The organism is Flavobacterium sp. 102 (genome assembly GCF_003634615.1).
Lineage (GTDB): Bacteria > Bacteroidota > Bacteroidia > Flavobacteriales > Flavobacteriaceae > Flavobacterium.
The window spans coordinates 1,499,459-1,557,129 of sequence record NZ_RBKX01000001.1 but is presented as its reverse complement, the minus strand read 5'-3'; the positions used below and the strand labels follow the sequence as shown (position 1 = coordinate 1,557,129).

Here is a 57,671-nt window from a genome sequence, read left to right as displayed (position 1 = left end):
AAAATTTGGCTTCATCATTTTTACAATGCTGTAGACGACAATTTCAAAGGCCCAAAAGCAGAGCAAATTAAGACGCAAGCCTTGAGCATTAGTACCATCATGCAGATAAAAATCGCACAGCAAAAAGCGAATTAATTGCCGTATTTATAATTTTAATCAACATTTGATAAACTTTTCATAATTATTTTAAAATTTTAAAAAAACAATCCCTGTTCAATAAATTTATTAATAATTTAGTAATGAAATCATAAAGCAATGAACATAAAAATTACCGGTTCCGGAAGCTATATCCCAACCGAAATAGTGACCAATACTGATTTTACTAAACACATTTTCCTTAATGATGATGGTAGCCCATTTCCACTACCTAATGAAGTAATTACTGAAAAGTTTTACGACATCACCGGCATCGAAGAACGCCGCTATGTGACGGATGATTTACTGACTTCCGACATTGCAACCATCGCCGCTAGGAAAGCTATTGAAGACTCTGGAATCGATCCGGAAACTTTAGATTATATCATCTTTGCACACAATTTTGGGAACGTAAAAAAAGGGGCGATTCAAACCGATTTATTACCCAGTTTGGCCACCAGAGTCAAATTTGATTTGCGCATCAAAAACCCAAAATGTGTTTGCTACGATATGCTTTTCGGTTGTCCGGGATGGATTGAAGGTGTTATTCAAGCACAAGCGTTTATCAAAGCCGGAATGGCTAAAAAATGCTTAGTCATTGGTGCGGAAACTTTATCTCGAGTAGTCGACAAGCACGACCGCGACAGCATGATTTATTCTGATGGCGCAGGCGCAACCATTATTGAAGCTACGGAAGAAGCAGGCGGAATTTTGGCTCATGAAAGTGCTACCTTTACTTACGACGAAGCGTACTATTTGTTCTTTGGAAACTCGTTCAATAAAACCCATGATCCCGATGTGCGTTACATCAAAATGCATGGTAGAAAAATATATGAATTCGCTTTAAGTCAGGTGCCCAAAGCCATGAAAGAATGTGTGGAAGCAAGTGGTGTTCATATCAATGACATCAAGAAAGTGTTGATCCATCAAGCCAATGAAAAAATGGACGAAGCCATTGTTCAACGATTCTACAAGCTGTTCGGACAAGCAACCCCGGAAGACATTATGCCAATGAGTATTCATAAATTAGGAAATTCAAGTGTAGCAACCGTTCCAACCTTGTATGATTTATTGGTAAAAGGCCATCTCGACAATCATGCTATCCAAAAAGGCGATGTGGTTCTTTTTGCTTCGGTTGGCGCCGGAATGAATGTGAATGCGATTGTGTATAGAATGTAAAAAAGTTGGAAGTTGGAAGTTGGAAGTTGAGAGAAAAAAGTAAATTTGTAATCCAATTTCCTAATCATGTACGAGAAGACCTATCCGAGTAAACGCTTTAACATTACCCTTCAGTTTTTAAAAAAACACATTGCCGCTTCTGAAACCATTTTAGATTTAGGCGTGCCGAATCCGTTTTCCAAAATCATGGAAGAAAATGGCTATACCGTTATCAATACTAAAGGCGAAGACGTTGACAATGACCAAAGGGCTTTGCAGAATGAAAGCTACCAAGTATTTACGGCGTTTGAAATTTTCGAACACTTACTCAATCCGTACACCGTTTTGGAAAATGTAAAAGCGGATAAAATATTAATCTCGATTCCGTTACGATTATGGTTTTCTCCGGCTTACCGCAGCAAAACCGATATGTGGGACAGACATTACCACGAATTTGAAGATTGGCAATTGGATTGGTTATTAGAAAAAACCGGTTGGAAAATTGTTGACCGCGTGAAATTTACACATCCGGTGAAAAAATTAGGTTTTAGACCATTGCTAAGATATTTCACTCCAAGATATTATTTAGTTTATGCCGAAAAAATCAGAAGCTAGAAGAATTTACAAATAACAATTAAACTTTGCGGCTTTGCGGCTTTGCGAGATTTTGCAAGATAATGAACTACTACATCGTCATTCCATCACACAACGAAGAAAAGTTTATATCACTAACCTTACAATCGTTAGTCGAGCAAACTATTTTGCCTGCCAAAGCCGTGATAGTAAATGACAATTCTACAGACAAAACTGCTGCAATTGTTTTGGCTTTCGCCCAAAAACACCCTTGGATTTCATTGGTTAACAAAACTTCCGATGCCATTCATTTGCCCGGAAGCAAAGTGATTCAGGCTTTTCAAAAAGGCCTGGAAACCTTGGACGACCATTATGATTTGATTGTAAAAGCCGATGCCGATTTGATTTTTCCTTCCAATTATTTCGAAATCATTATCCAACATTTTCAATCGGACGAGAAAATCGGAATGGTGGGCGGCTTTGCTTATATTGAAAAAAACGGCGACTGGATTCTGGAAAACCTAACCGATAAAGACCATATCCGTGGTGCTTTTAAGGCTTACCGAAAAGCCACTTTTGAACAAATTGGAGGATTAAAACCGGCTATGGGTTGGGACACGGTGGACGAACTGCTTTGCAAATTCTATAACTGGAAAGTCGTTACCGATGAAACTTTAAAAGTAAAACACCTCAAACCCACCGGAGCCAATTATAACAAAACCGCGCGTTACAAACAAGGCGAAGCGTTTTATTCTTTAGGCTATGGTTTTTTCATCACTTCTATTGCTTCTTTAAAATTGGCGATGCGAAAAGGAAAACCATTACTTTTTATCGACTATATCAGAGGATTTTGGAGAGCCAAATCGGCTAATAAACCGTTATTGGTAACCAAAGAACAAGCACAATTCATCAGAAACTACCGTTGGAAAAAGATGAAAAAGAAATTGTTTTAACCTTTTAATGTACCTATCAAGTAAAATATAGTATTTTTACTGCTTACTATAAACTGAACACTGAATACTAAAAAATGATGCTCGTTCGCTATTTATCCCAAATAGGAAAATATTTCTTAATGTTGAAAGAAGTATTTAACAAACCCACGAAATGGTCGGTCATGAGAACCTTAATTTTCAAGGAGATTGATGATCTAATCATTGATTCACTTGGGATTGTTTGCTTTATTTCTTTTTTCGTTGGTGGTGTAGTTGCCATTCAAACGGCATTAAATTTGACCAATCCTTTGATTCCGAAATACCTCATCGGTTTTGCAACCAGACAATCAGTTATTTTAGAATTTGCCCCAACCTTTATCTCCATCATTATGGCGGGAAAAATGGGTTCATTTATTACTTCGAGTATAGGAACGATGCGTGTTACGGAGCAAATTGATGCTTTGGAAGTAATGGGCGTGAATTCTTTAAACTATTTGGTTTTTCCCAAAATTATCGCCCTTCTGCTCTATCCTTTTGTAATTGGAATCGCCATGTTTCTAGGTGTTTTTGGCGGTTATATTGCTTGTGTTTATGGCGGATTTGCTTCAAGCAACGAATTTGTTATTGGTATTCAACAAGAATTTATTCCCTTCCATATTGCATATGCCTTTATTAAAACTTTTGTTTTTGCCATGCTATTGGCCACCATTCCATCGTTTCATGGCTATTATATGAAAGGCGGCGCTTTAGAAGTTGGTAAAGCGAGTACGGTTTCGTTTGTTTGGACTTCGGTAACCATCATTTTGACAAATTATATATTAACGCAATTACTTTTGACCTAATGATAGAAATAAAAAACATCGAAAAGTCATTTGGCGACACCAAAGTATTAAAAGGGATTTCCACCATTTTTGAGACCGGAAAAACCAATTTGATTATTGGACAAAGTGGTTCAGGGAAAACAGTTTTGCTAAAAAGTTTACTCGGAATCCACACACCAGACAAAGGCACAATCGCTTTTGACGGAAGAATATACTCCGATTTGACTGCTGATGAGAAAAGAGCATTGCGCACCGAAATCGGAATGGTATTTCAAGGAAGTGCCCTTTTTGACAGTATGACCGTGGAAGAAAATGTAGGTTTTCCATTGAAGATGTTCACCAAAAAATCGGCTGCTGAGATAAAAAAGCGTGTAGATTTTGTAATTGAAAGAGTGGATTTGAAAGAGGCTCATCATAAAAAACCTTCTGAGCTTTCCGGTGGAATGCAGAAACGCGTTGCTATTGCTAGAGCAATAGTGAACAATCCAAAATATCTTTTTTGTGACGAACCGAATTCAGGGCTTGACCCAAAAACCGCTATTATCATCGATAATTTGATTCATGAAATTACTGTTGAATATAATATTACGACTGTAATCAATACCCATGACATGAACTCAGTGATGGAAATTGGCGAAAAAATCATTTTTTTAAAACAAGGGATTTTGGCTTGGGAAGGCACCAAAAAAGAAATCTTCAAAACCGATAATGAAGCCATAACCGATTTCGTTTATTCCTCCAATCTTTTCAAGAAAATTAGAAAAGCACAGAACAAAGGAGATATGTAATTTATTGATTATTACTGACAAAAACCCAACCTACTTTATTTTCTCCCGTTCTTAAGCTAAGGATGTAATAATACGTTGAATCGGGCAATCTTTCTCCCTTCATATTTTGACCGTGCCATTCATCAATATAATTGTTTTTCTCGTATACTTTTCTGCCCCAGCGATTATAAATTTCAATTCTGTCTACTTCAAAACCGGCTAAATTAAAGCTGTCATTGGTAAAATCGTCATTCGGTGTAATCACATTTGGAATAAAGCAAATGGTCCTGATGACATCAATCGATTGAGCCACCGAACAACCATTTCCATCCGTTACCGTCAAATTATAAAGTCCGATTTCGCCACGAGTAATCACAATCGGATTTTGTGCTGCCATAAAATTATTTGGTCCTGTCCAAGTATAATTGGCCGTTAGAGGATCAAATGAATTATTAATTGGCAAAGCCGTTACAACATATTCGTTTTCGATGCAATTTTGACTCAATTCGAATTCGGGCAAAGCATTTACCAAAACAGCCACGCTTGAACTTTCAGACGAGCAGCTATTTTGAGCAGCAGAAACCGTGTAAATTCCATTGTTACTTGGAGATATCGTATTAATTATAGGGTTTTGTGTTGTAGAAGTAAATCCGTTTGGACCGGTCCATTGGTAAGTCGCATTTGGAACATTGGTCGCATACAATTGAAGATTTCCGCCTTCGCAAATGATACTATCGGCACTGGCTGTTGGAACTTGCGGAATTTCATTAATCGTAATATTGATAAAAGCTTCTTCAAAGGCATTACAACTGCCGTCAACATGATATCTGAATTCGTAACTACCAAAAGCAACATTGCTTGAATCCCAAATATTATTATTGAGTGTTCCGCTTGAGGTCGCTTCGTCCCAAATTCCATCGGCATCATAATTCCCTTGTAAAAGGGCAAATAAATCGATGTTCCCTTGACGACCACAATAGGAAAATGAACCACCTTGACCTGCATTTGGCGGGACATTAGTAACCGATATTGTATAACTTAACACCTGATTTAAACAAGAACTTTGGTTATTGGTGTAAGTTATCCTAACATGATAAGTTCCGTTATGAGCAACCGAATTAAAGGGCGTAAAACTCAGCGTACTTGAAGTGCTCAATATATTTGTGGTATTATTGTCTTTCCACCATTCATATTGAAAAAAAGAAAAATTGGGTGCCGACAAAGTCAGGTTCTCTCCGTCACAATTGATTTCGTTAGCTGAAATAGCCAGTGGATTTGGACTCAAAATCTCAAATGCACTATTTAAGAAATTCCCACAGGCATCTTCCACTTGAAAATTGTAAGTCGCCGGTTGCAAGCCTGTAAAAATATTTGAGTTACCATTCTCAATAACAAATGGCTGTCCGTTTCTGGTGGTTATTCTATATTGTAATGGATCGAAACCTTCTGCCAATACAATAACTTCAAAAGTACCACCACAAGAAACAGCATAAACATCGTTAATTTGAGGCAAACCATTGTAATCAAATTCATAAAGGGTTTTAAAACAATAGACAATATCCGGATTATTCATTTCAAAACTTTGGAACACTTTTAAAATTCTAAAATGTCCTTGATAAGCTAAATTATAATTGATACTATTGTTGGTTAGTAAAACAGAATCGCCATTACCGGGATAAGTTCCATTGGTATAAACCACACCTGTCAAAGGATGACCCCAATCATTGGTCAACGTATTTAACTTTTGCAACCAATAGGAAGTTGATACATCAGTATTAGTCGTATTGTTTAAATTAAGATTAAACGAACCACAATTTGGAGTAACCGCAACATTGGTACTGTCTTGATGTCCTAAAATCGTTATGTTGGTTGTGTAGGGAATATTACACAAATTTACCGATTGAATCACATAATTTCCTGCTGGCAACATGTCTAAAGTGAGCGTTGTCCCATTGGAAACCAAATTACCCATCAGATTTAAAGGCAAAGTTGCTCCATAAGCTGCCGGTGCGGAAGTCATTGATATGGAATTGAATTGTCCGGTTATTCTAATCGTACCAAAACCATCTTGACATCCTTCGGCAACGGTTAAAACCGGATTTTCTGATACAGGCGCTATGACTACTACCACAGTATCCGGCTGATTACACAAATCCAACACGTCAAAAACATAAGTTCCAACCGGTATATTCTCGAAAGTGACGTAATTTGCGTCGTTAATTAAAGCGGTATAATCATGCGGCAGAGGAACATTGTAAGTTGAAGGAGCAGAAATCAATACCATTTGTTGGATACCGCTAATGATTACCGATCCGGTAAGACAATTTACATTGTACAAAAAAGTAAAGGGTGGCGCTACTTCTGTAATAACGACCTCGATAGTAAACACCTCTGGATTTCCACAAATATCAACCGTATTAAAAACATAAGTTCCTGCTATTAAACCACCAATAGTTACGGCACTGTTAACGATAGAGGAAGTATAACTCTGCGGCAATGATGTCGAAAACCCTGAAGGTGCTGAAACCAAAACCACGTCAGTTACTCTGAAAAAAGTGATTTGTTGGTGCGTACAATCTTCAGGTAAAACTTGGTAGCTGGCTTCAACCGATAAATTATCTATTTGACCGTTTAAAGTGTAAACAGTTCCGCAACCATCTGTTATCGTGAATGTATAACTGTAATTTTGATTGGCAAACAGAGGAACAATTTGGGAAAACTCTATACCATTGGCTATATTTTGTGTATAGGTTATGGATGGCCCTGAAGGTGGAAAAAGCGTGGTCACTATTTGCAAAGGAAATTTTACAATTCCTTGAGGATAAGGTATAACGGATTGAAAAGCGGCGCCAATTTCCACTGTTGTACAAGTGGCTAAATTAGGTTGAAATAATTCAAACGCTATTTCCGTATCCGAACTTTGCAAATTATAGGTTTGCACAACACCTTCGCCACAATTATCAAAAACCCTAATCAAATACTCGCCTGCTGTCAATCCGTTAAAAACATTAGACGTTTGCAAAGGTCTAATCATTGGACCGGAAAAAAGTTCATAAATCAATCCGTTGGTCGCCACTGTACCTGATAAAACATTTACGGTAATTCTTCCATCATTCCCACAGGTTTCGTTTATACTACTAACTTGATAAGTCAATGGAACTACTAAATCCTCTATATCAACATCTTGTTGCTGCATTCCACTGTTACCTGCTAAAGATTGTGTAGCGATAACCCTGTAACTTCCGGCAATTAATCCGGTTAAAGTATTTGTCGACTGCACAGATATTGGAGTCGAAATATCCGGCAAACGATAAATTGTATATAAAATGGTTGACCCAACTGTTGTGTTAGAAACATTGAAAGTCAGCTTTCCATTGGCTGTACAAGTTTCATTGGTTCCGGCTACCGTTAGGGTAAAATTTGACAATTGACTGAAAGACAATTGTGTTATAAGCAAAAAGACAAAAGAGAACTTCAATTTAAAACCATTCATTTCAGGCGATTTTTTCTGATAAAACTAAATGGAAAGATACAACAAATATTTAATGGTTGCGGAAATTCTTAGTATTTGAAGCCAAGAAATGAGTAAATGATGTTTTTTATTTATAATTCGTTTGCTCTAGCGGTAATTTTCTTGATATCTTGCTCCTTACTTTTGGGGTAAATCATCAATACGTTTTCATTATCCACAATGATATAATCATCTAAACCATCAATAACCACAAGCTTTTTAGCGTCAGAACGAATGATATTATTAGAAGCATTTTCCAAAATTACTGTCGCATTTACGACTGCATTATTCTGCTCATCCTTATCAAGTTTTTCATGTAGTGAACCCCATGTTCCCAAGTCGTTCCAATCAAAAGTTGCGGGCAAAACATAGACGTTTTCAGCCTTTTCCATTATAGCATAATCGATTGATATATTTTCGGCTTTACTGTAATTGTCTATGATAAATTGCTTTTCATTCGACGTATTATAATTATCAGCACCTTGTTGGAACAAAGCATTCATTTGGGGTTGGAATTTCTCAAAAGCTTGTGTAATCGATTTTGCACTCCAAATAAAAATTCCGCCGTTCCAAAGAAAATTTCCGGCTTCTAAAAATAATTTGGCTGTTTCGTAATCTGGTTTTTCTCTGAACTGATTCACTTTTTTTATCGGATTATTATCTGATTTATCAAATTCGATATAACCAAAACCGGTGTTTGGAAAAGTCGGTTGAATTCCTAAGGTCATCAAAGCATTTTCCTTTTGACAAAAATCAAAACATTGTTGCAAATTGTTCGCAAACTCGGCTTCATCTTCTATCCAATGATCGCTTGGCGCGACAACCATAACGGCATCGGGATTCATTTTCTGAATTTTTAGCGAAGCATATAAAATACAAGGCGCCGTATTACGCATTGCTGGTTCTAACAAAACTTGCTCTGGTTTTACCATAGGCAATTGTTCCAAAACCAAACCGTTGTACCGCTCGTTAGTTAGTATCAAAATGTTCTCTGTCGGAATCAACTTGGCCAAACGACTAAAAGTCTTTTGAATCAAGGTATCACCCGAACCTAACATGTCGTGAAACTGCTTTGGAAAATCGGTGGTGCTGACCGGCCAAAATCTTGACCCGACTCCACCGGCCATTAATATTGCGTAATAATTGTTGTTCATTTTTCTGAAAGTAACTAAGTTGCTAAGGTACTAAGTTGCTGAGTTTTTTTATCCTATTATCCCGGAATTATTTCTACCTCAGCGTTGGCGTTAAACAAATACAATCTCCCGGTTTTGACTTCGAGACATTCGTAGCGCTTTACACGCAAGCCTTTCTTCTGAAAGATTCTTCCGTTTTTGATTCTAAATAAACTACCGCTTGGCACTTCGTGTACAAAATGAATATCGGATTTTCTCTCGTCAAATTGTTTTAGAGCGAAAGCCAACTTTGCATCGGTATCACTACTCGCGGTTGGATTTCGGAAATGATTCGCCACCAAAGGCAACACCGAATGCGGAAAAATATCCGGCCGTATAAACGGCACCATTAATCTTTGAAACGTATGCTTCCATTCGTTCCCATGTGGTTTGATTAATCGTCCGAATTTTTCATAAGCCACCAAATGCGCAATTTCATGCACCAACGTAATCAGAAAACGATACTTATTCAAATTGGCATTCACCGTAATTTCATGCTTTCCTCCTACTGCGCGGCGATAATCGCCATGACGGGTTTGTCGTTCGTTGACAATTTTCAAATGCACATTGTTGCTTTTGATTAGCTCAAAGCAAGAAAGAACAGCGTGTTCGGGAAGGTATTTTTGAAGGACTTCGCTCAAGGAGTTATGAGTTATAAATTATGAGTTATGAGTTGCTTTTTGATGTGATAATGATGCTTCTTATGATTTTTAAAACTTCTTCGCATTTGGGATAAATACTTTTAAATTCTTCTACTGAAATATAATCTGTCTCTTTTAAAAGTTCTAACCAATACATTGTTTCGTCGCATTCTTTTTGAGAAACGGCTAATTTATGAATGAAATCTGCTTTGCTTTGAGCATTTACTGCTTCTCTAACATTGGCACCAACTGAAGTAATGGAACGAAGAAACTGTTTACTCATAACAAACTCTTTCTTATCAGAAACTAAACTCTTGTAGAATCTAATTCCTAGAACGGCTAATTCAAAACTCTTTGCTTTAATAATGCTTTCACTCATAACTTATAACTCATAATTCATAACTATTTAAGGCGTTGATGATGAAACTTGAATCACTTTTCCGTTATGATACTTATTTCCGGTTAGCGCGAAATTGAAAATGTAGTCGGCCATTTCTTTGGCTGAAGTTGGCGCTTCGTAACCCGGAAAAGCTTCTTGTAACATTTCGGTATTCACCGCTCCGAGTGCCAAAACATTGAAAGCGATGCCTTGTTCTTTGTACTCTTCGGCCAATAACTCTGACAGCGTAATTACAGCACCTTTACTTGAACTATAAGCCGCTAATCCCGGGAATTTCATACTGCCTTGGATGCCACCCATCGAACTGATGGAAACTACATGACTTCCTTTTTCCAAATACGGCAAACAAACACGAGTCAAATTGGCCACACCAAAAACATTGACGCTGTAAACATTTTCAAAATCGGCTTGCGTAAGTTGGGCAAAAGGTTTGTTGACTAAACATCCGGCGTTGTGAATGATGATATCGACTTGTTTCCAAGCAGTAGCTAGAAATTTTTCGACTTCAACCAATTCTTCTTCGTTGCCTAAATCAACTGACAGACAAGTGATGTTCTCGTTTTCGATTAAAGCTTGTGGTGTTTTTCTGGAAATGGCTAAGACTTGATGTCCGGCTTGGGCAAATTGTAAAGCCAATTCGTAACCAATGCCACGCGAAGTTCCTGTAATGATGATATTCTTCATGTGTTTCTTTCTTGTCGTAAATATACTAAAAGTAAGGATTTGAAAACCATCAGAAATATTTCTTCCAAAATTTATATCCTTGCAAAATTCCAAATCCCACAAACACCAACGGAATGATAATCTGCATTAAATATTTTGCCAAAAAATCAACATTAGAAGCAAAGTAATGCAGTGCCAAAATCAACGTCAGCATGCCGCAAAATGTTCCGAGAATCGTTCCCACAACAAAGACATATTTTCTAGTTCCTGAAATTTCAATGTAATTTCCGTTTAAAAGCCAAAGATTCCAACCGGTCCAAAACGGAATTTGAATAAAGTTTAAACTACTCAATACTATGCCCAAAAAGAATGGCGCATAATTAAAAGTGGTTGAAAAATCACTTTTAGCATTGGCACTAGAATAAAAAACATACGCTAGTAGCAACATAAATACAATCGAAAAACCTTCAATATACTTGGTTAGTTTTTTATTAGCCGCTAAGCTGTTGGCGAAAATTAAAGTGAAATAAATCACGAAGAACTCAATAATAATTACGCCCAATAAGTACAAAACCGTTGGCGACAAACCTAATCTTTCATAAACCTGAAAACCGACAACGTTCAAGTATCCCAAAGGAATCGACCCGATGAAACTCACCATAAAACCAACGAATATGTTTTTTAGGTTTTGCATGTTGTATAGTTTGTCATTTCGTCTCGTCTTTTGGGACGAGAGAGAAATCGCATCAGATTATGAGATTCCTCGTGCCTCGGAATGACAAAGTAATTATTATTTTAAAAATTCACAATTTTATTACTTTGTTCCAAATGCAAATTGTATTGCTCCATTCCGATTTTGTGTGGCAAATAATCGTAACCGCGTTTGTGATTGGCGACACTGATTTCGAACATATAGGTAATGTGTCGCGCCAATTCTTTCCAAGCAAAAAACAGCGAATGTTTCGGGTCGTAAATGTGTGTTGGTTCGCTTGCCGCGCCATTTAATTCAACTATGGAGAAGTTTTTTCCTTGTTCTAATTCGGCCCAAGTATTGTACATTAAATCCATTCGCCCAAAATAAAATTCCTCAATTTGCAGACACATATCATCAATCACTTTAGTCAATTCCGGAGAAATTAAATGACTGTAATCTAAGAATTTAGCGCCTCGAGCATGATTACCATACGGAACCAGATTTCTTTTTTCACCTTTTACCAAAATGTCTTTGAGTTGGCTGCCATATTCTTTTTGTAATGCTTTCAACTGAAATTCATATCGCGGATTGGCTTTCAATAGTTCTTCAATTGTTGAACAACCATCGCCTTCAACGATTAGGAATTCTTTGGCGACAATTCCGGTAATTCTACCTTTTTTTTCATGCGGATAACGGACATAAAAAATCCCGACTTCATTGGGAAACAGAATCAAATCTTGCACTAAATAATCAAAATTGGCTTTGCTGTGATAACTTTTTAAGTCTTCAATTGAATTAATTTTTTTGACTGCCGAACCACGCAAACCAATATCAGGTTTGGCAATAAAAGGGAAATCAATCTTAGAATTGGTTAGTATATTTTCGACTTCCTCAAAAGGCAATTGTTCTTTGACAAAATCGGTTTTCGGGTAAAACTGTTGCGGAATCAAATCATAGATTTCAATCTTACTGTCCATGATAAATCCGCCGTTTCGCATCGTTGGGTTACAAGTATTGAAAAAGAAAATCGTTCGTGCTTTCAAAGCATAATAAGCCCAAAGGAAATAAATCGGGATATAAACAATTTGGAATGGCCAATATTCCCAATGGAATAGTTTGTGGAAAAATAATCTCAAATTAATTATGAATTACGAATTGTAAATTATGAATTCTTACAAGGATAGAAATACGTTAGAAAAATCGCGTTCAGTAATCAAATCATTGTAATGAATACTGACTTTGTTTTTTTCGATAATGGTTTGGGTGATGCTTAGTGTTTTTAAAATATCATTTCGGTTGATGACTAAACCGTGTTCGTTGTTGTCTTCTTCTGTATAACGGTGAAAATTGAACAATTCTTCTTCATTGACTTCGGGTTGGGTATCTAGAAAAGTAGAAAACCAATTTGCTCTTTTTTCTCGAACTGCTGACGAATATAAAGTGGAAGATGACCAAATGTGACTTTGATTCGTTTCCAAGGCTAAAGTGCTTTTCTCCAACTCATTCCAACGCAATTGATAGAGATTTTGGTTTTCGAATAACACTAAAGTAAACGGTTCTATATGGTCTAAATCGATAGCTTTCCAAGCTTCCAAAGGCGATTCGCTGCCGATTAAATCGAGTACGATTAAACCGCGACTTTTTCGATAACTGTCTTTTAAAACATGCTTTTCTTCAGCACCATTTAATAAAACCAAAACATTGGAATGCTCGTCAATGGCATACCAAGTGCCACCGGCTTTGTTGTCTTTGGGAAAAATGACTTTTTTATCGTTTAGGAGATACGTTTTGGGTTCAATGGCATTCGGGCGAATTATTTTCTCATCACGATTAGATGTAATGATGATTTTACCATTGGCATTGACAAAACTTACTGTGCACATTGTTTTCGGTATTCGATAGTTGAGCGTGCTACGCCAAAATCAGCATCAATTTCAATGGTTTTAGATTGAATAATCGCGACTTTGATTAACGCTTGATGGTGAATGCAATGTTCTAAATTGTACAATAACTCGCGTTGGTAATTACTGTCAATCAGCAATTCTTCCCCATCGACGATTTGTTGCAATTGCAAGTTTTTATTGGGTTTATCGACTTGTTTCAAAATGATATCGATGCATTCTTTGGCGAAAGCCGTATTGGTTTGAATCAGGTAATCTCGCTTTCGGTTATCATAATTGACCACGCCATTTTCATATTGGTTTTCGAGACACTGAAACATTTCAATAATGTGACGTGTGTGTTCACCAATAGTGGCATTGCTCAAGTCATAACAAGGACAACAATAATCGTCGTCTGAAAGTTGCGAGACCAAGCCTGACAATTCATTGAGAGTTTTGTAGATGGCCGGAATAAGCATATTTAGTTCTTGTTTGTTTACTGTATAATTACGATTTTGATCCAAAAATAGTTTTACAATTTAAATCGTAATAAATCCGGAATTTTATTTCGTTCCGCATACACCAAAAGCAAACAGCTTATTAAAGTGACGACAGCCAAAATAAATAACGTTCCACCATCATTTTGCACTTCTATTCCTAAGACAAATATATGAGAAAAAATCGCTCCTAACATCGTACCCAATGCTAAAAATGCGCCAAGTAATGTTGTTTTCGGAATTAAAATCAAAACTGCGGCAATCAATTCGACCACACCGGAACCAATTCGGCCGAATGGTTCTATGCCTAAAGTTTGAAAAATATACACACTTTCTTCGGCTGCGGTGAATTTAAAGTATAACGTTTGTACAAGAATTATCACGGCGACGAGCTTGACAACCCAGAATATAATTGGGTTTTTCATTTTTTGGATTATTAGATTGTTAGATTATTAGACTACTTAGAAGGGTATTACTGAACACTATCCCGATAGCTATCGGGAGATTACTGAACACTAATCTTCTTCCAATTAGCATCGGCTTTTTTCTTCAAATTGGTTTCGTCTTTATTCCAACTTTTGAGCGTATTATTGAAATAAGCATTGTAAAACAAATACAATTTCCCATCCAAAACTTTAAATGTTTCCGGATTAATCTCCACTTTTTCGCCATAATCGCCCATAGCAAAAGCGCACCAGCCGCCATATTGCGATTCGTAACCGGAAGGATTTTTAACAAAAGTTTCTTTATTCGCTTGAGAAGAAAAATAATAAATCACACCTTCATAAGTTGAGGCAAGAGATGATTTTCCTTTGATTGCTTTTTTCTGTGTAAAATAAGCTACCGGATCATAACCCTGAATGGCAACTTTTTTTTCTAAATTGAAATGGGTTGCTCTTGAGTTTTGAGCCAAACCGGTTACTGAAACAAAAGCAAACAGTAAAAATAAAATGGATTTGTTCATGAGTTTAATTTTTAAATTATCTAATTTGATAACGCAAAAGTAAAGCGTCATGAAAAGCGGTTTTGTCGGTTAGTTTACAGTTGGAGTAAAATCGTTGTTTTTACGCTTTAATTTTACCGTAATAAATCAAATCCACGACTTCACCTTTTGTAGTTTTATAATCTTTTCGAATTTTTCCTTCTACCTGAAATCCACTTCTGTCAGCAAGTTTCTGAGCAAACAAATTACTTTCGTGTGTTCTTAAAAACAGTTTTGCAAACCCAAAATGGTCAAAACAATGGTCTACAACTAATGAAAAAGCTTTTGTAGTGATGCCTTTTCCGGCATAATCTTTATCGATGTAACAGCCTAATTCTGCTTTCGGAATATTCCAGTCAATGTTTTTGACATCAATAAAACCAACCAATTCTTTGGTTTCAAGATTCTCGATTACAAATGGATAATATAATTTATCGTCGCGCTTCTGAAGTAATTCCTTTAAAAATTGCGTTGTTTCTTCAAAGGTTTTTGTTCTGGAGACAGTTCCTGTAAAAAAGTCCTCCAATCGTTTTCTGTTATTTTCTACAAGCGAAAAGTATTTTTCCAAATCGGAGATTTCTAATAAACGGACACTAAAATGATCAAAAGTCATGCGTTTTATTTAAGTTAACTTCGAAATGTCTTCTATAATAATTTCTTTTCTGCCGTAATGCATCAAGCCATTTTCTTCTAATTCATTTAATAAAACGGTAGCGGTTTGGCGTGAAGTACAGATGATTTGAGCGATGTCATTTTGCGTAAGGTAATTTTGAATCGTGATTCTATTGCCGTCTTTTTTACCATCGCGCTCTGCCCAATCTTTGATAAAAGTGAGTAATCTGGTTTTGGCGTCTTTGGAAACCAAATTGGCGTAGTTGTTTTTGATGCGTTTTAATTTTAGTCCGACAAACTTGGTGTAAGACAGTGCCAAACTTGGATTGCGCAACAACAAATCTTCAAAATCAGATAGTAGAAAACTACAAATGATGATATCGTCCGTTAAGGCTTTAGCATATTCGTTGGAGTTTCTGTCGCTATCGAGTTCGAGTTCGCCAAATAAATCGCCTTTCTCGATAATATCTTTAATAGTTTCGTTACCGTCTTCATCGACAGAGACAATTTTGATATTGCCTTTTTTAAGCAAAAAAACCCTAGGCAAATCCGAAGAAGAAAAGTAAATGATATCGCCTTTTTTGGCTTTTTTAAAACCGGTTATAATGCACAACTGCTTGATTTGTGACATGCTTAGTGTCCAAAACAATTTATGATCGCGGAGATACCAATATTTTAACTCTTCATACATAGCGTAAATGTATAAATTTATTCTAATAAAAAACCCTTCCAATATTTACACTGAAAGGGTTTTTCTATTTGTTAGCTGTTTGATTAAGAAACCAAACCTCTCGAAATTACAATTCTTTGAATCTCAGAAGTTCCTTCATAAATCTGAGTGATTTTAGAATCTCTCATCATTCTTTCAACATGGTATTCGGCTACATAACCGTTTCCTCCGTGAATTTGAACCGCTTCATTGGCTACTTCTAAAGCAATTTCAGAAGCGTATAATTTTGCCATGGCGCCTGAATGTGCAATGTCTTTTCCTTCATCTTTTTCGCAAGCCGCTTTCATGATTAATAATTTGGCTGCCGTGATTTTTACATACATATCCGCCAATTTGAATGCAATCGCTTGGTGTTTGAAGATTTCTTTACCAAAAGCTTTGCGCTCGTGTGAATATTTCAACGCTAATTCGTAAGCACCGGTTGCGATTCCCAAAGCTTGAGAAGCAATCCCGATTCTTCCGCCGTTTAATACATTCATAGCGAAGTTGAAACCGAAACCGTCTGCTCCGATTCTGTTTTCTTTTGGAACCTTTACATCTGTAAACATTAACGAATGTGTATCGCTTCCGCGGATTCCCATTTTCTTTTCTTTTGGTCCGACTTCGAAACCTGCCCAACCCTTTTCAACGATAAAAGCATTGATTCCTTTGTGTCCTTTTTCGACATCGGTTTGTGCAATTACTAAATAAGTTGAAGCAGTTCCACCATTAGTGATCCAGTTTTTTGTACCGTTTAATAAGTAATAATCGCCCATATCTTTGGCGGTTGTCTTTTGCGAACTTGCATCACTTCCGGCTTCCGGCTCTGACAAACAGAATGCTCCGATTACTTCCCCTTTGGCCAAAGGCACTAAATATTTCATTTTTTGTTCTTCCGAACAGTATTTTTCCATTCCGGCACACACCAGTGAATTGTTGACCGACATGATTACTGCTGCCGAGGCATCCACTTTGGCAATTTCGGTCATCGCCAAAACATAAGAAACACTGTCTAATCCGGCGCCGCCATATTTTGGATCTACCATCATTCCTAAGAATCCTAAATCCGCCATCATTTTGACTTGCTCGGTTGGAAACTTAGAGTGTTCGTCTCTTTCTATTACGCCGGGTAATAATTCCGCCTGAGCAAAATCTCTTGCGGCTTGTTGAATCATTAACTGCTCTTCGGTTAAATTAAAATCCATAAATTGTAACGATTATGTTTGTTGTTTCTTTAATTTTGGTGTGCAAAAATAGGATTTAAAAGTTAAAATTTCAAACGTTTTCGTAAATTTAGCCAATGTTGAAAGAAAGTTATACCGTTATCGGCGTCATGTCGGGCACATCATTGGATGGCGTTGATTTGGCACACATTAATTTCACTGTATTAAAAGACAAATGGCAGTATAAAATCCTTGAAAGTGAGACCGTTTCGTATAACGACGATTGGTTAAACAAATTGAGAACGGCTGTTGATTTTTCGAAAGCTGAATTAAAGCAATTGAATCAAGACTACACGATTCTTTTGGGGAATATCATTAAGGATTTTATCAACAAACACAAAATCACCCATCTCGATGCGGTTTGCAGTCATGGACACACCGTTCTGCACCAACCACAAAACGGCTACACTTTACAGATTGGAAATCTAAAAGAAATGGCGAAAATCGTAGGCGAAACGATCGTTTGTGATTTCCGGGTACAAGATGTTAAATTGGGTGGACAAGGCGCTCCACTAGTGCCTATTGGTGACCGAATTCTATTTTCTGAATATGATTATTGTTTGAATTTAGGAGGTTTTTCGAATGTGTCTTTTGAACAAGACGGAAAACGAATCGCTTTTGACATTTCGCCGGTGAATACAGTTTTGAATTTTTACGCTAATAAATTAGGTTTAGCTTATGACGACAAAGGCAATATCGCTCGTTCGGGAGAAACTGATATGACATTATTGGAAGAATTAGACAACTTGTCTTATTACCAAAAACCATATCCAAAATCTTTAGGTTTTGAATTTGTCAAATCGATTGTATTGCCATTAATGGAAAGTTACGACATTAGTCTTGAAGACAAAATGCACACTTTTATCAAACACATTGCCAAACAAACTGCTTTCGCTTTACCGGAAAGAAAAGGCAAAATGCTCGTTACCGGCGGTGGTGCTTACAATACTTTTCTGTTAGAAAGCATGCAAGATTATTTGCCTGAATTGTCACTCATCGTTCCAGATGCTAAAACTTTAGAGTATAAAGAAGCATTGATTTTTGGATTACTTGGCGTGTTGAAATTGCGCAAGGAGATTAATGTATTGAGTAGTGTTACCGGTGCGAAGAAGGATCATTCATCGGGCTCTATTTTCACTTGATAAAAAGCATTTATCGTTCTGCAAATCTTTAAAATAAGCAGATTTATTGCTTTTTTTATAGTTACAATAGAATTTTAAAAAATAAATATCACTCTCAGGGGTTGCCTTCCTCATGTCTTATGATTATATTTGTAAAAAAAAACGTATGACAGCAAAACTACTATTAGCATTTTTAAGTATCGGATTTTTCAACGCCTATGCACAACAGGAAGCGATTGATTATGTATCTAATTTAGCCGAACCATCAGCAATGGTTTCCCAAGGAACGACATTGTATGTACAGGGAATCGGAAATATATACAAAATAAATACGACAGTTCCTGATCCTAATCCAACGGTTATATACACCGCACCTACAGATTTTTACATGACCAATCTGACCATCAGCGGTACTAATATGTATATCTCGGAAGAAAATTATTCTGAATCTACAGATACTTTTTTGGGTTGCAGGATTATATCATTGGATTTAACTAATCTGACAGCTCCGGCAAATGTAATTTACACCACGATGCAGTATGTATCTTCTTTGACAGCTAATGGATCTTTTATTTATTTTTCAAGCGAAACTGATCCGGACGGTGAGGATAACTTTACGGTTCAAATTCATAGAATAAATACAGCTGTCGTTAACCCTACAGCCACAGTTTTAGTGAGTAATCTTAGTTCAAATTATGAGGCTAGAGATATGACTTTTTATAATAATAACTTGCTTATATCTGTAGGTGGCGAGGGCAAGGTTTTTGGATTTGATACTACAGTTGCTCCGATTGTGGTATCTGAATACTTTAGCGGGCTAAATTTTAATAAAGGAATTTTCGTAAATGGCTCAAGTATATTCGTTACTGAGGGAAATCTTGTAGGAACAAAAAACCTTAATACTGCAAATGCATTAACCTATGTAGCCAAAAATACTACTTACCAAGATATTAACGGAACCCCATTTAACGCTAATTTTAGAGATGTTGTTTTGATTGGAGATAAACTCTACATGACTTTGCTCAACCAAGGAAAAGTGGTTGTAATACAAGATGCTGATTTATCTACAACTGATTTTGACAACTTAAATACTATTTCTATTTATAATTCCAAAACAACCCTTACTGTAAGCGGATTAGAAAGTAGCCAAAACGCAACAATTTATAATATATCTGGTCAGAAAATAATTTCTGCTAAACTTTCGGAAGTCGAAAACAGTATTGATATTAATGTATTACGCAGCGGTATTTACATACTAAAAATAGACAGCCACAATAAAGCTTTTAAATTTGTCAAATAAACAGTTATAGCTCTCATTTTAAAAATCCATAAAAAAGGAATTTTCATTCAAGATGAAAATTCCTTTTTTTTGTGTAAAAGCTCACAATCTCAAAATTTCAATTTAGACGCGTAACTCTCAAATTATGACAAAAACATCTCTTTACACGAACCTATTTTTTATATTTGCACCACAAATAAACTAACAACACAATGAAGGAATTATTAAAAAAATTCGAAAACAAAGAACCCGAAATAGTATTCAACTGGAAAGACGCTGAGACAGAAGCCGAAGGATGGACTGTAATTAATTCACTTCGCGGTGGTGCAGCCGGTGGCGGAACCCGAATGAGAAAAGGATTAGACATGAATGAAGTATTGTCTTTGGCGAAGACTATGGAAGTAAAATTCTCTGTTTCCGGTCCGGCGATTGGTGGTGCGAAATCGGGAATCAACTTTGACCCAAATGACCCGCGTAAAAAAGGCGTGTTGCAACGTTGGTACAAAGCGGTTTCTCCTTTGCTAAAAAGTTATTACGGAACCGGTGGCGATTTGAATGTTGACGAAATCCACGAAGTAATTCCGTTTACGGAAGAATGCGGTGTTTGGCATCCGCAAGAAGGTGTTTTCAACGGCCATTTCAAACCAACAGAAGCTGATAAAATCAACAGAATCGGACAATTGCGTCACGGTGTAATTAAGGTAATCGAAAACCCGAAATTCTCTCCGGATGTACTGCGAAAATATACTGTAGCCGATATGATTACCGGTTTTGGTGTTGCCGAAGCGGTTCGTCATTACTATAACATTTACGGTGGCGATGTACAAGGTAAAAAAGCGATTGTGCAAGGTTTTGGAAATGTAGGTTCGGCTGCTGCTTTTTATTTGGCCGAAATGGGCGCCAAAGTTGTCGGAATCATCGACAGAGATGGTGGTGTGATTAACGAAGAAGGTTTCTCTTTTGAAGAAATCAAAATGTTGTTCTTGAATAAAGATGGTAATAAATTGGTAGCCCAAAATATGATTCCGTTTGCCGAAATCAATGAAAAAATTTGGACATTAGGTGCTGATATTTTTGCACCATGTGCGGCTTCAAGATTGGTAACCAAAGACCAAATCGATAACTTAATTGCTAACGGATTGGATGTGATTTCTTGTGGTGCGAATGTTCCGTTTGCCGATAAGGAAATATTTTTTGGCTCGATTATGGAAGAGACAGACAGCAAAGTAAGTTTGATTCCTGATTTTATTTCGAATTGTGGTATGGCGAGAGTTTTTGCCTATTTCATGGAGAAAAAAGTACAAATGACTGACGAAGCCATCTTCTACGACATTTCAGAAACGATTAAAAAAGCCTTGGATAAAGCCTACGCTTTGAATTCCGACAAGAAGAATATCAGTGCGACAGCTTTTGAAATTGCACTGAAACAATTGGTATAATATTTTGATGTTTTTTGCGTTATATACCTAAGAAGTTAAAGTAAAATTAAAATATTCTTTTACTTCAAAAGATTATAAATATATTTACATCAATCCAATAACTATTTAAAACCTATTAATCATATGAGTTTATTTCTTCAAGCCGACTCACTTTCAGTAGCCAAAGATGCTTTAGCAGAAGTAGCACCCGTTGAGAAAACCATTTCTATTTGGGAACTTTTAACCAGTGGCGGCTTAGCCGGGCAAATCATCATGATCGCCTTATTTGTCATGCTTTTCTTTGCGCTTTATTTGTATTTTGAAAGGCTAATGGCCATTAATGCAGCTTCTAAAATAGACAACAATTTTATGATGCAAATTAAAGATCACATCTCTAACGGCAGAATCGATTCGGCCAAAATGTTATGTGCTTCCACCAATTCTCCTGTATCCAGATTAATACAAAAAGGGATTTCCAGAATTGGCAATCGATTAGAGGATATTAATACCGCTATTGAAAACGCCGGAAAATTAGAAATTTACCGTTTGGAAAAAAACACCAGTATGCTTGCGACTATAGCAGGAGCAGGTCCAATGACCGGATTCTTAGGAACGGTAGTCGGAATGATTATGGCTTTTCATAAAATGGCCAGTGGTGGAGGACAAATTGAAGTGGGTGCTTTGGCAGAAGGAATTTATACTGCCATGACGACTACTGTTGTTGGACTAATCGTTGGTTTAATTGCCTACATCGGGTACAACCACTTAGTGGTAAAAACAGACAAAGTAGTTCACTTAATGGAGCTGAACGGCGTTGAGTTTTTTGACTTACTAAACGAAAAGAAATAAGATGAATTTAAGAGGTAGAAATAGAGTTAGTCCTGAATTCAATATGTCGTCAATGACGGATATCGTATTCCTTTTATTGATTTTCTTCATGTTGACATCCACTATGGTTACCACTAATGCTTTGGATTTAGTTTTGCCTAAAGCAAAAGGAAAAACTGACAGTAATAAAAGCATCTCAATTAGCATTAACAAAGACTTACAATTCTATATTGATAAAACACCTATAGAAGAAAGTTCCATTGAGGCACAATTATTGTCACTGACTGCTAAAAATAAAGATATGCCTATTATTCTTCGCGCAGAAGAAGGCGTACCTATTGAAAAAGCCGTTTATGTAATGGATATTGCCAATAGAAATCAAATGAAGATTGTATTGGCCGTAAGACCTAAATAACTAAACCATGAAGTTTTTAGAAACCAAAGAAGAGAAAAAATCATTTGGCATCACAACGGTAATTTTTGTGATACTGCTTCTGTTGTGTTTCTTTTTTGGATTAACTTATATGGATCCGCCGCCGGAAAATGGCATTGCCATCAACTTTGGCACTTCCGATGTTGGTCAAGGCGAAGTACAACCGCTTGAACCGGTAAAATCTTCACCACAGCCGGAATATACTCCGCCACAAGAAGCGGTGGAAGATGAAGTAGCGACACAAGACAATTCTGATGCTCCGGTTATCAAGAAAACGGATGCAAAAAAGCCCGTAAAAGAAGTTAAGGAAGTCGTTAAACCCAAACCAACTTTATCAAAAACTACGACTAGTGCTTTGGAGAGTTTGATTAACGGCCCAAAAACAACCGGTGCTGAAGCCAGTCACGGCAATGATAATTTACCAGGAGATAAAGGCGACCCAAACGGTGACCGTTATGCCAATAGTTTTTTCGGTAGCGGAACGGGAAATGGATCCGGCAACGGAACCAGTTGGGGTTTAAAAGGAAGAAAATTAAGTTCTCCCGCTAAAGAAGTACAAGACTGTAATGAGTATGGAAAAGTGGTGGTTAAAATTTGGGTAAACCGTCAAGGAAATGTAATCAAAGCTGAGCGCTCTCAAGGAACCGACAACACAAGTCCTTGTTTAGTAAATCCGGCACTATCTGCGGCGCGAAAATTCAAATGGCAATCCGATAGTAACGCTCCGGAAACACAAATCGGATTTATTGTTATCAATTTCAAATTAGGAGAATAGCGAAAGCTATTCTTTTTTTATTATGACTTATAAAGAGACACTTGATTGGATGTTTAATAAGTTACCGATGTACCAAACCCAAGGCGCAACGGCTTATCGAAAAGACATCACCAACACGGTTTTATTAGCCAATCATTTAGGCAATCCCGAAAAGCTTTTAAAATGCATACACGTAGCCGGAACCAATGGCAAAGGCTCAACATCTCACCTGCTCGCTTCCGTTCTTCAAGAAGCCGGATATAAAGTTGGGTTGTATACTTCACCACATCTAAAAGATTACCGTGAGCGAATTACCATTAATGGGCAACCAATATCAGAAGAGTATGTTTGTGACTTTATCAACACAAATAAGTCATTTTTTGAAGCCAATGAATTGAGCTTTTTTGAAATGAGTGTTGGATTGGCTTTTGACTATTTTGTGGCAGCAAAAACAGACATTAACATTATTGAAGTGGGTATGGGCGGAAGACTGGATTCTACTAATATCATCACGCCGTTAGTTTCTGTGATTACCAACATAGGATTAGACCATACTCAGTTTTTAGGAGACACGCTCAAAGCGATTGCTTCTGAAAAAGCCGGCATTATCAAACCAAATATTCCTGTGGTTATTGGGGAATATGTAATCGAAACCAAACCGGTTTTTGAAGCTAAAGCAAATGAAACGCATTCCGAAATTTACTTTGCTTCCGATTTGGTTCAGGAAGATTATCCTTCGGCTTTGTTAGGCGATTATCAGTTTCACAATAAAAAAACGGTTTTACAAACTTTGAAAGTATTGCAGAACAAACAACTCCTTTCCGTTTCGGAAGAAGCAATCAAGAATGGTTTTTTAAATGTGATTAAAAACACCAATCTTCAAGGGCGTTGGCAGCAATTGGGCGAAAACCCTAAAATAATTTGCGACACAGCACACAATGCTCATGGTTTATCAATTGTTTTAAACCAATTAAAAAAAGAAAAATTTGATAATTTGCACATCGTTCTTGGTGTCGTGAATGATAAAAATTTAGAAGAAATTCTACCCTTATTCCCCAAAAAGGCAAAATATTATTTCTGCAAACCAAATATTCCACGAGGACTAGAAGCTGAGATTTTGGCAGCAAGAGCCGAAAATTTTGGACTTATAGGCGAAATATATAATTCTGTTTCAAATGCTTATGCGAATGCTACAAAAAAAGCAACACCTGATGACTTTATTTATGTAGGCGGAAGCACCTTTGTAGTTGCAGAAATTTTGTAATTTTTTTTCAAAAAACCTTGCAGGAGTAAAAAAGTAGTGTATCTTTGCACTCGCAATAAGGAAGAAATGACTTAGCGCAAGACGGGCGATTAGCTCAGTTGGTTCAGAGCATCTCGTTTACACCGAGAGGGTCGGGGGTTCGAATCCCTCATCGCCCACAAGTTTAAATACAATTAGTTTCAAAACCCCACAAATCTTACGATTTGTGGGGTTTTTTGCTTTTGTGCAAGTAGCGAATTATTCATTCAATCTTAAATCTTACGAAACAAACGCGATGCCCTTTTAAAAATCGTCACAAGGGGCATCGCTAAATTTCCTAAGACCTTACAGACAGCCGTACTAACAACCTGTTCACTCACCTGTTCAAAATTTGTACATCTTGTTTGTTATTGCTCAGAAAGATAAATTGAATAATAATTAAAAGGTTACCACCATGAAAGAAAAAATCACTTTGCATTTTTACTTAAGAAGTAAAAAAGCTGTTGCCACAGGACTATTACCTCTTTATGTCCGACTTACCGTAGATGGCGAACGTCTGGAATTCAGTTCCAAAAAACTCATTGAAAAATCCAAATGGTCTGAAGACCTGTCGAAAATGAAAGGCAACTCCGAAGAAGCCCGTTCAATAAATAGCTATCTCGATTCGATGAAAGCACACGTCACAAACATCGAGATCATGCTAACGCATAAACGGGAATCTGTAAATATTGACAACTTTAGGAAGCACCTCTTTGGCCAAACAGATCGCGACAGAATGCTTATTCCAATTTACCAAGCGCATAACGATAAGATCAAAGGGCTGCTTGGAAATGGCTACGCACCTGGAACGCTTGAACGTTTTAAGATTTCACTAAAACATCTTGAAGAATTCCTAATTTGGAAATACGATATTAAGGATATTGCCATTTCTAAAATCGACTTTGCGATGATCACTGAATTTGATTTCTATTTAAGAAGTGAAAAAAACTGCAATAACAACACAGCTGTTAAATACGTGCGAAACTTCAGGAAGATTATAAAGATTTGTCTCAATAATGACTGGCTAGAAAAAGACCCATTCGTCAAGTATGATGGAAAAATGAAAGAAGTTGAGACCGAATTTTTAACCGAGGAAGAAATCAAAGACATTTACTCAAAGAAATTCCGTACACCAAGATTGGAACTTGTGCGGGACATTTTTATTTTCTGCTGCTTTACTGGTCTTGCTTACGTCGATGTCAAAGGACTTAACCGGGATCATATAGGAATTGGTATCGATGGACAAAAATGGATATTTAAAAACCGTCAAAAGACTGACACAAAATCCAAAATTCCATTGTTGCCAATTCCTGAAGAACTTATTAAAAAGTATGCTAACCATCCAAAGTGTTTAAATGAAGATAGAGTTTTACCAGTATTAAGCAATCAGAAAATGAATGGGTATTTAAAAGAAATTGGTGACTTATGTCAAATCACAAAGGAGATTACTTTTCACATGGCCCGACACACTTTTGCGACCTCTGTAACTTTGACTAATGGAGTTCCTATCGAAAGTGTTAGTAAAATGCTAGGTCATAAAAATATTCAGACCACTCAGCATTACGCTAGAGTTCTTGATAAGAAAGTAAGTGAAGATATGCAGAACCTAAGAGCAAAGTTTGCAATACCTAATACGTCATTCGCCTCAAACGGATAAGCAGATAAATTTAAATATTATCGATACCCAAAGCTTTGAAAAAGGCTTCATGCCTTTTCTCCGAAAAATCCAACATTTGTTCATAAGACATCACCTCGATGTGTAAGTTCAATGTTGGATTTATTTTATATAAATGACCGTGCGCACTTCTTTTAAACTCATTCCATTTTATGTTATGGTCAATATTTTCTTTGTTTAGCTCGCAAATTATATAACCGAATTTCGGAGTGTTATCTTCGATATTTAATAAGTTCCCTTTATTACTCCTCGCTTTACTTTTCATTAAGTCGCGAAAGTATTTTAAGACTAGTTCGTCGAGGTTAGTTGTATCGCTTAACTCCCTGCCTGGCTTCTTAAATTCAAATACTACAAGAGAGTTAATTTTATCTAAGTTATCCGAATAAGCACAAGGCACATCGTAGATTAATAAATCCGCTTCTTTTTTACCGTCGCTTTCAATGTTTTTAATAGATTTTGTTTTAACGTCTGACGATGTATGAGTGTGAAACGTAAATCTTTCATCCAATAACCAAAGATTATGGTAATCGATGGGCATGTTATTACTTTCAGCACCCATAGTAAAAATAATGTTATGCAAATCTTTCTCCAACATGAAATTTTCATCCGTGCGCCATTGAAGGTATTTTTGAAACAGCTTAATAACGGATTTCCTCTTAATCATTAAATCCGCTAATTTGTCTTTAGAAAAGGCGGCCTCTTCTCTGAGAATGGTATGAACAATTTCACCAAAAGCTTCTTTATCGTACTCATTTTTTTTAAAAACCTTCTCAAAAGCTTTAGATCGTCTTTGCTCCAGTTTAAATTCCTTCTCGTGCAATCTTGCTTCCAAAGTCTCATCTGATGCATTGATAGGAATGTCTGTAAAAGCATTATCAACACTTAATAAATGACGATAGCGTAGCCTCGGCTTTTGCGGATTTAAAATGTACTTTTCAATTCTTTCGTTTTTTTCCTTTTCTGCTTCCTGAATATGCTCTGTAAAATTACTTCTTACATTATCGGAAATATGCTTGAACAGCTCATCTAATGAAAATTTATCGAAGTCATTTTTTGCAGCAGAATTTTCCGGAAGCATAAACTTGTTCCTTTGAGGGTGATTATTTTGATCTAAAAAATCACTTTCCACATAAATTGACAAATAATATTTTTTGTCGTCATTATAAAGTTCCTTAAACGATGGCAAAAAATTGGTGAGCGATTGTTTTTTGCCTACTTCCCTTTTATTTGCACAGAGATGGATAGAATGAGAATGTACTCCATTGTAATTCCTGACGTAACTTAAATTGAAGGATTCCGGAATATCAGAAAATTGGAGATTTGGCTCTTTCTTTTCAATTTCAATTACGGATTTATAAATGTCATTTAAAACAATTGCATTTTTGATATCGTCTTCTTCGTGTAAAATCCTGATTGTTGGAATGTTTTCTGAGCCAATAAAAAATAACAAGCAATGTTGTATAATATTATCCGCAACATGATTTATATCAATTTTTGATTTTGAAGCGTAGTTGTAGTACTCTGGAAGATAATTGTTTAATTTGACGGTTGTTCTATTGACAAAGTTACTCGCGTCATGTACCGCAGTTTCAGGGTACTTCTGTAATCCTTTTACATTGTCAAATCTATATTTTCGATTATGCATAGTTCCATCTTCAATGAAACTACTTTCAATTTCCATACTTCCAAAACAAGCAAGAACAGTATAACGACCCATTCCTTTACCGCCTTTGTTGTAATTAAAATTTGTAAATGGTGTACTGAACGCCGTTTCACGCTTATTTGTAAATCCTACGCCATTATCGATAACTGTAAATCCTGAAATCGGATGAAAATTTTCATTGTCTTCAAATTCAAGCTTTTCTTGCAGGTTTCTATGAACTTTAATTATGATTGAACCAGCATCGCTCGCATCGTGTCTGTCTTCTATACTTTGCAATGAATTGACAATAACTTCGTGCAAGGGCAATAAATACTCGTCTGGTTTAATATCGATACTATTAATTAAACCTGCGTAATTTACTTTTTGCTCGATTATTTCCATTGCTTCCATAAAATACATTTTTACAAATGTACTTAAATAGCCAATATTTTGATGATGCCTAAACAAGATATAATTATTGATCGTCTAAATAGATTACACGTTTTCATCAACCTCATCCATTCTCCTAACCAAAGTATCTCTCAAAGAATTCAAAAACTTTGTCCTCTCCGACTTCCGCGCCCTCATTTCAAAAAACGTTCTATGGAATTGCCCCAAATCAATATCAAAAGTTTCTTCAAAAAATTTAGCAGTTTCTTTTAGATCAGTGGTGCCATTATTAAAAACGCCTTCCGCGTGCAGCGCATAAATCAATTCAATCAAGGCAATCTTTGAACCTGTCCATTTTTGAATATGTCGTTCCGAAATCTTATAAGGTTCCGGCTTCGCATCCAGTTTGGCCACTTCATTCTCCAAATAAACTTTGATCTGATCATTCGCGATAATCTTGGCCACTTTAAAATCGTGCGAAGTTGTAAACCGATTGTCCGCTTGAAAATAAGAACTATCGAGAGTAAGTTTAATATCATAACGGCCACGGAGAAAATACTTTTTGTCGAGCACTGTGTTTCCGGTGCGGAAATATTTGTAAAAATCCAAATTTTCATTAAAGTAGACTTTCAGCTTATCTAGTTCAGCATTGAAGTATTTTCGCAGATGGCGATTGGCGCCAAAAGGCTTATTGCTTTCAATATTGTGAATTTCGTTATAATAAATCAATCGGCTTACGAACTGCGGTTTAATTATTTTAAAGAAATTAATTTCGTCACCTTTATTTTCGAAAGTATGGCTAATTGAAAACGTCTTTAGTTTTTCGAGAATAACAATTGTTACATTGATGGCATTTTCGGCTGATTGAATTGTGCCCGTTTTATGCAAATCAATCTTGATCAAATGTTCCTCTAATTCTGCAAGCAGCTTCGACGTAAATACTTTCATGGGGTAAAGTTTTATTGGTTTGGTACGCCAAATCTAAAATCAGAACTTCTGATTTCCAAGCCATATCTAAGACCATTAAAGAATTTTAGAGGAGGGAAAATGCAAGCATTAATTAATCCTGCAATAATATATATGACGCAATCACTTGTAAAATAAGGAATTAGTCAAATTACCTATCAAGCACGATCTTTGTCGCCAGTTTTCCATTTGTGATTATAGTTTTAATTATTATTTTTCATATCTCTTTAAACGCCAAAACATTCTGTACATGCCGCACCAAATTCTAACCGACACCATCAAGCATGAAAACAGCAAAAATCATTTTTGTACTTCTTATTATTTTAGCCCAAGAAACCTACGCGCAGCAAAAAGCATTTAAAATTCCGGACACATTAAAAAGTAAAAGCATCGATTATGTCATCGATCGTCTTGACGAAAATGAGGATGATAAATCATTAGATTCCATTTATGCCTACACCTATCTTTTAAAATCAAAAGCTGCCAATGACTACGACAATACGATAAAAGCATACAACACAGTCATGCATAAGTCTCCAAAAGAAGCTTGGTTGCAATATTGCGACAGCATGCTAGTCGTGGCCAAAAAATCGAAAACTGATTCGCTGCTCGGCTCTGCATATTTAACGAGAGGGATCGTTTACTATTATTTCAAACAAGAGCCGAAAGCACTCGATAATTTTATTATCGCGGACAGTTTTATATCCAAATCCGACAATCAATATTTAAAATATAAAACCAAATATTCTATCGCGCAGATTAAATATTATTTGGGCTATTACGAAGAAGCAATTTCACTTTTAAAGGAATGCGAAGTATATTTCAGGATTAATGAACCTGGAAAACCGCACCTTCGAACATTGCATTCCTTAAGCATGTGTTACATCAAAACGAAAAGATACGATCTTGCAACTGCAACGAACGACTTGGGATATCGCGAAGCGATAGACGTAGATGAACCATCGACCATTCCCTACCTTACAAATTCTGAAGGGCAAAATGAATACTTCAGGAAAAACTACCGATCTGCAATCGAAAAACTGCAAAAGTCGCTTGCGCCAATTACAAAAGGCAATGACTTTGCAAACGTATCAACGACCAATTTTTATATTGGGCGAAGCTACTGGGCGTTAGGCGAGAAGGAAAAAGCGATTCCATACCTGAAAAAGGTGGATGATTATTTTAAAAGCGAAAACTTTATGAAAGAAGATTTGCTCGAAGCTTATGACCTCTTGGCGCAATATTACGAAGCAAAAGGAAATCCTACCCAACAACTGAAATACCTCACTGGACTTCTAAAAGCCGAAACTTTTGTAAACAAAAACTTCAGGTATCTTTCTGATAGCATCAGCCGGAAATACGATATGAAAAAAATTATCGAATCAACTGAAGAACTTAAAAGAAAGCTATTCTTCCGTGATAAGATGGATATAATATTCGGGATCATATTTCTAATCGTTACACTTGTATTCGGATTCATCATTTGCAGGCAATACCAGCGCAGGAAACAAAGAAAACAGAAATTCAAGGGAATCATTTCACATAAAGATAGGATTGCATCGCCGGTGCCTGCAAACGAAAAAATCGTTGATGGCGACTTAATAATCAAACCTGAAATCGTTGCAGCAGTTTCCAAAAAACTTGAAAAATTTGAAGACAGTGATATTTTTTTGGATAAAGATTTTAATCTTAACAAAATGGCAGCATATGTCGATTGCAACACTCGTTATACGTCACGAATCATTTGCGAAACCAGGAAGAAGAAATACATCGAATATGTCGATGATCTGAGGATTGATTTTATAGTGAACCGTCTTAAAACCGACAATAAATATCGAAATTACACGATCAAGGCCTTAACTGAAGAAGCAGGTTTCAAATCACCTCAGAAATTCAAAGAGGCGTTTGTAAAAAGCACCGAACTTACGCCGCTGTATTTCATCCGCGAACTGAAAAAGCAGTCAACAACGTAAGAATTACTATTATTTTACAATAAATCAATCAGAACTTCGGATTAGCTTCTGAAATAAAATAAGTCAATCGCGACAATTTTGTGCCATAACAAATTAAAACAAACGTTATGGCTGTCGAAATTATCACTCGTGAGGACTTAAATGAATTCCGCACATTACTACTCAAAGATTTTAAAGAAATTCTACAATTAAAACCGCAGCAGGCAAAACAGTGGTTAAAATCTACCGAAGTCCGAAAGCTTCTGAACATTTCTCCCGGAACGCTTCAAACACTCCGGATTAATAAAACGCTGTCCTATACTAAAATTGGCGGTATAATTTACTACGCCCATCAGGATATCGAAAAACTGCTTGAACTTAACAAGGTAAGTTCTGAGCGCACGTTGTTTAATTCCAAGTAATTCGGCTTATGAATTACATTAAACATCTGACTGGCTTTTTCGATAAAGTCGCAAAAGACAAACTGCTCAATCCAACCCATGTTAGCCTATACATTGCATTGTTCCAATTCTGGAACATCAACCGCTTTCGGAACCCCATAAGCATATCGAGACATGAGATTATGCGTATCAGCAAAATCAGTTCTTTGGCCACTTATCACCGTTGCCTGAAACTTTTAGACGCGCATGGCTATATCAAATATGAGCCATCCTTCAATCCCTACAAAGGCAGTCATGTCTTCCTTTTCAATTTTGCCGACGATCTCAAGCCTACGGCGCGTAACGAAAGGATAGTTGCTTCAAATTTTGAACATGTTGATGAACAGGTAGTGAACAAGTATCGTACTAGTACTGAAACAGGTAGTGAACAGGTTAGTGAACAAGCATTAGTACCTTATATAAACAATACAAACAATACAAACATTTTAAACGATTCAAACAGCTTAAACTTGGATGAGCCAGCAAAAAAAAATGAAAATGAGAGTCTTGATTTTTTAAAAAGCAATGCTCAGGAAAAAGAAAAAAGTTCCGCGAAAAAAGAAAAAGAAAGTACTGAGTTACGAACTGATTCTTTCACCGAGCGAGAAAGCGTGGAACACGTTCAACATTTGTTTTTAAACCAAATAGAAAAACCTCCGGAAACCTATTCAGAAAAGCCATTGCCAAATCCAACAATTGAAGAAGTAATTAATTATTTCCGGGAACAAAGCTATCCGGAAATCGAAGCCAACAAATTTTTCAACTATTTCAAAAGTATCGGTTGGTTAGTTGGCGGTAAAACTCCCATGACCGACTGGCCGGCTGCAGCCAGAAACTGGATATTGAACGCTCCAAAATTTGTCAGCAATGAACGAACAGACAGGACTAGATCACTCGACACATCAGCAGGGAAAGATTATTCAGAGCCATTATAACTATGAGGAAGTTTGTGCCTGGATTGAGAAAAAAGGACATGAATTATATGGAAAGCGCTTTCGAATTATTGAAAATGATCTTCCGGTGATTTACAAACTCATCGCCTATTTCCTGAAAGACGAACAGGCAGCTTTTCAGCACAATCTCAATCTGGACAAAGGAATTCTATTGGCTGGTCCGGTTGGCTGCGGTAAAACATCACTGTTGACCATAATGAAATTCCTGACACCATTGGAGTATAAATTTTCTGTGAAGCCTTGCCGGGATATCAGTTTCGAATTTATACATGATGGTTACGAAGTAATTCACCGGTATAGCAAAGGAAAGTTATACCAATCTGACCCGAAGATTTATTGTTTTGACGATCTCGGCTCAGAGAACAATCTTAAATATTTCGGGAATGAATGCAACGTGTTAGCAGAAATTATTTTAAGCAGATATGACATTTTTATAAGCAAAAGAATCAATACACACATCACAACAAATCTATCGGCAACGGAAATCGAAACCCACTATGGCGTGCGCGTAAGGAGCCGGTTAAGGGAAATGATCAATCTTATTTCCTATGAGAAGAATACAAAAGACAAACGCTAATTATCAAAAAATTAAAATATGAAATCAATCACTTTATTTTGGGACTGGATCCGTTACAATGAACAAACTCTTAAAAACCTTAGAAATGAAAAGCCTGCTGTGCAAAAAATGTTTATCTATTGGCTTGATAAGCATTTGCATAATTACTGTGAACAGCTTGAAAGTATATTGATGTTTCCCGCAAACGAAAATGAACCGACGCAGCTTGTAATTTCGGCTAGTGGAAATCCTGAATATTTCGAACAAGTCACAACTATGATTGAGAACGCACCAAAACTAAGGAACTGGAAGTTTGTCGCATTTATTCAGCCATCACAAGATATCGATGAAATGGAAGCCGGATTAGATAAGCCCTATGTTTTCAAAGACATTATCGTTAAAGCGAGTGAACTTAAATTTATGCCGTTTGAGTACGAAGGAATCAAGAAAATTGATATGATTGTTTACTTAAAAAACTTTACTGTTCATTGTACTAATAAAAATCTACTTCATGTAGTTTTTATAATTATGCAGGATATTATTGGCGAAAAATCTTTGTTTGAAAATGTCAACTTTGTCGAATTGGCACAGATGCCAGAGGACGAAGCAAATGAATTAATTTATTTGTATGATTTAAAATTATATATAGATGAATTAAATCGTACTTAAATAAGGCTACGGAAAACCGTAAATAATTTTTGCCGTTTTATAATATATTTGAATTGTTAATTCTATCACCCTAAATTTTAGGTTTATTTGCTAGAAAAAATTAGATTTACAGTTTAAGTTCATACAATAATCTGGCTATTCTTTCTAAAGAATTAGTAAATGATTTCTAATTTAAATATGACCAATAACAATATTCCAATAATTGATTTATTTGCAGGGCCGGGTGGTTTAGGTGAAGGTTTTTCTTCCGTTTTAAGAAATGGAGAGAGGGTTTTTGATATAAAGTTATCGATCGAAAAAGATAACGATGCGCATAAAACCCTTGAATTAAGAAGCTTTTTTCGAAAATTTAAAAAAGGAAAAGTTCCAAATGAATATTATGATGTATTAAAGGAAAATGATTTACAGAAAAGAGACAATTTAATTATAACATTATTTGAGAAATATCCTAGAGAATCGCAGGAGGCAAAAAAAGAAGCTTGGAAAGCTGAGTTGGGCAATGAATCTTATCCATCTTCAACGATTGATGAGAAGATAATTAAATCTTTAAGTGGTAATACAGAATGGCTTTTAATTGGGGGGCCACCATGTCAAGCATTTTCTCTGGCGGGAAGATCAAGAGTTGGAGGAATTGACGATGACGATCATAGAGTATATCTTTATAAAGAATATTTAAGAATCATAGCTGTTCACCATCCTACCGTTTTTGTTATGGAAAACGTTAAAGGTCTCTTGTCTGCTAAAGTTAATGATGAAAAGGTATTTGACTGGATTTTGAGTGACTTAAGAAATCCTTCTTCAGTTTTCAAAGAAACTAATGCTCCAAAATATAAAATCTATTCCCTTTCTAATGAGCCTGAAAGTTTTGATGAGTTTGGCAATCCCAAATATAAGGATAATAGAGATTATCTAATACAATCTGAAAAGTTTAAAATCCCGCAAAAAAGGCATAGAGTTATATTACTTGGAGTTCGAGAGGATATAAACATCAAGCCTGAAATCTTAAAAATGGTTGTTGAAGAAACCGACTTGAAAAGTGTTATCGGAGATTTACCGAAATTAAGAAGCGGAATAGGACGATCAATTATTTCAAGTGAAATCATTAATGGCGTTAAGAAACGGGAATATAAAAATGAAATTGATTCAAAACAAAACTGGCAAAATATAATTAATAGTTTTAAAAAAGAAATCACCACTTGGAAGGGTCTTGAAAGTAACATTCCTTTTAACAATATTGAAGCAGCATCACATGGGCTAGGTTCAGAATATATTGAATATAAGACACCTTGCGCAGAAAACCCTTTAAGGGAATGGTTTGTAGATGATAATTTAAAAGGTGTTTGCAACCATGAAACAAGGACACATTTAGTTGAAGACTTGAAGCGATATTTATTTGCCAGTACTTATGCTGAAAAACATAAACGATTTCCTAGACTAAAGGATTATCAAACACACAGTAGTGAATTAATGCCAGACCATGCGAGCGCAACAAGCGGGAAATTTGCAGATAGATTTCGAGTTCAAATGCCTGATAGTGCCGCTACTACAATAACTAGTCATATTTCTAAAGATGGCCACTATTTTATCCATTATGATTCCAATCAATGCAGAAGTCTTACAGTAAGAGAAGCAGCACGAATTCAAACTTTTCCCGACAATTATTTATTTTGTGGCCCTCGAACATCTCAATATCATCAAGTAGGTAATGCAGTACCTCCTTTCCTTGCATATCAGATTGCTGAAATAGTTACAACTATTTTTAATTTAGATAAAAAATGAGAGAGCTACTAGATTCCTTTGATAAAAAATACTTTATTAATTTGGGTGATAATAAGTTTAGCCCTATTATGAAGATTACATCAGGAATTGCTTTGCAATATTGTAATTTGATTAATAATAATAAATTACCTAAAAAACCACTATTCTTATGCTTTCCTGAAAAAAAGAAAGCCTCTTTATGGACTGCAATTTCAATTTTAACCAACTTTTTTTATGAAGATTTCATTGATAATGAAGTTGACGGAATAAAGCTAAAAAAAGGTGATAAAATAAAAATTTTCGATTGCATTGCTGAAATTGAGAAAGTAATTGAAGATAAAGTCTATTTAAAGTTTAAAGATCAAGGAGGAATTCCTATAAAAAAATCGCTTCGCTCTCAAATAAGTAAAGTTCCTTCTCAAAGGACTTTAAGTTTATGGAAAAAATATACTAAAAATTTAAAAGACTCTAAAACCAAAAGAAATTCTATTTCTAAAATATTAGAGCCAAATGAATCTGTTTCAATTAATCAAAATAATCTCGACTCTAAAGTACTATTAGTTAGTGGTAGAGGAAACACAAGTACATTTATTGACTTGTTAAATAAGATAAAGATATATGACGAACCTTTGTCAAAAATATTTCCTTTAAAAAAGAATTTAATTGTAAGTCCAGATTTGAAATCTTACGTTAGCATCTTCAATAGTGATAAGGAAAAACAGTTTAATGAGTTTAAAGAATTTTTGCTTGAATTAGCAGAAATTATTCAAATAGAGGAAGCTAAATTAAAAATAGAAGAACTGATAAAATTGTTACTTGACGAACAAAAGATTTCTCAAGAATTTGATAGCGACTTTAACGCTTTTATTTTGGAATTCGAAGGCGAAATAATTCAACTTAAATTCTTGGAAAAAAAATATCCTGGAATCCAAGATGAACTTCCAATAAAATTACGAGCAGTTATCATTAATGATATAAGCCAAATTTATGAATATGAAGATACTATTGAAGGGTTTTTGGAAAAGGGTGTCCCAGTTATTTTCATTTCAAATCGGATAGTTGAAAATACGGATGAAATTGACTTTTACAAGAGATTATTCTCCAACAATCCGGAATACTTTAGAATAAATTGGAATAAAAATAAGATTGGGAAACTAATACAATATTCATCAGATATAAATTATATAGATGATGAACTTTGGCTCCAATGCAAAAGATATGCTAAACAAAGAATTGAAATCAACATAACGTCAAAAAATGAGCTAGATATTTTGACTCCGAGGCTTCTTAAACTAGTAAAAGAATTAGATAATTTTGAAACTTTGCAAAAAGCTTTTTACAGCTACTTTTATCCCTCTTTGTATGCGCTTAAAAATTCAATGAGGTCAACGGAGCAAATTACAGACCTGATATTAGAGTTTAAAGAAGTCTTTGATGCTGTTAAAAATAATGGCATTACCCAAGACGTTGCTAGGGAAATTGAAAAAGGTATTCAATTGGCTTCCGAATTTAAAGAGAACACAAAATCCTATAATCCAAATAGTAATATTTTTTCAAATGTATTAACTACATCTGCCCTTAAAAAAAATTACATCCCACTTGAGAGAATAAAAGTTAATGTACCGACCTCAAGTTCTGAAAGTATAGTATTCACTGGATACCCATATAACGAATATTCGGGAAAATATTTATTAAATTCAGTTTGTCTTGATTTTGTTCCGGATGTGAAAATAATTTGTTGGCCGAACGAGGCCTCGTTAACGACCGGTTATCTCAAAAGAAGAATTACCGCGAGTTATTTTAGTGATAATATCGCTGAAATTACGCCATTAAAGGATGAATATTTATTAAAAACCGAAATGAATTTTGAAGATGAAATCAATTCATTCCTAACAGTAGATAATTCAATACAAGTTGAAAATGTGCAGGAAGCAAATTTAGAATATTTGCACACATTTAAGTATAAGGGTTATGGCATTCCTAATCACGAAGAGAACTCCTTTACAGTTAAATGTGATATTATAAATTTTGACGATGGCAGTTTCATGTTTTTGCCAAAGCAAAGTACGGTATTAACACAAACCGAAAATAATATAGAAAAGACCACCATTTGTGAAACAAGATTTAATGACCTAAACATAGGGTATAAAATTTTTAAATATAGAAAAGATAGAGCCGCAAATAGAGAAATTTCAAAAAATGATCTAAACATTAAGTCCTGTTTTGAGAAGTTAGAAAGTTGGAAAGTTGAACTAGAAAAACTATTTACTACATCAAACAAAAATCTTGATACCCTTGAACAATTATTTTTTGCAACGAAGAAAGAATATCAATTAATGGATGGAAATCCAATTAAATCAAGTATTCAAAGATGGCTATACGATGATGAATTTATTTGTCCGCGTACGCAAAATCTTAAAATTATACTTCTCACAGCAAAGGTTGAGAATTTTGATCAAAAACTAAATGAACTTGAAAATGCTTTTAGAGAGGTAAATTCCTATACGATCAGTTTAAGTTCAAATATTAAAAAAAACATCATTAATCAGCTTACATCTAAAAATTTAACGAATGATAAATTTTCAGTTAATATTCATGGAAATGAAATTAAAGTTGAAACCAGAACCATATCTTCTTTAATCAAAAATGAAATAGAAATTGATTACCATAACACCCGAAAAATATTATGCTAATTCCAGATAACATTGAGGGCTTTGAGTCTAGTGGTGAGAAAATAATTTACCTAAAATTTAAAAATGATAAATCATGTAAAAACATGCATATACTTCATTCATTGTTTACTAACCATCATATAAAAAATAAATCTGGGGAACTTGATTTCTTAGTATTGGCACCAAACGAAGGTTTTTTCGCTATTGAAGTCAAGCATGGTGGCGTATCTAGAAAGAATGGAACTTGGTCATTTACAAATAGAAAAGGGATTACTACAACAAATACCAAAAGTCCATTTGCACAGGTTGATGGGACATTGCAGTCGATCAAAAAATATGTCCTCGAAAAAATCAAACACAAAAAGGATCTCCATGAAAGATTTTCCAAAATCGTATGGGGAACTGGGTTGGCATTTACAAGTATGGATGAATTTATTGACTTCGGGACAGAAGGGCATTCATGGCAAATTCTAACAAAACAAGGATTGAGTATCCCGATCAGCTATTACCTATCAGCATTAAGCAAGGGCTGGCATAATGAATATAAAGGAAAATATTGGTATGATATCAATATGTCAAGGCCAACACTTGAAGATTGTAAAACTTTACTAAAAATTCTCAGAGGTGATTTTGATGTAAATTATTCTGAAATAAATAAAATTAATGACAGAGAAAATCTAATTGAAGAATATACTAAAGAACAATTTGATTTATTGGATTTTGTCAATTACAATGATAGATGTATAATTGAAGGTTCAGCCGGAACGGGAAAAACATTAATGGCTCTAGAAATTTCGCGAATAAAAATTGAAAAGAAAGATAAAGTCGGCTTATTCTGTTTTAATAATAAATTAGGCGATAAATTATTCAACTACATCAGTAAAAATTTCGAAAACAATGAGAGTAATTTTTACGTAGGAACGCTTCATAGCTTTTTAACTAAATACACAAATTCAATTCCTCCAGAATCTGAAAAGGAAAAGCAAAAATATTACTCAGAAGATTTAATTATTGAATTTTTATCAAATAATGAAGATACTGACTTAGAGAAATTCGATATTCTTATTTTAGACGAAGCCCAAGATTTAATCTCTCCATATTTTGTTGAAATTTTTGACACCATACTTAAAGGTGGAATAAAAAATGGGCGATGGGTCTTATTTGGTGACTTTTCTAATCAAGCTATATATCTAAATAATCCCGAAGAAATATTTACATTACTTAGCGACAAAACATATTTCACTAAATTTCCTCCTTTAAAAATAAACTGTCGTAATACAAAAAAAATAGCTTCACAAAATACCCTATTGACGGGAGTAGATATACCTAAATTTACATTAAATGGATTTGAAGGTAATACAGTTACATGCAAATTCCCTTCATTTAACCTACAAACTAAAGTTATTGAAGAAATATTATTAGACCTCATTAACAAAAGTATCCCGTATAATAAAATTACACTACTCTCTCCGAAGCGGTTTGAAAATTCAATTATATGTGATTCTGATATAATAAATAATTTAATTAACCAGGGAGTTGAAGTCAGTACCATTCAAGCATATAAAGGATTAGAAAATACCATTATAATTCTTTTTGACTTTGAAGAAATAATTTCTGAATCTGCACAAAGATTACTTTATATCGGAATATCGCGACCAAGACTTGAATTATATATTGTGTTGAATAAATCACAAGAGGAAAACTTTAATAAACTCATTGTCAATAATTACTCAAAATTGAATTAACATGGATATAAGAGAAGAAATATTAGATGCAGTAAAAAAAGAAATAATTGGGCCATCTCTTAATCCAAATTATCGTGATGAGCAAACAGGCGAAGAACTTTTATTAGCTAGCATCCATGGTTCTCCTAAATCAAGATATGGCGGTGGTATGCTATATCCACAACAATCTATGAATAATGATAATACAGATTCAGGTGACATTAATGATACAGATTTCAACGATAATGATGAAGATGATAGCCCTGATAAAGAAAAGGATTCACAAAATAGTTTCAGCACTGAGAATGGTAGTAGTGACGAGGAACCTGTTGGTTTAGCTAATCAATACCTTCCTTCCGCAATGGGATTTACCGTAAGATTTAATTCTAAAGAAACCCATGATTCAGTCAGCCTTAAAATAAATTCTGCCTACTATGAAAAAGGTGTAAACAAAAGGCCTAAAAAGCAAATTGACAAGAATAGTGTTATAGTAATTGCCAAAAACAAAGATGGTGAAACAATTGATTCGGATTATTGGGTTAGACGACCAATTGTTAGCGAACCTATCTTATTTGAAATTAATTCGTTATTTAAAGATGGCAAAAAATCACATGATGTTACAATAAAATGTAATGAAAAAAATGATGTTTGGTTAAAATTAAGGGTGTTTAACAGAACTACCTTAAAGGATAGTGAAGAAAATTTCCACACCTACACTTTTGTCCTTATTAATGAACTTAAAGCTGAAACCGATGATGTCGCAAATGGAAACAAAATTTTATACCAAAATGAATTAATATTAACCACTGATAATAATAATCTGATTGCTCCATATAAAGAAAAAAATTTAGCCTCTGATACTGACGAAGAAAAAGAACTGAATCTGCTATATAGGAAAAAAAGAGTCTTTTCTATTGGACATGGTACATCGGTAGTCTGGGAAACCACAGCAAATAATAATATTGGTTATGAAACTGTTAGTAAAATAAGTACTTCGGTTATTCCAGTTTATGATCTCCCCCAAGTAGCGCCGACTCAACATGTAGATCTTAGTATGCTGCAACTATCTGATAAAGGTAATTGGAATGATGCAAAGAATAGTTTGAAAATATTACATGAGAAATATTCCGGTTGGATTGAGGATATAAAAAACGAAGCTGATAATTCACCAGAATTAGAAAATTATCGAGAAGCAGCAAAATTAAATATTATTAAATGCCAAAAATCATTAAAGAGAATTCAAAAAGGCATTCAAATATTAATTGATTCGGATGAAAATTCTGATGTCGTGAAATGTTTTAGGTGGATGAATCGAGCAATGATATGGCAACAACAACGTTCAAAAACAAAAATTAGAAAATGGATTAAAACCGGAAGTTCTGAAAATCAGCAATTAAGTATTGAGGGGATTAATGGGGATTACAACGAGCAAATTTTCCCATCTATAGAAGACTTTCATTCATCAAGTAACTATAATGGGAGGTGGCGACCATTTCAACTTGCATTTATTTTGCTGAATCTTGAATCTATCTTACACCCTACTTCTGAGGAAAGAAGGATAGTTGACTTAATTTGGTTTCCTACGGGTGGTGGTAAGACTGAAGCATATTTGGGTTTAACAGCATTTAGCATTTTTTACAGAAGAATTAAAGGAAAGGCTAAATGGAATTGGGAATTTTATGGCGGCACCACAGTGTTGATGCGTTACACACTACGGTTGTTAACCACACAGCAGTACGAAAGAGCGGCTTCATTAATCTGCGCTTGTGATTTAATAAGGATAGAAAATCTTAAAGAAATTGGAGACGAACCAATTTCAATCGGTCTTTGGGTTGGCGGCACTTCAACCCCAAATAAAAATGATGATGCAAAAGCCCAATTAAATTTGTTGAAAACTGATCCGAAGGCAGAATATAATTTTGTTGTAATGAAATGTCCTTGCTGCGGATCACAAATAGGCAAAGTAGAAAATATAGGTAGATTTGATAAAGTCGAGAAAGTTAAAGGACTGCATAAAGAAGATGGTAAGGATGGTAAGGTAATGTTCAGATGCGAGAATAAGAATTGCGAATACAATATTAATCCATTACCGCTTCAAGTAGTAGACGAGTTGATTTATGATACTCCACCCACATTATTGTTAGGAACAGTCGATAAATTCGCAATGATTCCATGGAAATCAGACGCCGGAAAATTGTTTGGATTTAGAAATATTAATGATAACGGCGATTGGACACGAATTTGCCCGCCGGAATTAATTATTCAGGATGAATTACATTTAATAGCTGGCCCTTTGGGGACAATGGTCGGTTTATACGAAACAATGGTTCAAACTCTTTGTAATGATTATAAAAAAACGGAACCTCCATTTATTACAGGTGATGAAGAGGACTTAATTCCTCCTAAAATTATCGCGTCGTCTGCAACTATTAGTAGAGCATTTGAACAGGTAAAAGGCATATACGGTATTAAAAGTAAAGAACAATTAAGCATTTTTCCAGCTCAAGGCTTAACTTTTGGGGATACTTGGTTCTCTGAGGAAAAATCAATAAATGAAACCGATTCTTCCGGTAGTCAAAAGTATCCTGGGAGAAAGTATATAGGTATACTTGCCTCTGGTTTTCCATCCGCCCAAACATCTATCGTAAGAACGTATGCTGCTGTTTTACAAAAAGTAAAAGAATTAGCTGAAATTAATGATTCAATAAATATAAATTATTACTGGACGCTTTTAGGTTATTTTAATAGTATCAGAGAACTTGGAGGAGCATCTTCTTTAGTTTATGGAGATATTAGAGAGAGACTTGGCCAAATTCAAAATCGTGATTTAAGAACCAACGATAAAAAAAGATATATAAACAAAATTGAAGAATTAACTAGTAGAATTAGTTCCTCTGAAATACCATCTACCCTCAAGAAATTAGAAGCAACATTTACTAATGTCAAGAACGAAGCATTAGATATTTGTTTAGCCACAAATATGGTGGCTACTGGTGTCGATATTTCACGCTTGGGGTTGATGTTTATCCATGGTCAACCAAAAACAACAGCTGAATATATTCAAGCTAGTTCTCGTGTAGGAAGAGATGTACCTATGGGACCAGGAATCATTTTTACATTATATAGTCCATCCAAACCAAGAGACAAATCTCAATATGAGCAATTCCAAGGCTACCATAGCCGAATTTATTCAAATGTTGAGCCAACTTCAGTTACGCCATTTTCTATTAATGCTAGAGAAAAAGGGCTGCATGCGGTTTTTATTGCGCTAATAAGAAATTTTTCAAGTGGAAAAATGAAAGAAACGCCGTTAATTAATGACGAATTTGACGGTTTATTAGCAATTATTTCTAAAATAATAAAAGATAGGTGTGAGATTATTGACCCGGAAGAAGTAGATAATACTATTGATTTATTAAATAAGAGGATTCGGTTTTGGAGAAAAGGTTTTCAATCCTATGGCGATGCGGGTAATTTTAAAATTTTAAATGATGATGGATATTTCCCGCTTATGTATGCCAGTAGTGCGGAAGTACGTGAAGAAATAATTAGGGAAAAAAGATCTTTACCTACTTCAACCTCCATGCGTGGAGTTGATACAGAATCTGTTCTTAGTATATATTCAAATAATAGTAATCAAGATGGCCAATAAAAGCGTAAGAAGTAGCCAACTCCTTTCCCCATTTGGAATTGGACAAATTATCAACTTTCCTAAGGAGGTATCAGTTATGGTATGTGGGTTGAATTTATGGGATGAAAAAATTCAGCAAAGAAAAATTCAAGCGGGTTATCAAAATATTGATGAGGTCGCGTTAAGAATAATTGAGCCTCGTTTACAAAAAGTACTAGGTGTCGAATATTTTATTAAGCCATTTTCATATCATACATCTGGAATTAAGAATAATTTCCTAACAATCCCTGTCGTGCGATTTCCACGGTGGCACCATTGTACGAATCATTTATGCGGCAGTATGAGGGAGGTTGAACTTACTTTTGCGGAAGAAAAAATAGAATGTGATATATGTGGTAAATCAGGCAATAAATTTAAATCTAAAATGATTCCTGTTAGATTTGTTGCAGCTTGTAGTAATGGTCATATTCAAGATGTTCCTTTTAAAGAATGGGTTCATGATGGGTCATTACCAAATGACGATAAAAATCATAATTTATCATATCATTCACTTTCAGGCTCGGGTGACTTGGGAAGTATACTTATTAAATGTTCATGTGGTGAAAAAAGGACACTTGCAGGTTTAATGAATGTTAGGAAAAATGGCGATAAAGTTTTTGATAGCGCATTAGCTAGAATAGGATTAGACAAGGAAGAAGACAAAAAATTTACTGAGGATGAACCAAATGACAATAACCCATTAGGACAGTATTGCAAAGGACATCGTCCATGGTTAGGCGTAGAAGGAATTATTGACGCGAAGCCATGTGCCGGAAAGAAACATTTACAAGTTTTAATAAGAGGTGCCTCGAATGTTCATTTTTCTGATATTGTATCGGCAATTTACTTACCACAAGTGTCATCTCAAGCCAATGAGTATGTCGTAAAGGTAATTGAGGAAAAAGGAAGAGATGAGTTAAAAAAGTATTATAATCTTGACAAAGGAACAATAATTCTTCCCGCCATACTTTCATCTGAAGCAGTAATAAAAAACAATTTAATTTCAAAGGATGAATTAGTAGCTGGCGTTATAGCAGAAATATTAGAGAATGAAATTTTAGACGAGATTAATAATTTTTCCTCTGAGGAAGGATTACGTTTGGAAGAATATCAGTACATTTTAGAAGGTAGGAATTCCGAAAATGCAGACTTTAAAGCGATTAAGAAAAAGTTTGATGAGTATTCGGAAAAAGATTTTTTAGAAAAATATTTCGAATGTGTTGTACTCATTGAAAAGTTAAAAGAAACGAGAGTATTTAGAAGTTTTGCTCGGATAGACCCTGGAAATAAAACTGACATTAGTGAATTGTCCAATGAAAATGTAAATTGGCTACCGGCAACAGAAGTATTTGGCGAAGGTATTTTTTTAAAATTCAGGGATGATGTAATTGACAAATGGCTAGAAAGTCAAGGTGATTCGTTTACAAATATAATTGATCGATATCATGGAGCAATGTTGAAAAGAAGACCTACAGAGAATCTTAAAAAAGTTAATGCTTCGTTTATTGTCATGCACACTTTCACACACCTATTGATAAAGAAACTTTGTTTTCATTGTGGATATGGTTCATCATCACTAAGGGAAAGATTATATTTTAATGATGACGATGACAACAGGATGAATGGTATACTTATTTACACTTCATCCGGAGATTCGGAAGGTTCTTTAGGCGGTTTAGTAAGACAAGGAAAAGCTAACAATTTAGGGAAACTGGTTAAAGATTCTATTGAAGACGCACGATGGTGTTCGGCTGATCCAGTATGCTCAGATATTGGTCAGTCAAGTGGGCAAGGTCCAGATAATGTTAATGGTTCAGCTTGTCATAATTGCTCCATAGTTCCTGAAACAAGCTGTGAAGAATTCAACATGCTACTTGATCGAGCTTCAATTATAGGTACTTTTGAAAATCCATCGATTGGTTTCTTTAATTAAAAGAAAAAAAAATTGGAAGAAAATTTATAGGAAAATAATTTGAATATGTTAAACAATATTGTTGAAATCTGTGTTGCTATTGATATTGCTATTCTTGGAATAGCTTATCCAATCATAGTAGACAAAATCTCAAGTATAGGTGACAAATACGATTCTACCTATTTGCCAGATTTATTTGGTGAAGAGTTTCCTCAAAAATCAATTAAAATTGTATTTACTAATTTGAACTTATCATTCTTCAAGTTAACCCTATATGTGACAATTATTTCTTTCTTCCTGATTATTTTCAATTTTCAACCTTGGTTTGATTGGAATAACATTGTAATCAATAATTCCGCAGAAAGTATAATTTTATTTCTTACTTCATCTTTAACCGTAATGTTTTTCATATGGCTGGATAAGATTGTGCTTTATAATGGAAAGTCAACAACGATATTAAAATACTTGATTGCTAAACATGATCTGGATTCAAAGAAAACATCAAACAATCCCTATTACCTTAAAACTATAAACGAACTTACCTTTTATGCTGTTGACAAACAAGATGAGCATTTACAAGAAACTTTGTTAGAGTTTTATTCTGAGGTATTTTCTGAAATACGAAGGAATCATGACCATTCACAACCTTTAATTTATCCTTCTGATCTATATCATCTGATTAACAAATTAAATTATACACTCACAATTACAGAAAATAAAAAACTTCTCGCTATTGAACATCGTGCTGTAAGTGGTACATGGCTATTAGGCGAGGATTTTGAAGAAATTACTATTTCCAAAGAGACTTATCGTATTTTATGGGACGATCTTTATATGATTTCATCAAACGATAAATACTTACGGATGTATTGGGCGACAGCGAACCAATATTTCGACTTTCAACTAAAGTTTTTATACCCTGAATACAATCCCGAAGGCAGCGAGATAATTAATGACCCTGAAGTAAAAAAACGGCAGAAAGAACGTGAACAATTTCTAGAATTTAATTATGCTCTGGGTGGCCTATTACTTTATAAAAAACAATATAAAACTTTAAAGTACATTTTTAATTATTCACAGTCACTACCTCCAAAATATGTTTTGCTCCCTGAAGGTATGACCGCAATTTTCACGTGGTTTGAAGAATTTAGAAATGAATTTAGACATAGAAAGCATCCATTAGATCTTAAATATCCTTTCCCTGGATTAGACAATTTAGGAAATAGACGTGACGTCAATTATTGGATTTGCAGCTACATAGCATTATTATTCATAAGACAGTTTACATTGCAACCGTTTTACGTATCTCATGACTTCACATCATTGCCTAATTTACCACAAAAGGTAACAGAATTAAAAAACTGGCTGGATAGTGTTTCTTTTTTCGAAAAATGCTTAAATCACGTTTTGAAAAACGAAGAGTTGCTAGAAGATCTGCATTTTGCAACAGTTGCATTGGAAAAAGAACAAGATTTTCGAGATTTCATATCCAATCTTAAATCAAAAATCATTGGAGAAATTGGAGAACAGAAATTAAATGCTAATTTATCAGAGGAGAAACTTCAACATTTTCGAGATTCAACCAAAGACATTATAACTTCGGCTTTTAAAGATTATGATCAAATCTTTATACCGCTTGATGACGCCGAAAAGGACAATGATTTAAAGTTGACGGTTACAGGTGGCCAGAACTTAATGACAAAATCCGCTTTTACTGATAATGATATTCCACATTTAAACTATGATTCAATATTTGCTAAAAGTATTGTCGCGAGTAGTATTCGAAAATATATACCTAATTCTTTTTTCGTTTCTCGAACTCGTAGATTTCTGCTAAGTAAAGAACTAATTCTCAAAGGAATCGAAAAATTAATAGCAGGGACTACCGACTATGTAATAATAGCCGTTAATATTGGGTATGAATTACGACAATTATTAGAAGTGAATTACACTACTAAGGTTGTACATATACCTTCATCTGAACACCGTGTAACAGATTTACTTTTTATTCTTAATAAATCAGACTTGCCGAGTATTGAACATCGTTCGTTGAGCGACGAAGTAGTTTCAGATGGACAATTGAAGCTTATAGACGAAAATCTAAAATTATATGCTTCTATAATTGATATCAATACAGAAGATAATATGAAAATTAAAGATTCTTGGGGTGAGATTCAAAATGATTCTGGCGAAGATATTAAAGTTCAGGTAACTATAGCTTTTTTAGCAATAATCTATTGGAAGAAAAAAAGAGACATTGTCCAACTCAGTATGACTTCAAAATATCGAGAACAGGGTGTTGAAAATAGTCTTGAAGATATACAGCCTCTCAAAAAGCCTGGGTATTAAAGATAAATAATGTTGTCTAAATTAAGGCACTAAATCATTACACAGGCAATCAATCGGTCTCTCTCCTTCTTCGCCTTAGTTCCGCCACGCTGCTCCAGTCAGTCGTGCCTCCTTCCGTTCCGCAGTACACTCAAAAAGGCAAATGCAAAAAGCTTTAAAAAGAAGCACTTTCCATTTGCCTTTTTTCGTCGTGGTCTTCACACGGCTCAGTGCGTCGTTCGTCGCGGCTCTGCATCCACAACACCACAACTTCCGCAAGCTACAGTTGCCGTGTTTGTGTCTGCCGCCGCTTGTTAATTTGGCGGTTGCCGCCTTGCCCGCGCCATCAGGGTGGCTCCGCTGCGCTTTGCCCTAAATCAAGGTTAGGCCACTGCGTAGCCAGCTGTTAATTTTTTCCCTGCCGTTTCACGCTCGCAGTCCTTCTCTCCACTCCGCAAGCTGCGTTCCGTTCCCGTCCTGCGGTGGCGGGTCAATTGCCGCAACACCGCCACGTCGCTCCTCACAAATAAAAAAGAAAACTCCGCAGGCTACGTTTTTCTTTTTTATTTGCTGCGGTGCTCGGGGGTGTTAGATTGCCCCAGAAACATCGCGTAACCGGACGTAAACCGGACGACCCTCTTTCAAAAAACAAATAAAAGAAAGGGAAGTTAAGCTGCAATTTCAAAACGTTCGGTTCAAGCCCTACGGGTTTAAAACAAAAATCTCCACCCTCAAATCCCGGTCACGAATTAACATCAGCTAAAGTTTAAATATCTTATCGCATACAACGTCTCCTGCTAAAAGTCGGGTAGTATTTTTATTTTAAAAACCGCACTTATTTGAAATCTCCGCTTCGGGAATGACTTTCTTTTTTTCATTTTTTTCTTTTGAAAAAGTTCAGTCAAATTTAAATATCGAAGCCATGCAGAAAATCAACATCAGGACACACAACCCAAAAAATCGATATGATAAACCATATTTCTTTATCCTATCTAAAGGTGCCAATAGCGGTAAGCCGTTAGAGCAATCGTGCCCTAATTGCTTTGTTTTGGAGTTTCTAAACGAAGAGGAAAGAGAAAATCACTACTGGCTTGCATACAGCCTATGGCAAGCGAAATTTTGGCGTTATTATCTGGTTGGCTCCGTCGTATTATTTTTAAGGCTATACGAATTTAAGCCACAGTTCGTCGCCAAAAGCGAGGCGTTAGAAAACAGCTACGCCCAGCACATTAGAAAGGTCCGGGCATTAAGTCTGTTAGAAGAAAAGGAAAAAGAACTTTGTAAAAACATCGACTTAATAAAGGAAATGCGCGCGGTGATTTTGCATGCATATACCAGGCTTTAAGTTTGCTTTTCCTCTTGATCATCATCTGACACCATTTCACGGATTTTATCCAAGAGGTCCATTTCTTCCAATGGAATAATCTCGATTATTTTTTCAAGAACCCCGCTTACAGCGCAAGGAATGTTCCTTACATTGCCGACGCCTTCGCTATCGGCTTCGAGCGCGGCCACCGATACCTTTAGCACATCTATAATATACCAACTCAGTTCCGCATAACTGTTTACCGGAATATTCACCGTCCCTTTTCCCTTACGGCTCTTTGAGGGCTTTACAACATGAAAGGAATGCGCCGCGAGATCTTTTAATTCTTCGATTGTTTTTATTTTATCTTCCATCAGTCAATCATTTTGGTCATTATCTTCTTTAATCGGTTCAAGCCTTTCCAGTTCTGCAGCCGCAAGCTTATCAGCCCTTTCTACAAATTCATTATATCGATTGCTCAGAACTTCGTAATCGTGGTAGGCAACATCATCGACAGGACCATAGCGGAGAGACGTAGTGCGACCTGATAGAATTCGTAAAAGTTCTCTGTCCTTGTCCGTTTTTCGCGGAAAAATCTCTGCCGTCATTGGTGTAAAATATTCGCATAACTCAAAAAGATAAGGCAGCGAAAAATGGTTTGGCATGTAGCCTAAGAATATCCGGATCAACCCGAGACAAGTTTGCTCAATGACAAGTTGCATTAGATAAACGTGAATTTTAGTCGCACCGCCGCCGTCCATAGCTTCGGCTTCCATAAGGAAATTTTTAGTGCGGTCACGTTGCTGCCAGTATATTTTTGCCTTCGGAATATTCCTGATTGGGATTTCCTCAAATGGCAAGAATACCGGCTTTAAAGTTTCTTGGAACAATAGCTGCCCGCGCTGCATGATCTGGTAAAAAAAATGTTGCTGGTCTCCCTTTTGTTGGTACAGTGATTTTTTAGAATGCATGATAACAGTAGTCGTGCATCGGCCATCCGTCTGGGCTCTAACGTTAAACGAAATATTTCCCGGAACATGCGCCTGAAAATCCTTCACGATCAGAAATAGATAATAATGTGTGTTCTGGAAATCGACTGCATTGTTTTCCAAAAGTACATTTGCTGCAGACCTACTGACGTTTCGTTGACCGATACAATAAAGTGCGGAGATTTCAACAGATTCGGCAACGATCTGAGTGATTAGCTTTAACGGTTCATCTTGCTCAATAGTAATCAAAGGAGTTTTAGTGCGTGCAAACTCATATTGGCATCGGCAGACGCATTCCTTGAAAAGCCTGCTGACCTCAATATTTAACCAATCCTTTTTGGCTTCGGCAGTATCGATGATATCCTTTGTTAATTCCGGAATTTCATGGCCGTATTGCACGGCATCGCAGGCAATGTTAAGCAATTCCAACAATTTCTTTTCCTGTTCGTTTTGAATGTCGAAAGTTTTTGCCAGTTCCTTCGAAAACTTCCCTACATGATTCTGATGGACTTCTAAATCATGTTCCACAAGATATTCACCGGTTAGGAAATTCGAAGCTGCAATCAACAGCCACCGGATATTTTGATGAATGTTATATGCGGCTTGTAAATAATCCTCTTGTCTTTGGTAGTATTTCAGGTTGAGTCCTAAAATGAAAGCGGAATTATCTTCCTTGTCAAATTCGCTCTTGGCCTTCTTCAAAAAACGCTTAGGCTTGAGCCGTTCTACAAAATTGAATTCTTCGCTTTCCTCGGTGCTGTAAATCAAACTGTTTTTGGTGCAATGCATCGCAAAGAACGGATTGCCATCTTTCAATTCATCCCTAACCCATTGTGCGCTAAAAATCCGGAAAGAGAATTGCGGAAATGCTTCAAACACTTTCCAATAATTTTCGTTTAAATCGTCCCAGGCGTGCGGACTGTCTTCGGCAATAATCACCATAATAATGCCTGCATTCAAATCTTCCTCAATATGCGGTGAAAAGTAAATAGAACTAACGGCAGAAAACGCCATGACTAGCCCGACGGCTTTTTCAAGTTCCGCTTGCTGCGGATGATTCTTTGAAATTAAATAGTTGTGGTACATAATTCTTAATTTTGAAGTGAAACATATCTGAAAAATTGTATTTTTGTTAATCACTGCAAGTAAGAAAGACTGTTTTCTGTACCGTATCATTTTGTTCTGTATGCTACACGTATCTTACATTTACAGCGTTCCAAACACATTTATTACTTTTGAATTATGACACCAACAAAAAACCACATAGGCAGAAAAATTAGCCGCATCCGCGAATTACGTGATATGAAACAGGAAGCGCTCGCCCAAGCAATGGGAACAAACCAGCAGGCAATTTCAATGATGGAAAATAGCGAGACTATTGATGAAGAAAAATTGATTGAGGTAGCTAAGGCACTAGGTGTTACACCTGAAGCTATTAAAAACTTCTCTGAAGATGCAGTGATAAATTATTTCAATAACATCTATGATAATGATTTTAGTCATAGTAGTGGGGCATTCGGACACCATTGCACTTTCAACCCATTAGATAAATTAATTGAGGCTTACGAAGAAAATAAAAAGCTTTATGAAAGGCTATTAGAAGCCGAAAGAAAAAAATAAAGAGGCTTTAGCCTCTTTATTTTTTTCTTTTAAAAACGAATTTCGAAAGCGCATGTGATATATCAAACGCTTAGAGCATCATACCTAAAAAGAACACCATGATAAGGAATGAACCAGAACTGTTAATTGCCAAAGATCTATCATTTACGGGCATTCTACATGATGTTCGAAAATCTGGCACTAGTCTATCTCCAATTTTCGAAGCATTTACTAATGCATTAGAAGCAATTAAAATAAAACAAAATCGAGAAGAACAGTTTGCGAAAGGAGAAATTATAATTTCAATCTACACGGAAGAGTTAACTGATCGAACAACGGAATTTAAGTCATTGTCAATTCGTGATAACGGCATAGGCTTTGATGAAAAAGAGTTCTCACGTTTTAATACTTTTAAAGATAATTCAAAAGGATACAAAAATTTAGGTTCTGGAAGATTGCAGTATGTACATTATTTCGAGAAAACGAACATTAAAAGTATTTTTGAAGAAAATGGTCAATATTATGAGCGAGAATTCTCGATGTCAAAAAGTCAGCCATTTATAAGTAAAAATGCAATAGTGAAATCATTGCATTGTTGGGCGTCGACTGAGAAGCACACGTATACAACTATTTCATTTAGCAATTTATTAGAACCTAGCAATATCTATAATACTTTAGATGATATTACTCTGAAAGAGGAATTACTTAAGCGTTATCTACATTACTTTTGTTTTAACTCTACTTCACTTCCAGACATAAAAATCAACTTTTATGTGTTTGGGGAGTTACAATCTACTTCGCGTATAGAGCCAACCGATATTCCTACATTCGATAAAAAAGACAGTATCGAAGTTTTTTATAGTAGTTTGAGTAACGACGCAAAAACAATTGAAACAATAGATAAAAAAGAAAATTTAGATGTAACGACATTTAAAATTCCTAAAAACTTATTAGACAATAATGATCTGAAACTAATTTCAAAAGGCGAAGTTGTTGAAGAAACAAAAATAAATTTAAAAGGGATTTCAAAAAATGATAATATCGCGGGCAATAAATATTTAGTATTGGTATCAGGAAATTATATTGACGAAAAAGACACTAATATTCGTGGTGAACTGGATATTCCTCTTCGCGCACCCAAAGCTTTTAATGCATTTAATAATGAAATAATCTTTCTTGAAGATATTGAAAATAGTGTTAATGATAAACTTCTAAAATTATATCCTGAAATCGAAAAAATCATCGAAAAACATACAAATGAATTAAAAGAACTTAAAGAAATGTTTTTAATTGAGGATGAAGACGGTGTTGACATTTCATTGAACGATGACAACAAGAGGATTCTTGAAAAATACTATGAAGCACAAGCAAAAAAAGAAGCAAAACTTGACGCAACTATCAAACAATCAATAGATCGATTAGAAAGTTTAGATACAACCGCGGGCAACTATGACGAACAGCTTGAAAAGGAAATAGATGCAATAGTAAAAATTCTTCCAGAGCAGAATAAACGCACACTTAGTCACTATGTAGCGAGACGAAAATTGGTAATTGAATTATTTTCAAAGATCAATGATAAAAAGTTGAAAATTCAAAATGAAAATTCACGAGATAAGGACGAGGCACTTATACATAACTTACTGTTTCATCAAAAATCTACAAATACGTATGGTAGCGATTTGTGGATTTTGAATGAAGAATTCATATATTTTAAAGGCAATTCTGAATTTAAGCTTAAAGATTTAGAACTTGATGGAAAGAAAGTGTTTAAGACGGAATTTGAAGAAGAAGAATTAGATTATTTAAAATCTTTAAATGAGAGTAGACTTGATAAAAGGCCAGATGTGTTACTGTTTCCGGAAGAGGGAAAATGCATTATTATCGAATTTAAAGCGCCTCTTGTAAATGCGTCTGATCACCTTACTCAAATTAATAAATATGCCTCATTAATAAGAAACTACACAAATGATGAATTTGAGATAAAAACTTTTTACGGCTATTTAATTGGCGAAGGGATTGAAGCAAAAGATGTACAAGGAAGTGTAAGTACATTTGAGCATTCGTATCATTTAGATTACTTATTTAGTCCTTCACAGAGAGTAATTGGTTTTGACGGGAAGGAAAATGGAGCAATCTATACTGAAGTCTTGAAATATAGTTCGATACTCAAACGCGCCGAATTAAGGAACAAGATATTTATAGAGAAATTAGGATTGAAAATGTAAATCAACGCGAATTATACTAAATAACAAAAGCCCACTTAACAAAAAGTGGGCTTTCTTTATAAATCCGGAAAAGGTTACCAGTCAAAACCGGATTATTTCTTTCTCACTTTCGTGAGTACTTTTAAAATTAGCGTAGCCATAAAACTTACAACTGCGCCGATCACCGCCAATACAACCGTTTTCAATATATCTTCCGAATGTAAATTGGGAACGATACTGAGCAATGTTCCCGCTGCGGTTCTGTCTTGAGTGATATGTTAGCTTCCATCGCGAGCATTGTTTTTTTCGGTTCCCGCAGTAGCGAGTAATTTTTCCATTGGTGTTGTTGAATAATTGTATATTTATTCGCTTATAAATAAGTTAGCGGAAACCCTTGGAGAACTCAAGAAAAAATGAGTAAAATAACTTAATCCTATAATAATGTTTGATTTTCGTTTACAAGTATTTCACAAAGTAGCAAAACGACTTAATTTTACAAAAGCTGCCGAAGAATTATTTATTACGCAGCCAGCAGTTTCAAAACACATACAAGAAATTGAAAGTTTTCTGAAAACTAAACTTTTTGAAAGAAATGGCTCAAAGGTAAAATTAACAAAAGCAGGACTTATATTATTTTCTCATACCGAAAAAATATTTGAAACCTATCGTAATTTAGAATTTGAAATTAATTCTCTTTCTCAAAATTTCAACGGAAAATTAAGAATTGGTGCGAGTACAACAATTGCTCAATATCTTTTACCTGAAATTTTAGCATCATTTCATAAAAAATTTGACCAACTTATCGTTTCTTTAGAAGCTAATAATACAGAACAAATTGAAATTGCGCTGCAAAAAAATGAAATTGATTTGGGTATCATAGAAGGAAAATCCAAAAAAGCCTATCTAAAATATACCGAATTTGTCAAAGACGAAATTGTTTTAGTTTCAAATAGCACAAATCCTCTCTCAAAAAGACAAAACATTACTATTGATGAGCTGAAAAACATTCCTCTCTTGTTTCGCGAGCAAGGATCAGGAACACTAGAAGTTATTGCACATCATTTAAAATCTTTGAATGTAAAAATTTCAGATTTAAAAATTGAAATGCAATTAGGCAGCACTGAAAGTATTAAAAATTATATACTTCACAGCAACACTATGGCTTTTATATCATTACATTCCATATACAAAGAACTTAAAGAAAATAAATTTACAATAATAGATGTTCAACATTTGTCTATCGAAAGGAGTTTTTACTTTATCCAACAACAAGGTCAAGTTGAGGCTTTACCCGAATTATTTATGAAATTTGCCAATCATTATAACTTTAAGTAATGACGCATAACTTTTTACAATTTCCAACATATCCTTTATTTCCAGAAATTTGTACCAACAATAATATATAAAGTAAGATGGAAAATCAAAAAGGATTCAAAAATTTATTAGACAAAAGTATAACCACGAGAGAAGTGATTTTTTTATTAGCAGTTGTACTCTGCTTGTCTCCATTAATATCACCGCCAATTGCCCTACTTATGGGTTTAATAATTGCGCAATTTATTGGACATCCATATTTACATCTAAATCATAAAGCAACTCATATATTATTACAGGTTTCTGTTGTTGGTTTGGGCTTTGGAATGAATGTTACAAGTGCATTAAAAGCGGGTAAAGAAGGTATTTTATTTACAATAGTTTCTATTATTGGAACATTAGTAATTGGTTTCTTTATGGGTAAGTTTTTAAAGATAGAAAAAAAGACTTCTTACTTAATATCAGCTGGAACAGCCATTTGTGGTGGAAGTGCTATTGCTGCTATTTCTCCTGTAATAAAGGCAGAAGAAAAACAGATATCGGTTGCATTAGGAACTATATTTATTCTAAATTCTGTAGCCTTATTTTTATTTCCTTTTATTGGGCATCAGTTAAATTTATCACAATCACAATTTGGAATGTGGTGTGCAATTGCTATTCACGATACCAGTTCAGTTGTAGGTGCAGCAAGTAAATATGGTCCGCAAGCTTTAGAGATTGCTACAACTGTTAAATTAGCACGAGCATTATGGATAATTCCTGTTGCTTTTTTATCAACTTTTATTTTTAAAAATAAAGACAGTAAAATAAAAATTCCTTACTTTATTGGATTATTTGTTCTTGCAATGATTGCAAATACCTATATTCCTTTTGTTCAACAATACAATCATTATTTAACAAATTTTGCAAAAGCAGGATTAACGCTTACCTTGTTTTTAATAGGATGTGGATTGAATAGAAAAACAATATCCTCTGTTGGATTTAAACCATTAATTCAAGGTGTAATTCTATGGGTGATTATAGCAACTGCTGCACTTTGGGCTGTAACAACTTTAACAAACTAATAAATTAAAAATATGAAAAATGAATTCAAAATTGGAATGTTAATACTATTCTTTAGTATTATTGCTACCAAAACTCAAGCGCAACAAATCTTTGACGGCAACATAAAAAATAATTCTTTAGCAATAAGTCCAACCGAAAATATTGCATTAGCATCAAACAGCGACGTAAATTTCGTAAGTGTTTATAATCTAAAATCTCGTAAATTAATAAAAAAGATATTTGGATTCATTAGTCCAAGAAACATCATTTTTTCGCCTGATGGAATGAAGTTTTACATCACTGACAGCAGCACCGGATTTTTAACTGTACTGGAAACAAAGAAATTTAAAATCATTGAAAAATATGCGGTAGGCTTTGGAGCATTTGGTTCAGCAATTAGCAACAATGGTCAAGAAATTTATATTAATAATGAGGCAACAAATACAGTAACGGTAATTGACCTTTCAAGTAAATCGGTAAAAAAAATAATAACAGGTTTTGCCGAACCAAGACAAGGTATTAAATTAAACGCAACAAATACAAAGATTTACGTGACCAATTTTGCCAGCGACGCTATTTCGGTTGTGGACGCAGCAACTTTAAAAATCGATACAACTATTACTGGTTTTAGCAAAATAAGAGCTATCTCTATTACTAAAGATGGTGAAACATTATTTGCTGCTAATAGTGGTTCCAATTCCATTGCAGTAGTTAATTTAAATACAGGTATAATCGCTCAAACAATTTCTGTAGGCAAAGATCCTTATGGCGCATCATTATCTTCAGATGAAAACATTTTATTGAGTGGAAATAAGGAAGATAATTCTCTTTCAATAATTGATGTATCAACACTAACTAATATTGGAGTGATAACAGGATTTAATGAACCAAGACAAGCGATTGTTTACTCTAAAAACGGTAAAAATGTATTTGTACTAAACAAAGATTTATCTATTAGTGTAGTTAATCTTTCTGAAAAGAAAATAATATATAGTATTCAGAATTAATAAATTTCCTAAAAAAGGTAAAAGGGCTATCCGCTAACAGCGGCTAACCAAAATTGCCGATTTTCGGTAACTGCAAATTTTATTTTCACGAAGAAAGTCTATCTTAGCAGAAAGAACTCGGCTCGCTTTCATCGGCAACTTCGGTTAGCCGCGAAACGTTGTGTGCAAGGCTAAACGACCTATTCATCCAAACTTTAGCACACGATTTTTGAAATAAAAATGTAATATATTTACAATTCCAAAATGTTTTTTAAAACAACACTATTATGGACATTACAAATTTTCCAGAAGATTTATTTGAAAATAACTACACGGACACTTCAGACCTGCAAATTGCTAATTACGAGGTGTATAAACATGTGTCCAAGAATAAGATTAACCTAAACAAAAATGTATTCAGTTTTTTATTGGACGGA

General features: G+C 35.1%; 50 protein-coding genes and 1 tRNA gene (2 of these 51 running past the window's edge). 33 read left to right on the top strand and 18 right to left on the bottom strand.

What is annotated here, in order from left to right; all coding sequences use genetic code 11:
* The 6 genes from C8C84_RS06830 to C8C84_RS06805 all read left to right on the top strand — a co-directional run.
* Positions 1 to 135: the final stretch of a group III truncated hemoglobin gene (locus tag C8C84_RS06830; protein WP_233549753.1), read on the top strand. Its footprint begins 249 nt before the window's first position; only the last 135 of its 384 coding nucleotides appear in the window; the start codon falls outside the window, past its left edge; the stop codon is at positions 133 to 135.
* A 120-nt stretch (positions 136 to 255) separates the two neighbouring features.
* Positions 256 to 1,314, top strand: coding sequence for a 3-oxoacyl-ACP synthase III family protein (locus C8C84_RS06825; protein WP_121312818.1), 1,059 nt, complete (start codon positions 256 to 258; stop codon positions 1,312 to 1,314).
* 66 nt (positions 1,315 to 1,380) lie between these two features.
* On the top strand, positions 1,381 to 1,908 hold the full coding sequence (locus C8C84_RS06820; RefSeq protein WP_121312817.1) for a methyltransferase: 528 nt from the start codon (positions 1,381 to 1,383) through the stop codon (positions 1,906 to 1,908).
* A gap of 62 nt (positions 1,909 to 1,970) precedes the next feature.
* Positions 1,971 to 2,819 (top strand): glycosyltransferase family 2 protein, encoded by an 849-nt coding sequence (locus tag C8C84_RS06815; RefSeq protein ID WP_121312816.1) that lies wholly within the window; start codon positions 1,971 to 1,973, stop codon positions 2,817 to 2,819.
* 74 nt (positions 2,820 to 2,893) lie between these two features.
* Entirely contained in the window at positions 2,894 to 3,640 is a 747-nt protein-coding gene (locus C8C84_RS06810; RefSeq protein WP_121312815.1) for an ABC transporter permease, read from the top strand.
* Complete coding sequence (locus tag C8C84_RS06805) at positions 3,640 to 4,407, top strand: ABC transporter ATP-binding protein (protein WP_121312814.1); 768 nt, start codon at positions 3,640 to 3,642, stop codon at positions 4,405 to 4,407. The genes C8C84_RS06810 and C8C84_RS06805 overlap by 1 nt, the downstream gene beginning before the upstream one ends.
* Before the next feature lies 1 nt (position 4,408).
* Here the strand turns inward: C8C84_RS06805 and C8C84_RS06800 are convergent, their stop codons facing one another.
* The 14 genes from C8C84_RS06800 to C8C84_RS06735 form a co-directional block, all read right to left on the bottom strand.
* Positions 4,409 to 7,879, bottom strand: a complete 3,471-nt coding sequence (locus C8C84_RS06800) for a gliding motility-associated C-terminal domain-containing protein (protein WP_121312813.1) — start codon at positions 7,877 to 7,879, stop codon at positions 4,409 to 4,411.
* A 110-nt stretch (positions 7,880 to 7,989) separates the two neighbouring features.
* Positions 7,990 to 9,051, bottom strand: a complete 1,062-nt coding sequence (locus C8C84_RS06795; RefSeq protein WP_121312812.1) for a mannose-1-phosphate guanylyltransferase — start codon at positions 9,049 to 9,051, stop codon at positions 7,990 to 7,992.
* A 56-nt stretch (positions 9,052 to 9,107) separates the two neighbouring features.
* Positions 9,108 to 9,710 carry a SprT-like domain-containing protein gene (locus tag C8C84_RS06790; RefSeq protein WP_121312811.1) on the bottom strand — a complete coding sequence of 201 codons (603 nt, stop codon included), beginning with the start codon at positions 9,708 to 9,710 and terminating at the stop codon, positions 9,108 to 9,110.
* A 25-nt stretch (positions 9,711 to 9,735) separates the two neighbouring features.
* On the bottom strand, positions 9,736 to 10,089 hold the full coding sequence (locus C8C84_RS06785) for a four helix bundle protein (RefSeq protein ID WP_121312810.1): 354 nt from the start codon (positions 10,087 to 10,089) through the stop codon (positions 9,736 to 9,738).
* Positions 10,090 to 10,116: 27 nt separating this feature from the next.
* A complete protein-coding gene (locus C8C84_RS06780) occupies positions 10,117 to 10,794 on the bottom strand; it encodes an SDR family oxidoreductase (RefSeq protein ID WP_121314999.1) in 678 nt (225 codons plus the stop codon).
* Between the two features lie 49 nt (positions 10,795 to 10,843).
* The gene (locus C8C84_RS06775) at positions 10,844 to 11,467 is read right to left on the bottom strand and encodes a hypothetical protein (protein WP_121312809.1); all 624 of its coding nucleotides are present in this window, start codon (positions 11,465 to 11,467) and stop codon (positions 10,844 to 10,846) included.
* A gap of 101 nt (positions 11,468 to 11,568) precedes the next feature.
* Positions 11,569 to 12,603, bottom strand: a complete 1,035-nt coding sequence (locus tag C8C84_RS06770; RefSeq protein WP_121312808.1) for a D-alanine--D-alanine ligase — start codon at positions 12,601 to 12,603, stop codon at positions 11,569 to 11,571.
* 36 nt (positions 12,604 to 12,639) lie between these two features.
* Positions 12,640 to 13,350 carry an NRDE family protein gene (locus C8C84_RS06765; protein WP_121312807.1) on the bottom strand — a complete coding sequence of 237 codons (711 nt, stop codon included), beginning with the start codon at positions 13,348 to 13,350 and terminating at the stop codon, positions 12,640 to 12,642.
* Positions 13,338 to 13,871: a DinB family protein gene (locus tag C8C84_RS06760; protein WP_349680456.1), complete on the bottom strand. Its 534-nt coding sequence runs from the start codon at positions 13,869 to 13,871 to the stop codon at positions 13,338 to 13,340. Before C8C84_RS06760 ends, C8C84_RS06765 begins: the two co-directional genes overlap by 13 nt.
* Before the next feature lie 8 nt (positions 13,872 to 13,879).
* A complete protein-coding gene (locus tag C8C84_RS06755; RefSeq protein WP_121312806.1) occupies positions 13,880 to 14,269 on the bottom strand; it encodes a DoxX family protein in 390 nt (129 codons plus the stop codon).
* Between the two features lie 80 nt (positions 14,270 to 14,349).
* Positions 14,350 to 14,808, bottom strand: coding sequence for a YHS domain-containing (seleno)protein (locus C8C84_RS06750; RefSeq protein ID WP_121314997.1), 459 nt, complete (start codon positions 14,806 to 14,808; stop codon positions 14,350 to 14,352).
* A 100-nt stretch (positions 14,809 to 14,908) separates the two neighbouring features.
* The gene (locus C8C84_RS06745; RefSeq protein ID WP_121312805.1) at positions 14,909 to 15,439 is read right to left on the bottom strand and encodes a GNAT family N-acetyltransferase; all 531 of its coding nucleotides are present in this window, start codon (positions 15,437 to 15,439) and stop codon (positions 14,909 to 14,911) included.
* Positions 15,440 to 15,448: 9 nt separating this feature from the next.
* The gene (locus C8C84_RS06740) at positions 15,449 to 16,129 is read right to left on the bottom strand and encodes a Crp/Fnr family transcriptional regulator (RefSeq protein WP_121312804.1); all 681 of its coding nucleotides are present in this window, start codon (positions 16,127 to 16,129) and stop codon (positions 15,449 to 15,451) included.
* Between the two features lie 83 nt (positions 16,130 to 16,212).
* Positions 16,213 to 17,352, bottom strand: coding sequence for an acyl-CoA dehydrogenase family protein (locus C8C84_RS06735; RefSeq protein ID WP_121312803.1), 1,140 nt, complete (start codon positions 17,350 to 17,352; stop codon positions 16,213 to 16,215).
* A gap of 95 nt (positions 17,353 to 17,447) precedes the next feature.
* Here C8C84_RS06735 and C8C84_RS06730 point away from each other — a divergent pair, with 95 nt between their 5' ends.
* From C8C84_RS06730 to C8C84_RS06690, 9 genes are all read left to right on the top strand, one after another.
* Positions 17,448 to 18,512 carry an anhydro-N-acetylmuramic acid kinase gene (locus C8C84_RS06730; protein WP_121312802.1) on the top strand — a complete coding sequence of 355 codons (1,065 nt, stop codon included), beginning with the start codon at positions 17,448 to 17,450 and terminating at the stop codon, positions 18,510 to 18,512.
* 145 nt (positions 18,513 to 18,657) lie between these two features.
* A complete protein-coding gene (locus C8C84_RS06725; protein ID WP_158592550.1) occupies positions 18,658 to 19,791 on the top strand; it encodes a T9SS type A sorting domain-containing protein in 1,134 nt (377 codons plus the stop codon).
* A gap of 191 nt (positions 19,792 to 19,982) precedes the next feature.
* Positions 19,983 to 21,209, top strand: a complete 1,227-nt coding sequence (locus C8C84_RS06720) for a Glu/Leu/Phe/Val dehydrogenase dimerization domain-containing protein (protein ID WP_121312800.1) — start codon at positions 19,983 to 19,985, stop codon at positions 21,207 to 21,209.
* 123 nt (positions 21,210 to 21,332) lie between these two features.
* The gene (locus C8C84_RS06715) at positions 21,333 to 22,037 is read left to right on the top strand and encodes a MotA/TolQ/ExbB proton channel family protein (RefSeq protein WP_121312799.1); all 705 of its coding nucleotides are present in this window, start codon (positions 21,333 to 21,335) and stop codon (positions 22,035 to 22,037) included.
* A 1-nt stretch (position 22,038) separates the two neighbouring features.
* Positions 22,039 to 22,431, top strand: a complete 393-nt coding sequence (locus C8C84_RS06710; protein ID WP_121312798.1) for a biopolymer transporter ExbD — start codon at positions 22,039 to 22,041, stop codon at positions 22,429 to 22,431.
* A 7-nt stretch (positions 22,432 to 22,438) separates the two neighbouring features.
* Entirely contained in the window at positions 22,439 to 23,224 is a 786-nt protein-coding gene (locus C8C84_RS06705) for an energy transducer TonB (protein ID WP_121312797.1), read from the top strand.
* Positions 23,225 to 23,246: 22 nt separating this feature from the next.
* A complete protein-coding gene (locus C8C84_RS06700; RefSeq protein WP_121312796.1) occupies positions 23,247 to 24,467 on the top strand; it encodes a folylpolyglutamate synthase/dihydrofolate synthase family protein in 1,221 nt (406 codons plus the stop codon).
* 83 nt (positions 24,468 to 24,550) lie between these two features.
* Positions 24,551 to 24,625 (top strand) — tRNA-Val (locus C8C84_RS06695).
* A gap of 275 nt (positions 24,626 to 24,900) precedes the next feature.
* A complete protein-coding gene (locus C8C84_RS06690; RefSeq protein ID WP_121312795.1) occupies positions 24,901 to 26,142 on the top strand; it encodes a site-specific integrase in 1,242 nt (413 codons plus the stop codon).
* A gap of 10 nt (positions 26,143 to 26,152) precedes the next feature.
* On the opposite strand, the gene C8C84_RS06685 is transcribed toward C8C84_RS06690, so the two are convergent.
* Together C8C84_RS06685 and C8C84_RS06680 are read right to left on the bottom strand one after the other, a co-directional pair.
* Entirely contained in the window at positions 26,153 to 28,213 is a 2,061-nt protein-coding gene (locus C8C84_RS06685; RefSeq protein WP_121312794.1) for a hypothetical protein, read from the bottom strand.
* An 84-nt stretch (positions 28,214 to 28,297) separates the two neighbouring features.
* Positions 28,298 to 29,140 (bottom strand): RteC domain-containing protein, encoded by an 843-nt coding sequence (locus C8C84_RS06680; RefSeq protein WP_121312793.1) that lies wholly within the window; start codon positions 29,138 to 29,140, stop codon positions 28,298 to 28,300.
* Between the two features lie 302 nt (positions 29,141 to 29,442).
* Here C8C84_RS06680 and C8C84_RS06675 point away from each other — a divergent pair, with 302 nt between their 5' ends.
* The 12 genes from C8C84_RS06675 to C8C84_RS06620 all read left to right on the top strand — a co-directional run bounded on the left by C8C84_RS06675 (position 29,443) and on the right by C8C84_RS06620 (position 49,137).
* A complete protein-coding gene (locus C8C84_RS06675) occupies positions 29,443 to 31,131 on the top strand; it encodes a hypothetical protein (RefSeq protein WP_121312792.1) in 1,689 nt (562 codons plus the stop codon).
* Between the two features lie 107 nt (positions 31,132 to 31,238).
* Positions 31,239 to 31,532 (top strand): helix-turn-helix domain-containing protein, encoded by a 294-nt coding sequence (locus C8C84_RS06670; protein ID WP_121312791.1) that lies wholly within the window; start codon positions 31,239 to 31,241, stop codon positions 31,530 to 31,532.
* Between the two features lie 8 nt (positions 31,533 to 31,540).
* Positions 31,541 to 32,485, top strand: coding sequence for a transcriptional regulator (locus C8C84_RS06665; RefSeq protein ID WP_121312790.1), 945 nt, complete (start codon positions 31,541 to 31,543; stop codon positions 32,483 to 32,485).
* Positions 32,418 to 33,080: an ATP-binding protein gene (locus C8C84_RS06660; protein WP_121312789.1), complete on the top strand. Its 663-nt coding sequence runs from the start codon at positions 32,418 to 32,420 to the stop codon at positions 33,078 to 33,080. The genes C8C84_RS06665 and C8C84_RS06660 overlap by 68 nt, the downstream gene beginning before the upstream one ends.
* Before the next feature lie 18 nt (positions 33,081 to 33,098).
* On the top strand, positions 33,099 to 33,728 hold the full coding sequence (locus tag C8C84_RS06655) for a hypothetical protein (protein WP_121312788.1): 630 nt from the start codon (positions 33,099 to 33,101) through the stop codon (positions 33,726 to 33,728).
* A gap of 159 nt (positions 33,729 to 33,887) precedes the next feature.
* Positions 33,888 to 35,507 (top strand): DNA cytosine methyltransferase, encoded by a 1,620-nt coding sequence (locus tag C8C84_RS06650; RefSeq protein WP_233549751.1) that lies wholly within the window; start codon positions 33,888 to 33,890, stop codon positions 35,505 to 35,507.
* Complete coding sequence (locus tag C8C84_RS06645; protein ID WP_147406820.1) at positions 35,504 to 38,179, top strand: hypothetical protein; 2,676 nt, start codon at positions 35,504 to 35,506, stop codon at positions 38,177 to 38,179. The genes C8C84_RS06650 and C8C84_RS06645 overlap by 4 nt, the downstream gene beginning before the upstream one ends.
* Positions 38,173 to 39,903 (top strand): nuclease-related domain-containing DEAD/DEAH box helicase, encoded by a 1,731-nt coding sequence (locus tag C8C84_RS06640; protein WP_121312785.1) that lies wholly within the window; start codon positions 38,173 to 38,175, stop codon positions 39,901 to 39,903. Before C8C84_RS06645 ends, C8C84_RS06640 begins: the two co-directional genes overlap by 7 nt.
* A 1-nt stretch (position 39,904) precedes the next feature.
* On the top strand, positions 39,905 to 43,534 hold the full coding sequence (locus C8C84_RS06635) for a helicase-related protein (protein WP_121312784.1): 3,630 nt from the start codon (positions 39,905 to 39,907) through the stop codon (positions 43,532 to 43,534).
* The gene (gene drmB, locus C8C84_RS06630; RefSeq protein WP_147406819.1) at positions 43,524 to 45,485 is read left to right on the top strand and encodes a DUF1998 domain-containing protein; all 1,962 of its coding nucleotides are present in this window, start codon (positions 43,524 to 43,526) and stop codon (positions 45,483 to 45,485) included. Before C8C84_RS06635 ends, drmB begins: the two co-directional genes overlap by 11 nt.
* Before the next feature lie 45 nt (positions 45,486 to 45,530).
* Positions 45,531 to 47,813, top strand: a complete 2,283-nt coding sequence (locus C8C84_RS06625; protein ID WP_121312782.1) for a hypothetical protein — start codon at positions 45,531 to 45,533, stop codon at positions 47,811 to 47,813.
* A gap of 901 nt (positions 47,814 to 48,714) precedes the next feature.
* Positions 48,715 to 49,137, top strand: coding sequence for a hypothetical protein (locus C8C84_RS06620; protein ID WP_121314996.1), 423 nt, complete (start codon positions 48,715 to 48,717; stop codon positions 49,135 to 49,137).
* Here the strand turns inward: C8C84_RS06620 and C8C84_RS06615 are convergent.
* Entirely contained in the window at positions 49,134 to 49,472 is a 339-nt protein-coding gene (locus C8C84_RS06615; protein WP_121312781.1) for a hypothetical protein, read from the bottom strand. The genes C8C84_RS06620 and C8C84_RS06615 overlap by 4 nt on opposite strands.
* Before the next feature lie 3 nt (positions 49,473 to 49,475).
* On the bottom strand, positions 49,476 to 51,173 hold the full coding sequence (locus tag C8C84_RS06610; RefSeq protein ID WP_121312780.1) for a hypothetical protein: 1,698 nt from the start codon (positions 51,171 to 51,173) through the stop codon (positions 49,476 to 49,478).
* A 153-nt stretch (positions 51,174 to 51,326) separates the two neighbouring features.
* On the opposite strand from C8C84_RS06610, the gene C8C84_RS06605 reads away from it, so the two are divergent.
* The 6 genes from C8C84_RS06605 to C8C84_RS06580 form a co-directional block, all read left to right on the top strand.
* Entirely contained in the window at positions 51,327 to 51,707 is a 381-nt protein-coding gene (locus C8C84_RS06605) for a helix-turn-helix domain-containing protein (protein WP_121312779.1), read from the top strand.
* Positions 51,708 to 51,805: 98 nt separating this feature from the next.
* On the top strand, positions 51,806 to 53,911 hold the full coding sequence (locus C8C84_RS06600; protein ID WP_121312778.1) for an ATP-binding protein: 2,106 nt from the start codon (positions 51,806 to 51,808) through the stop codon (positions 53,909 to 53,911).
* Between the two features lie 420 nt (positions 53,912 to 54,331).
* Entirely contained in the window at positions 54,332 to 55,225 is an 894-nt protein-coding gene (locus C8C84_RS06595; protein ID WP_055862367.1) for a LysR family transcriptional regulator, read from the top strand.
* Between the two features lie 77 nt (positions 55,226 to 55,302).
* A complete protein-coding gene (locus C8C84_RS06590; protein WP_121312777.1) occupies positions 55,303 to 56,268 on the top strand; it encodes a YeiH family protein in 966 nt (321 codons plus the stop codon).
* A 12-nt stretch (positions 56,269 to 56,280) separates the two neighbouring features.
* Complete coding sequence (locus C8C84_RS06585) at positions 56,281 to 57,255, top strand: YncE family protein (RefSeq protein ID WP_199717103.1); 975 nt, start codon at positions 56,281 to 56,283, stop codon at positions 57,253 to 57,255.
* 266 nt (positions 57,256 to 57,521) lie between these two features.
* Positions 57,522 to 57,671, top strand: the start of a protein-coding gene (locus C8C84_RS06580) for an AraC family transcriptional regulator (RefSeq protein WP_233549749.1). The gene runs 711 nt beyond the window's last position; the window shows 150 of its 861 coding nt (coding positions 1–150); its start codon is at positions 57,522 to 57,524; its stop codon lies off the right edge, out of view.

What these genes read in the sequence shown, in the direction of transcription:
- C8C84_RS06825 (WP_121312818.1), top strand. Translation starts at nt 256, where the DNA reads ATGAACATAAAAATTACCGGTTCCGGAAGCTATATCCCAACCGAAATA.
- C8C84_RS06820 (WP_121312817.1), top strand. Translation starts at nt 1,381, where the DNA reads ATGTACGAGAAGACCTATCCGAGTAAACGCTTTAACATTACCCTTCAG.
- C8C84_RS06815 (WP_121312816.1), top strand. Translation starts at nt 1,971, where the DNA reads ATGAACTACTACATCGTCATTCCATCACACAACGAAGAAAAGTTTATA.
- C8C84_RS06810 (WP_121312815.1), top strand. Translation starts at nt 2,894, where the DNA reads ATGATGCTCGTTCGCTATTTATCCCAAATAGGAAAATATTTCTTAATG.
- C8C84_RS06805 (WP_121312814.1), top strand. Translation starts at nt 3,640, where the DNA reads ATGATAGAAATAAAAAACATCGAAAAGTCATTTGGCGACACCAAAGTA.
- C8C84_RS06800 (WP_121312813.1), bottom strand. Translation starts at nt 7,879, where the DNA reads ATGAATGGTTTTAAATTGAAGTTCTCTTTTGTCTTTTTGCTTATAACA.
- C8C84_RS06795 (WP_121312812.1), bottom strand. Translation starts at nt 9,051, where the DNA reads ATGAACAACAATTATTACGCAATATTAATGGCCGGTGGAGTCGGGTCA.
- C8C84_RS06785 (WP_121312810.1), bottom strand. Translation starts at nt 10,089, where the DNA reads ATGAGTGAAAGCATTATTAAAGCAAAGAGTTTTGAATTAGCCGTTCTA.
- C8C84_RS06780 (WP_121314999.1), bottom strand. Translation starts at nt 10,794, where the DNA reads ATGAAGAATATCATCATTACAGGAACTTCGCGTGGCATTGGTTACGAA.
- C8C84_RS06775 (WP_121312809.1), bottom strand. Translation starts at nt 11,467, where the DNA reads ATGCAAAACCTAAAAAACATATTCGTTGGTTTTATGGTGAGTTTCATC.
- C8C84_RS06765 (WP_121312807.1), bottom strand. Translation starts at nt 13,350, where the DNA reads ATGTGCACAGTAAGTTTTGTCAATGCCAATGGTAAAATCATCATTACA.
- C8C84_RS06755 (WP_121312806.1), bottom strand. Translation starts at nt 14,269, where the DNA reads ATGAAAAACCCAATTATATTCTGGGTTGTCAAGCTCGTCGCCGTGATA.
- C8C84_RS06750 (WP_121314997.1), bottom strand. Translation starts at nt 14,808, where the DNA reads ATGAACAAATCCATTTTATTTTTACTGTTTGCTTTTGTTTCAGTAACC.
- C8C84_RS06745 (WP_121312805.1), bottom strand. Translation starts at nt 15,439, where the DNA reads ATGACTTTTGATCATTTTAGTGTCCGTTTATTAGAAATCTCCGATTTG.
- C8C84_RS06740 (WP_121312804.1), bottom strand. Translation starts at nt 16,129, where the DNA reads ATGTATGAAGAGTTAAAATATTGGTATCTCCGCGATCATAAATTGTTT.
- C8C84_RS06735 (WP_121312803.1), bottom strand. Translation starts at nt 17,352, where the DNA reads ATGGATTTTAATTTAACCGAAGAGCAGTTAATGATTCAACAAGCCGCA.
- C8C84_RS06730 (WP_121312802.1), top strand. Translation starts at nt 17,448, where the DNA reads ATGTTGAAAGAAAGTTATACCGTTATCGGCGTCATGTCGGGCACATCA.
- C8C84_RS06725 (WP_158592550.1), top strand. Translation starts at nt 18,658, where the DNA reads ATGACAGCAAAACTACTATTAGCATTTTTAAGTATCGGATTTTTCAAC.
- C8C84_RS06720 (WP_121312800.1), top strand. Translation starts at nt 19,983, where the DNA reads ATGAAGGAATTATTAAAAAAATTCGAAAACAAAGAACCCGAAATAGTA.
- C8C84_RS06715 (WP_121312799.1), top strand. Translation starts at nt 21,333, where the DNA reads ATGAGTTTATTTCTTCAAGCCGACTCACTTTCAGTAGCCAAAGATGCT.
- C8C84_RS06710 (WP_121312798.1), top strand. Translation starts at nt 22,039, where the DNA reads ATGAATTTAAGAGGTAGAAATAGAGTTAGTCCTGAATTCAATATGTCG.
- C8C84_RS06705 (WP_121312797.1), top strand. Translation starts at nt 22,439, where the DNA reads ATGAAGTTTTTAGAAACCAAAGAAGAGAAAAAATCATTTGGCATCACA.
- C8C84_RS06700 (WP_121312796.1), top strand. Translation starts at nt 23,247, where the DNA reads ATGACTTATAAAGAGACACTTGATTGGATGTTTAATAAGTTACCGATG.
- C8C84_RS06690 (WP_121312795.1), top strand. Translation starts at nt 24,901, where the DNA reads ATGAAAGAAAAAATCACTTTGCATTTTTACTTAAGAAGTAAAAAAGCT.
- C8C84_RS06685 (WP_121312794.1), bottom strand. Translation starts at nt 28,213, where the DNA reads ATGGAAGCAATGGAAATAATCGAGCAAAAAGTAAATTACGCAGGTTTA.
- C8C84_RS06680 (WP_121312793.1), bottom strand. Translation starts at nt 29,140, where the DNA reads ATGAAAGTATTTACGTCGAAGCTGCTTGCAGAATTAGAGGAACATTTG.
- C8C84_RS06675 (WP_121312792.1), top strand. Translation starts at nt 29,443, where the DNA reads ATGAAAACAGCAAAAATCATTTTTGTACTTCTTATTATTTTAGCCCAA.
- C8C84_RS06670 (WP_121312791.1), top strand. Translation starts at nt 31,239, where the DNA reads ATGGCTGTCGAAATTATCACTCGTGAGGACTTAAATGAATTCCGCACA.
- C8C84_RS06665 (WP_121312790.1), top strand. Translation starts at nt 31,541, where the DNA reads ATGAATTACATTAAACATCTGACTGGCTTTTTCGATAAAGTCGCAAAA.
- C8C84_RS06660 (WP_121312789.1), top strand. Translation starts at nt 32,418, where the DNA reads ATGAACGAACAGACAGGACTAGATCACTCGACACATCAGCAGGGAAAG.
- C8C84_RS06655 (WP_121312788.1), top strand. Translation starts at nt 33,099, where the DNA reads ATGAAATCAATCACTTTATTTTGGGACTGGATCCGTTACAATGAACAA.
- C8C84_RS06650 (WP_233549751.1), top strand. Translation starts at nt 33,888, where the DNA reads ATGATTTCTAATTTAAATATGACCAATAACAATATTCCAATAATTGAT.
- C8C84_RS06645 (WP_147406820.1), top strand. Translation starts at nt 35,504, where the DNA reads ATGAGAGAGCTACTAGATTCCTTTGATAAAAAATACTTTATTAATTTG.
- C8C84_RS06640 (WP_121312785.1), top strand. Translation starts at nt 38,173, where the DNA reads ATGCTAATTCCAGATAACATTGAGGGCTTTGAGTCTAGTGGTGAGAAA.
- C8C84_RS06635 (WP_121312784.1), top strand. Translation starts at nt 39,905, where the DNA reads ATGGATATAAGAGAAGAAATATTAGATGCAGTAAAAAAAGAAATAATT.
- drmB (WP_147406819.1), top strand. Translation starts at nt 43,524, where the DNA reads ATGGCCAATAAAAGCGTAAGAAGTAGCCAACTCCTTTCCCCATTTGGA.
- C8C84_RS06625 (WP_121312782.1), top strand. Translation starts at nt 45,531, where the DNA reads ATGTTAAACAATATTGTTGAAATCTGTGTTGCTATTGATATTGCTATT.
- C8C84_RS06620 (WP_121314996.1), top strand. Translation starts at nt 48,715, where the DNA reads ATGCAGAAAATCAACATCAGGACACACAACCCAAAAAATCGATATGAT.
- C8C84_RS06615 (WP_121312781.1), bottom strand. Translation starts at nt 49,472, where the DNA reads ATGGAAGATAAAATAAAAACAATCGAAGAATTAAAAGATCTCGCGGCG.
- C8C84_RS06610 (WP_121312780.1), bottom strand. Translation starts at nt 51,173, where the DNA reads ATGTACCACAACTATTTAATTTCAAAGAATCATCCGCAGCAAGCGGAA.
- C8C84_RS06600 (WP_121312778.1), top strand. Translation starts at nt 51,806, where the DNA reads ATGATAAGGAATGAACCAGAACTGTTAATTGCCAAAGATCTATCATTT.
- C8C84_RS06595 (WP_055862367.1), top strand. Translation starts at nt 54,332, where the DNA reads ATGTTTGATTTTCGTTTACAAGTATTTCACAAAGTAGCAAAACGACTT.
- C8C84_RS06590 (WP_121312777.1), top strand. Translation starts at nt 55,303, where the DNA reads ATGGAAAATCAAAAAGGATTCAAAAATTTATTAGACAAAAGTATAACC.
- C8C84_RS06585 (WP_199717103.1), top strand. Translation starts at nt 56,281, where the DNA reads ATGAAAAATGAATTCAAAATTGGAATGTTAATACTATTCTTTAGTATT.